Raw genomic sequence first — 55,872 nt, 5'->3', positions numbered from 1 at the left:
TCGGCCACAATTTCGCGAGCTACACCGATCCGGTAGCGGCGTTCGAGACGATCACCGAGCTGGCACGGGCGGCCGATGAGTCGGGGTACGAAACGGTGTGGGTCGCAGACCATTTCGTACCGTTCCCGGTCGCTCCGGGCTATGTGTTCGAAAGCTGGACGACGCTGACCGCATTGGCTCGCGATACCAGCCGGATTCGGATCGGTCAGATGGTGACCGGGAACAACTATCGCAACCCGGCGCTGCAAGCCAAGATGGCTTCCACGCTCGACGTAATCTCTAGCGGGAGAATGACTTTCGGCATCGGCGCGGGGTGGTACGAGGACGAATACACCGCCTACGGCTATCCGTTCGAGGATGCACCCACGCGGCTACGGCAACTCGATGAAGCCGCCCACATCATCCGGTCGATGTGGACGCAGGCCGAAACCACTTTCGAGGGCACGCACTACCGGGTGCACAAGGCGCTTAACGAGCCCAAAGGCGTTCAGCAACCGCATATTCCATTGTTGATAGCCGGTTCCGGCGAGAAGATGACGTTGAAGCTGGTCGCAAAGTATGCCGATGCCTGCAACGTCCAGGTCTCGCCGGAGGAACTGCTCCGCAAGTACGACATCCTCGAAAACCACTGCGCCACCGTGGGTCGCGACTACGAGAGCATCACTCGCACCTCCACCAGCTACTGCATTATCGCCGATACCGACGCCGAGGCCCGAGCCCAGGTCCCGCCGTGGGCACCCATGGTCTTCCCGGGTGAGCTGGCCGACTACGGCCTCATCGGCAACCTCGACACGGTCCGCGAACGGATCGACGCCTACCGGGCCGCTGGCGTCGACGAACTGCTGATCAGCTTCCACGACTCCCTCGACCCCGGAGCCATCCGCGATTTCGCGAAGGAATTCATTCACCCCTGACCTGCGCAAAGTTACCTTTCACCGCCCGGCCGGGTCGATACTGACAATGGCCTCGATCAGCGAGGCCCGGCCAGGGCAGGAGCAGCGATGACCCGCGCAGACCAGCGTGCCGACACCGACGCACTGAACACCCGCTTCGTCACCGACACCGAGCCGCACCGGCGCGAACTGCTGGCGCACTGCTACCGCATGGTCGGCTCGGTACACGAGGCCGAGGATCTGGTGCAGGAGACCTACATTCGCGCCTGGCGGGCCTATCGGAAATTCGAACACCGATCGTCGACCCGCACCTGGCTCTACGCCATCGCCACCAACGTCTGCCTCGATGCCCTCACCGACCATCGCCAACGCGTACTGCCCTCCGGTCTCGGCGGCCCCTACCACGGCCCCACCGCGCCGCCCGATCCCGATTCGACCGGCGAATTCTCTTGGCTACAGCCATTTCCCGACGCTCTGCTCACTCCCCCGGCGAACAATCCCGAAACCCTCGTCATCGATCGCGAATCCCTGCGCCTGGCCCTGGTCGCCAGCCTTCAGCACCTGCCACCCCAGCAGCGAGCAATCCTCATGCTCCGCGAAGTGCTGGCCTTCAGCACCGCCGAGACCGCTCAAATCCTCGGCACGACAAGAGCTTCGGTGAAATCCGGGTTGCAACGGGCCCGCACCCGGCTGGCCGAACTCCACTCCGCTCCCGCCGACCTGATCGAACCCTCCGACCCCCGAGCCCGCACCTTGCTGGCGGGCTACATCGCCGCCTTCGAACACTCCGACACCAACCTGCTCGAACAGGTCCTGCGCGCCGACGCCACTCTCGAGGCCACCCCCTTCAAGAACTGGTACGAGGGCCGAGCCTCCTGCATCCGCCAACTCTCCACCTACATCCTCGGCACCCCCGGCGACTGGCGCATGCTCCCCACCCGAGCCAACAACCAACCCGCCGTCATCACCTACCACCGCAACCCCCATGGCATCCTCACCCCATACGGAGTCGCAGTCCTCACCCTCACCCCCACGGGCATCACCCGAGTCGTCGCCTTCCAAGACCCAAACCTGGTCGCCGCCTTCGGTTTCCCGCCGACACCTCCGCACTGACCGGCGTCAGGGTCGACGCACAACGATCGTCGCAGGCTCGGCCAGCGACCTCCCCACCACGCAATACCGCTCGGTCACCTTCGCAAGCCGCGCCAGCGCCGCATCATCGGCATCGGTATCAACCACGAACGTCACCACCACATCCTGCACACCGACAGGCACTTCCCGATCAACACCCAGCGTCCCCCGAGCATCGAAATACCCTTCCGCCCGCCCCTGCACCGACCGAAGCCCAACCCCGGACGCCGTCGCCACCGACCGCAACGTCACCCCCGCACATGCCAGCAACGCCTCGAGCAACATATCCCCCGAACAGGCATCGCCCCCATCACCCCCGGTAGCCCGATGCAACCCCGCCCGACTCACCCCCGAGAACTGATCGACATCGAAAGTAACCCCCTCCGAACCGATCCGCCCCACCGCACCCAGCACAGTCCGCGCCGACCCAGGATCCCGCCGATACTGCTCCTTCAACGGCGCCTGAACCACACGCAATTCATTCGCATCCATACCGCGACGCTAATCCCTCGAGCAGCAAATCCGAGTACCAATACTGAAAACCAGCGGGCCGCCATCCGCTTCGACGAGTGCTCGCCTGAGCCGAATCATGCAGTGCGGCCCGAGATTCGGTCGCCTCAGCAGGTTCCTACCTGTCGGAGTGATGTGTTTGAATACGGCGGTTCACAGCTCAACCGGGGGGATCGACCAGCCTTGTCTGCCGTCTACTGTCAATTCTGCGGGTCTGGACCGGCCGCGGATCTGGATTTCCGCGCCCATCGCGGGATGATCATCGTGATGCAATACCGGAAGTTGCCGGGACCCTACTGTCGTGACTGCGGGATCGCGGCGTTTCGGCAAATGACCGCCGAGAGTCTGGTGCAGGGCTGGTGGGGGCCGTTCTCGTTCTTCATCGCCAATCCGATCACGCTTCTGGCGAATCTGGTCAATCGCGTTCGGATCGGTGCGCTCGCGCCACCTGTTCCGGGATCACCCGCGCTGGCCGACTATCCGGCCAAGCCGTTGGTGCGGCGGTGGGAGATGCTCGGGCTGCTCGTCCCGCTGACGCCGATCCTGCTGATCCTGTTCTCGTTGAGCAGCAACGATTCCCCCGCGCACAGCTCGTCGTATCCGTACGTCAGCGCTCCGGCACCGATTTACTCCGCCACCGATCCCCACAATGCCAAACCCGGAGACTGCGTGCGGGACAAATTCAAGGGAAACCCGAACGCCAAATATCCCGAACTGGAGATCGTGTCCTGTTCGGACGCCCGAGCGCAATCCGTGGTGCTCGGCCAGGTGACCGGGATGACTCCCGACATCGTCTGCGGCCAGCAATATCCGGCGTCCGATCAGGTCTACAGCGTGACCACTTCGTACGGCAATAACTACACCACAACGGATTTCGCGCTCTGCCTCGCCAAGCGGAAGTAGCACTCTCGCGGTCGCGTTGCGGTACAGGCGATTCCAGCGAGTTACGCTCGGCTGGTGGTCCGGGATTTCGTGGTGTTGCCCAAGGGTGTGGCTCGGCGGCACGCCGAGGTCGTGGTCTACGTCCGCTCGCAGTACTCCCGCCCACCGACCGAGGACAGCCACGTGCTGTGTATGAGGGGCATGGTCGAGGGCTGGCGCAATGGCGTGAGCCGGGCGAGTCACCCCGAACTAATCGCTCACGCCTACTTTCACGGCGACATCGTTCAGGTTCGTGTGCCGGATGACGCCGTCGCGGGCTTCCTGCCGATCATGGAGGAGGTCATCTCGCCGGATGCGGAAGTCTACGACGTGACATTCGAAGTCTTCGTCCGCTCGAGTGCGCGCCGCGAAGTCCAGGTGGACATCGGCGGAGAACACTCTTTCTCCGCCGTGAGCCTGCGCCAATTGCACTACTGGGTACCGAATTTGCACAAATACGCACGAACCCCGTTCGTGATCGTCGAACGACCGAACGACGACACCTCACTGATCCAAGCCTATCGCGGCTCGGTGTTGCAGAAACCCCACGACCCGATCACCTACGCTCTCGAGGTTGTCTTCGACTCCGGCGACCGCCGCTACGTCGCAGATCCCGAACCCGACGATCCTGCTCTCGTCGCCGACCTCATCTGGGACTGGATCGAGGAAAGCTGGGATCGCCTGAACGAATTACGCTGGTGCAAAACCGATTCGAGTGGGCAGACCTCCATGGTCCAATCCCTCGACGAGTGAGTCTCGGCTGCGGAGGCCGCTTGTCGGACTTATCGTGCGCTATGCGTCACCGAGCGACATGGATGTCACCGTGCGGGTCGAGCAACCGCCCGGAGCGGTCTGCCCCGCCAGGCGAGCGTCGATCCAGCGCATGACCGCGGCGGTCGCACTGATCGCAAGACTGACGTGGTCGCTCAATTGGTCTCGGGTGTAGGTGATTTGGGCTCCCGATGCGCACCACTGCGCCACCGCTCGGTCGGTCGGCCCGATGGTGACGATCTCATCGTGCACGGCGTTGTAGAGGAACAGCGGCGCGGTTGGGGCCGCGGGGCCGAAGTCCAGGTCGGCGAATGATGCCTGAACCTGATCGAACAGCTGTGAGAAGGGGATCGTCAAGTAGTCGTCCATGCGCAGGAATGGATGTTGAGCCACGTTCGGCACCGCGCATTTGCTGTCACCCTCGGCAATCAGGGCTTGCCCGGCGGGCGTCAGATATTTGTTGAATGCCGCCGCCATAGTCGGATCGGCACGCATCATGCCCGGCAACAGCGACGGCAGGAAACCGGAGAACGGACCGGCATCGAGCGACTGCAGATAGGGGCCGATGGGTGCGGTCCAACCACCCATAGCGACACCGGCCAGTCGAATTTCGGGAGCGTAGCTCGGTTGAACCTGTGCGGTCCAACGGGTAGCGATCGATCCGCCGGAGTAGCCCGCCGCGACAACCGGAGTGTCGGTGCCGGACAAGCCGAGTGGCGCGAAACCCTCGGCGGCGCGCACGCCGTCGAGCGCGGCGTAGCCCGGCTGTTTCGGGGCGAACACCGAGCCTTTCGGCCCTTCCCAGTCGGGTACGGAAATCGCATGACCGGATGACAGCATCTGGTCGATCTGGATGAAATCCAGCGAGGAGTCGTACTTGTCAGGTGCGCCTTGCCGAAGCACGAACGACGGAGCGCACTGCGGGGCCGAAGCATCCGTAGCGGGCTGGTAGGTGATCAACCCTTTGATCTGCCCGGTTCGTGGACGCAGCACCGTGGTCACCGTCGTCGTGGGTTGGCCGGCGGAATCGGTTGTCCGATACAGCAATTGCCAGGCATCGGCGTCCTGCGCCTGGGGCGCCAGCGAGGCCAACTCGACTGGTCGCGTATTCAATATGGTGCCCGGTGCGTGCGACTCCCAGCCCGATGGCGGGATGTAGAACGGGTCGTTCTGCGGCGTCGACATCGGATCGGCGCTACCGATTGCCATTGGCGTACTGGCAAGGCACAGCACGGCCGAGACCGAGATCAGCGCCGCGCGTAAACGACCGCGCTTGACCACCGAATACGCTGCACCACAGGTTGATTTGGCACTATCCACTCGTCGGACTTCCCTCCCTGGCGGGGACCCGACTCCCGCGAATCCCCTCTGAAGGCAGTAACAGTACATCTGTTGATCATGATGGATGCCCGAATCCATTGAAGCGCAGATGATTCCAGGCGCTGGTTGCCGAGATATCGAATACGGCTAAGCTCCCCTCGTTCATATTTCCGAATCGGGGGGCTACCGATGCTCATCTGGGGCTGGCGCACGCAGGCGCGCACACTGGCCATGATTACTTTTCTCTGCGCGTACTGCCGCAATCCCAGCGCGCACGCCTTCGTAGAGGTGATCAAGAAATTCACGCTGTTCTTCATTCCGCTGTTCCCGATCAGCACCAGCCACCGCCTGGTCTGCACCTCGTGCCGGGCACAAACCACCGTCCCCCAGAACGACGTCACCAATCTCCTGGGCCGAGCTCATACCCAAAGCATGTACCCGGGCGGCATTCCACAGCCCCGCCCCGCGGTTCCCGACACGCCCTGGCCGCCCATGCCCTGACAGTCTTCGAATGCTGGGCAGGCCGCCGATGTAGATCTCGTCCGCGCCCGCCGGGGCCCGCATAGGTGGTGATGCGGCGTTGGCGGGTCTCCGGGCGTGTGGCCTCGTTGATGCGCCAGATGTTCGTGTAGCGGTTGCGGGCGTCGAGGTCGGCGGCTGCGGCGGAGTCGCGGTTGAGTTCGTGTTGGAGGTCGTCAGGGACGATGTTGTGTGTTGTCCGTGGTAGGCGGCGGTGGACTCACCACCAGGGTGAGCGGTCGCCCTTGCTCCAACGGTAGCGGTATTGAATCGTGTAAATCCTCAGTGTGCGAATCCATTCCCCGGGGCCCTGCCGCAGCAGCTCGAGCCACGCAGCCATTCGCAGTGGGCTGTATCGATTCTTCGGGCTCTTGAGCCAGCGCGGGACCGATCCTGTGGCCTGTCTCCAGGCTGCGTCCCACTGCTGCGGCGCGGCCTCGCGGTGCATGAGGGCTACCGAACGGATTTCGAAGACTTCATCGCGTTTCTTGTTTTTTCGAAGTGCGGCCACCAGCCAGGGGATCGCTTCGGGGCTGCCCTGCGGTGCCTGTAGAGCTGCCATGATCAACACCTGGCGTTGCTCGAAAACCGACACCTTCGCCAGCACTTGATTTATCGCCGTGTTGAGACGTCCGAGATCCCAACTCCCACCGTGCAGCCGAACGAGAGTAACCAGCTCCTCGGCGACCTTCTCCAGCCGCCGCTCATGGCGTAGATACGCATCACCGTATGAGCCGAAATCATCGGGCCCCGTATTGTCGTCGTGCACCGCAGACTCCCCGCCTACAAAACTCGGCGAGCCGACCTCGCCCCCGGATTGCAATCGTATCCAGAAAGCCGAGATCAGGCAGCGAACCTGTCGACGAATCTCGTACCGCCAGTGCAGCATCCGAGATCTATCTCAAGACCGCCGTGGCACGAAACGCTTCCGACAATCCCTGGTAAACCATCGATGCGGCGGCCCACCATGGATTGATGTATATCCCCTGTGCGGTCTTCCGGCGCACGCCCTTGGAACGATTCGACCAACAGCTCGCCTGGCATCGACAGGACCAATGGTTCTTCGCCGCCGGCGCCTGTCACATCCTGGCCTACGCTTTCCTCGAGCAGCATCGCGGCCGCTTCGACGCATTCGGGTTATGGCCGCGCACGGCGGCCGACCCGAGTCACGTCTACGCTTCCGATGGCACCTGGGCTTTCGACCATTGCGGATGGACGCCGGTGACCGAACTGCTCGAGGTCAGCCAGGCGACCGAGCCCGATGCGGACTATCACCCGCGGCGGATCGCAGTGGATCTCGACGAGCTCTGCGCGCGTCACTGGCACCGCAGCCCAGCGGAGTTCATTCATGACCCTCGCCCACGCGCCCGCGCGTACATCGCACGATTCCGGCCACCGGAATCCTGGTCGACCCAGATGGACGCCTAGATGGCCCGGACAGGTGCGGGACATAGTGTTTCAAGACTGTACCCAGGTGCCTCCGAGCGATGTCAGAATGGCCGCGCGTTCAGCGGTGCAGGCGCTCCCCGCGACGAAGCATGTCCAGAAACGTCGCGATGCGGCGTCGGCGCGTCTCGGGGCGCTTGGCCTCGTTGATGCGCCAGAAGATCGAATAACGGTTGCGGGCATCGAGTTCGGCGAAGGCCGCGGCTGCGACGGGGTCGCGATCGAGTTCGCGTTGCAGGTCCTCGGGGATGATTGTGGTTCTCTGCCCCTCATAGGCGGCGTACCACCGCCCGCCGGCCTTGGCGCGTTCGACCGCGGCCACACCCGGCGGCCGCATTCGCCCGGCCTGGATGAGACGGGCGATGTGCTCGACGTTTCTGGCCGACCATGGACTATTCGACCGGCGCGGAGTGAAACGCTGGCGATAGCTGTCGTCGTCGCGCCGCGCGATCTGCCCATCGATCCAGCCGAAGCACAGCGCTTCGTCGAGGGCTTGCGCGTAGCTCAGGGTCGTGGTCCGGCCGCCTTTCTTGTGCAGTACCAACCAGACTCCGGGGTGATCGGCATGGTGGCTGTCCAGCCAGGCATGCCAGGCTTCGGTGTCCGGGACAAGCAGCTCGGCGAGTTCGGGCATGGCGCTACGACGTGGCCTCGGGGCGGGGACTCAGGCAGAAGGGTTGGCCATCGGGATCGAGCAACACCAGCCAGCGACCGTCACCGGGTTGGAAGTCGGGGTGGCTGGCTCCGATTGCACACAGGCTCTCAGCCGCCTTATCGAGATCATCGACTTGCAGGTCGAGGTGGAAGCGTTTGGCGCCGGACTCATCCGGCCATTGGGCGGGGCGGAATCCCTCGATCTTGCCGAAGCCGATCTTGATGCCGCCGCCTTCGACCATGCCGTAGTTGTCGTCGCTGTAGGTGACCTCCCAGCCGAGCGCGTCCGCGTAGAAGCGCGCCAGCCGGGCCGGATCGGCGCTGTCGATATTGACCATCGACAGCGTCGCCGTCGACTCCGCGCGAGGCCGAGTGGAATATGTGTGAGTCATGCATATAAACTAGAGTCGTGACGGAAACCCAGTCAAGCCTTCAGCACACAGCAAACGTCCTGGGCGCCTTGAGTCTCGTTGTCGCCGACCGGATGAACACCGCCGTCGAAGCGGTCGCGGCGCTCGGTCCGTCGGCGCCGGCCGCACTGGCCGCGATGCATCAGTTCCTCGACGGCACATCGGTGACGCAGCTGAGTTCCGTACTCGGCCTGACACATTCGGGCACCGTGCGGCTCGTCGACCGCCTTGCCTCCGAAGGCCTCGTCGAGCGTGGCAGAGCTCAGGACGGGCGGGCGGTGTCCGTTGTCCTCACTCGGGATGGCAGGGACATGGCCGCACGGATACTGCACACGCGCGAGAAGTCCCTTACGAGCGCGCTATCCGCGTTGTCCCCGAAAGAGATTGACAATCTCGCGACAGCTCTGGACACGATGCTGACCACGGTGACCCTCGCCAGAGCCGAACAACGCGCGAGCGGCGGCGCGCGTTCACAGCCTTGGCTGTGCCGCCTCTGCGATTTTGGCGCCTGCGGGCGAAGCAAGGGCGAGTGCCCGGTCAACAACGCCGTTACGACCGGCAGCGGGAGTTAGCACGGCTTGCACATGCCGCGTTGGCTACCGCAGTGCTCCGCCGACTATCGTCGCACCGGTTGAATTTTCGCGTGCACGCCCATCGTGCGGAGTTGGCGCGCGACAACCTCCATCTCGACACGGGTGCCTTCGAGACCGGTCTCGCGTAAGCGCCCGGCCAGCGCCTTGGCCTGTGCCAGCGATAGCGGCCCCACGAGGCGTAGCGCTCGCATCAACGTGGCCGCTGACACCTCGACCGATTCGAGCTCGAGGACCGTCGTTCTGTTCGCGGCCAGGATCGCCTCACGAAAACCCGAGAGTGGTTGGGAATAACCACAGTCCATCCAGACCGCGCCACACGCCGAGCAATCCCCATCGATATCCCACCGATGTTCGTCGCCGATCAACGCCTCGGTCAAGGTGGACGCGGTCGGGGAACCGCAGTCGATGCAGGGCACCGCATACGGGGCCGATTCGGTGACGATGTCCACCCTGTCGAACCTACGGCCAGGGTCATAGCCGCAGCTAGGGTGTCGGCCCATTGAAGCCTGGCACGAACCTGGCTCTGCCTCTAAAATAGAGGCATGACCGATAGTCTTGTTCTACGGCTGTGGCAGTCGAAAGACGCCACGCCCTTTCCAGCCCTGCTCGCCGAGGAGGCGATCTTCTCCAGTCCGGTCGCCGACTATCACGGCCGCGCCCGCGCCGCACACCTGCTGGGCACGATCGCGACGGTGCTCGACTCGGTGCACCAGACCCGCCAGTGGACCGATGGACAGCAGGGAATGTTTGCATTCACCGCGCGATTCGCCGACCAGGAAATGCAAGGGGTACTGCGAGAAGAGCTCTCCGAAACCGGCAGCCTGACCCATGTGACGCTGTTCCTGCGACCGTATCGGGTGCTGCGTGCGGCCATCGCGGAAATGGCACGGCGACTGGAGGATTCGCCCCCGCCGCAGGCGATCTGATGGTGGCGGCCGAACCACCGCGCCCGGGACATCCGGTCCGCGGATCGACCACCGGGCGCCCGATCATGGCCCTGTTCGATCTCCTCGGGCGGCGCTGGGTGCTGCGAGTGATCTGGGAACTCGACCGGGCCCCGAATCCACTCACCTTCCGTGAACTGCGCACCGCCTGCGGCGATCTCTCCTCGAGCGTGCTGACCCGGCGACTGGCCGAACTCACCGAGGCCCGCCTGGTCGAACACGAGCAGGGATACCGGCTGACCACCACCGGGCGCACACTCGTCAAGCGGCTCGCACCGCTGTCGCAATGGGCGGCGGAGTGGCAGAGCGATTTCGAATGAATTGACACTCCGAACAGTCGTCCGCCATCGGCACCACGCGCGAACACATATCAGTCGGAGTGCGAAGAATTAGGCAATTGCCGGCCGGATAGGGTGGCAATCGTGATGAGGATTCGACATTTGGTTTTGGCCGGCATCGTGGCGGCGAGTGTGACCGCCTGCGGGGAGTCGGCGTCGAATTCATCGGAGATGACATCCGCCGCTCCGGTTCGCACGTCCTGCGATGCCAGTGTGGCCAACGGGCCGGTATTCGCCTCCGACGTGCGCCCCGATATGTCCTTCACGCTACAGCTTCCGCGTCTGCAGGGCTGGCAGCCGACACCGGTATCGGAAGATAATGAGGTGCTACGCGTTGTCGATCAGCATGCGGGACAGGCGGGTCGCACGACCATTAGCCTCACCGTGGCTCATCCACACCGCGTTGCTAGTCACTCTTTGTCTGTCAGCGGGTACGCGGGCAATTGGCGGCAGTGGCGATCCGAGCCCATTCTGGTGTGCGGTCGGGACGGCAACCGAGCCGGCGGAATATTGCCCGCGTCCGATACCGAGGTGATCGACCAATACCGAGAGTTCCTCGAATTCGATTACTTCACAGGCGAATTGGTGTACCCGATTCTAATGATGGTCAAAGGTACGGCGGCTGATCGGGATCGGTATCAGACCGACGTCGACACGTTCGTCGACAGACTGCAGATCGTGCGGACGCCTCCGGCTGGGTGAGACGCGCCGATTCATGCGGCGACGAACACCCTGCGGCCGGGCAAATCCCGGTACACGACTCCGCGATTCGGATCGCGTGATCAGCGCGCCAGGTCCGGGTGCGCTCGACCGGTGACCAGGGGCATGTCGACGAAGGTCAGGAGGCCCGGTTCGGCGGCACAGACGTAAGGAATCGAGTTCACGCAGTGCGCGGCGGTGACGACGATGCCCGGGTTGCGCTCGAGGCCCGCGGCCAGGCTGGTCGGGTGCCAGCCGTGGATCGTGACGTGGCAGTCCGGGTCGCCCTTCACCTCGACTTCGAATCGGACGCCGCCGTCGCCGTACTTCCAGGGCGGGTCGAGGTGTTCCTCGCCCATCATCCAATTGACCGCGACGCGAACGACTTTGGCGTCGCCGATGAACGCTTCCCAGGCGAAGCGCTGGGCGGCGACCTGGCCGGGCTGGATTTCGCCGATCGGTGAGTCGATGGATGCGGTGGCGACCGCTACTTCGCGGCTGCTGCGGATTTCGGCGTCGGCGAATCCGAGGGTGTCCAGGCACATTCGCACCGATTGGTCGAAACCGTTGTCCAGCAACGCGAGCATCGGGCCGTTCATCGCCTGTTCGGGCGTTTGGCCGAAGCCCATGAGGTGGCGTACGACGTCGGGGGCGTTGTACGTGCGGATGTCGGAGTACTCCTCACCGCGGACGAAGGTGATCGCGCTGGACAGGCCCGCGAAGAACAGCGGCTGCTGCTCGGTGGCGCCGCCCGGGTCGATCCCGGTGCCGTGCAGGGTCACGCCGCCCTCGAGGGCGGGCGCTGACATCCGCTCCTTCTCTTGTGCGGTCGGCCAGAACCAGCCCAGCGGCGTGACCACGTTCTTTCCCGAACGCAGCAGCGCCGCAACCTCTTTCGGATTCGGCATGAGTGGTGCGTACAGGACGCAGTCGGCGTCCATCGCGAGGATGTCATCGACGCTATTGGTGGCGATGACGCCGATCGGGCCGATCCCCGCGAGCTCTCCGGCGTCCTTGCCCGCCTTGGCTTCCGAGTGCACCCAGCAGCCGACGAGTTCGAGATCCGGGTGCAGCTGGATCTGGCCGATCGCGGCCTGGCCGAGGCCGCCGGTGGCCCACTGGATCACTCGCAGAGTCATGCATGGAATAGAACAGGTTCTAATCCATGAGCGTCAAGAGCGCGCGGCCACCACTTCGGCCGCCACGTCGAGGAACTTCAGCTCGGTGACGGCCGGAACCAGGATGAACTCGTCGCATCCGGCCTGTTCCGCGCCGTCGAGAATGTCGGCGAGCACCTCGGGAGTCGACGCCCGCGCCGAGGCCGCGATCATCTCGGCGAGCTTGGGTCCGAGGAAGCCGAGATAGCGAGCGACGAAGGCATGCAACGCCTCCGATGCGTCGGGGACGCCCAGAGCGGTGAAGCAGCCGTTGACCTTTCGCGGGGTCGTGGTCCGGCCAGCCTCGGCCCAGCACTGCTCGGCGAGTTCACCTACCTTGGCGATCTCCTCGGCATCGCCGCGAACGCTGAAGCCCGAGATGCCGTCGGCCCATCGCGCCGCCCGGCGCATCGCCTTCGGTCCCAGCGCGCCCGCGAGAATGATCGGCCCGCCCGACTGCACGCATGCCGGGCCGACCGGATCCGCACCCTCGAACGGCGGCTCACCGGCGAGCAGCGCCTTCAACTCGGCAACCTTGTCATCGAGCTGCTGATGCCGTCCCTTGAACTCCGCACCGAGAGCGCGATAGTCGTGCTCGCGGCCGCCGACGCCGACGGCCACTTCGAGGCGGCCGTTCGAGAGCTGGTCCAGGGTACCGATCTGCTGGGCGACCATCGCCACCGGATGCTGCGGCAGCACAAAGAGATTCGCCAGCACCTGCACTCGCTCGGTCACCGCCGCGCACGCACCCAGCGTCGCGACCATCTCCGGATTCGAGAACGTCACCCGCTCCCCCACCGAGACGCTCGAGAACGGCCCCGCGTCGATCCGCCGAGCCCAATCAACCGTCGTACCCGGTCCGTAGCCGGGAGCCATCTGTGGAAGTGCGACACCGATCTTCATGTGCCGACCTTCTCAGACCGACCCGCCTCCGGTCAGGCGATTTCGAATCCGAGCGGCGATGGCGACCAACAGACACACCGTCGAACGTATCCAAAACGATGGGCAGCGCTCTCAGTGGCGCGGGCGGGTTTCGTATCGGTCATAGAGAGTGTTGAAGAAGCTTTTCGCGTGGTCACCGAACCAGGGGGTGGGTTCTTCCTCGCCGTCCTCGCCTTCGCGGACGAAAACTGTTGCGGGCCAGTGACCGCTAGTGACTTCCTCCAGGAGGAACTCGATCAGATCGGTGAAGTTCGGTGCGCCTCGGAAGTGACGTTCTTCGTCGCGTCCGAAATTGATGATCTGGCCGGATGTTCCGGCGGGTCCGGGATCAAGGTCCACGCCGATGTAGTCCGATCGCTGTGGGTGCGCCCAGAGCGGGATCCATCCCGGCGATGTCCATAAGGGTTTGATCAGCCCCTTTGCCGCCGGGTACGTCGCACCGATCTCCTGCAGATCGATAGTGGACGGGTCATCGCTGATGGCGTCCCAGAACTCCCACACCGTGCGAATCTCGGTGGTGGACATGAAGGTCAGGGAGGGGATCGCCGGCACGCCGTGCTCGTAATAACCGAGAGAAGGCACTGCCTGCCCGTTGTGCATGCCGAGTACAGCCTTCACCGCTGCCGGAAGCTCATGTCCGATAGCGTCTTCCAGCGCCGCGAGCTCGCTCGGATGCGCAGGCCCAGCGAGGTTTTCATACGCGAGCGGCACATTGAGCCGAAGCCAGGACACGTATTCGGCGAACACCTCGAGCACACGCATAGGCGAGCCTAGCAAGATCATTCACGGTCGTGAAACAGCGCGAGCGCACAGGAGTCGTTCTACCCGATCATGATCCGGACGACGGTTGCTGCGAGCCATGCGATCTGCCCGAGTGCGAGGAGTGCGATCCCTGCGAGGATGCGCAGCAGCCCCAGGCGCTTCGGACGATCTTCGAAGGCGGGCCGTTCATCGAGTATCAGGGCCATGCCTATGTCTCGGCGTTGGAATTGATCTGCGAGTGCCTCGGCCGGGGCATCGGCGATGTGCGTTTCTGGTTCGGCTATGACGGTCTTCCCGGCGTGATCGAGGATCTGGCCAGCAGCATGGACGGCCAAGACCCGTTTCCATACACCGACTCGAACGGCTGGGGTCATATCAGCAAGGAGAGCTGCGCGAGACGGACGATCGCGGCGGCCACGCCGACTCCATTGTCGAGGGGTTCCGCGAGTCCAGCGCGGCTGACAAGGATCTCATCGGCTTCTGGGCCGGATAGTGGTCAAAGGTCCAGTTGACGTCTCAATCTGACTCATCATCATTTCGGAATCCGGTACACGGGGGTTCTCATCATGATCTAATCGCGCCAACTCGGATGCATCAGCGCCTCGATGACGAGGTCGAGGGGCATCCGATTTACGTGGGAGACACATGATGGTGGATAAGAGAATGAAGCAGGTGGGCGGGTCGCTCGCGGCGTTCGCGGTGGCAGCCGGGTTCGCGGTCGCGTTGATTCCGGGTACGGCCTCGGCGGCGCCGGGGACGATCACCTGGAGTGACGGCAACAGCAAGTTCACCCGCACGGTGTCCAACACCAATCCGGTCGTGGGCGACATCGTTACCGTCACAACGACATTCGAGCGCACCGGGATTCCGGTGGAGTACATCTACAACATCAAGGACCTGCACCCCGCGTGCCTGACCCCGGTGGCGGGCTCGGCGAAGATGGGTGGGGACCAGGTGTCGCTGGATACCTCATCCTCGGATTGGGTACGTGCGGAGTTCGGCATCACCAAGTACCCGGTGTACCCGAACATCAACCCCAAGTCCCAGACGTTCGAGGTGCAGTACACGGTGGGCGTGAACTGCGCTCGTGACACCCCGCTGCCGACCTCGATGAACTACGGCGGGTCCCTGGGCAGCGGCACCTACTCCAACAAGGGACCGAACATCACGGTCTCCAGTGATGCGGTGTCGACGACGTCCATCACCGATGTGAGTGGTGCGCAGACCGGTAAGGCCATCACGCTCGAGGCGAGCGTGTCCCCGGCCGCGGCGGGCGGCACCATCCAGTTCAAGGCGGGCGACCAGGTCCTCGGCGACATCCCCGTCGCCGCGAACGGCAAGGCCACCATCGTGTGGACGCCGGGTGCCGCGGGCTCGTACACGATCGGCGCGACCTTCTCCGGCCGCAGCGGTGTCGCGGGCTCGACCACCACCAAGGTGGTCACCGTCGCCGATCAGCCGACCACCCCCACCACCACCCCCAAGCCGAGCACCGGATCCTTCTGATCCTGTTCTCCGCCTGAGGATTCGACATCGGCGGCCGCTGCGAGAACGACGCAGTGGCCGCCGGCGTCTGTGCGGTGGCGAACTCCGAATGTTGCGATGAACGCCTGTCGTTGACAAGATCATCCCCAGCATGCCGAATATCGAACTCGCATTTGACAGCCTTCAGGGTCTATCCGTTGGCGATGCGCTGGGTGCACAATTCTTTGTCCCCGGTAGCTCCCTATCCAATCTTCTCGCCGGGCAGCCGCCCGCTCCACCGTGGCCGTGGACCGACGACACCGAAATGGCGTGTTCGGTGTATTCGGAAATCCGCGACCGCGGCCATATCGACCGTGATGCGCTCGCGGCCGTATTCGCCGATCGATGTGAGCCCTATCGCGGCTACGGCGCGGGCAGTGTCGTTGTGCTGCACGAGATTCGGGACGGCCGCCCCTGGGCAGAGGCCGCCGGTGCCGCGTTCGGCGGGCGCGGCTCGTGGGGAAACGGCGCCGCGATGCGAGTCGCTCCGCTCGGAGCCTACTTCGCTGAAGATCTGGATCGAGCCGCCGCGCAAGCCGCACTCTCGGCGGAAGTCACCCACCGGCATCCCGAAGCGATCGTCGGCGCGATGGCGGTCGCCGTAGCGGCCGGATACGCGGCAGCATCACGCGGAAAGCCCTGCGCACCCGATGAATTGCTCGATGCGGTGCAGCCGTATCTCGTCGATGGGCGCACCGCGGACGGTATTCATCGCGCCCGAAAGCTATTGGGCCGGTCCGTGGTTGAAGCCGCTTACGACCTGGGCAACGGCGCCCAGGTAAGCGCGCAAGACACGGTCCCCTTCACACTCTGGGCGGCCGCAAGCTTCCTCACCGACTATCCGGCCGCCATCACCGCCTGCGTCGAAGCGGGCGGGGATGCGGACACTACGGCCGCGATTGTCGGAGGAATCGTGGCGGCGCACACGGGAATCGGCAATCGAGGCGTGATACGCGGGATACCGGACCAATGGCTGACAGCGCGCGAGCCACTTCCGAATTGGGTGACGGGCTCATCGAAATCCTCGTCATAGCGACTGTCCCCCAACAGGCTCCGTGGAAGCGAAGTCCGCACGACCAGGTCATGGCTACACGAGAAGTTCCGGAGGAACGCGTAATTCGTTGCGCGCGTACAGTTCGGCGATCGCGGTGATGTCGTCTTGGTCGCAGATCGCGGCGACGGTGTCGAGAAGCTCGTCATACTCGGAACCGGTTTCGCCGTCGTAGGACGCGGTCATACGCCCCCACTCATCCCACGGGAGCGTCTCGACCTTGTTTAGTGCGGCAAGGTCTTTGATCGCGTTACCCCGGATCTCGGCCGGCCCCCAATTGTCGGTGCCATGAACACCGTACGTCGCAGCATCCAGGTGACCGTCCCGGAACAGCGTCCATGCCTCTCCGCCACTAAGGAACTGGCCGGGCTGGAGATCTTCGGGGTGGTCCAGAACCGACTGTCCGAGGATCTCAGAATCGATCCGCACCCAACGAGTTTCGCTCTCGCTCCAGTACTCCGTAATCCAGTGATCGACCCCTCGTCCGGGCTGGAAATAGGTAGCGAACCCGCATCGAACACGAGAGGCAACACCCCGGTGACGAAGCAGCGCACAGCTCATCACCGCGAAATGACGACAGGTACCGATGACTCGACGAGAGGGTTCACGGGCGATCTGCAGCGGCGTCGGCTCCAACATGAGCAATGCCTCGATCAGCCGAACGACCGGCCGAATCTGATTCTCATCGAACCGTTCTCGCGGCAGATCCAGCGCATGGGCATCGCGCGGCTGGATAATCAGACCGGACGCCAGACGGCAGATCGCGACGGCCTCGACCGGGATCGACTGCAGCACAGCGTGATCGACACCGTCGAACCCTGTCAGTGGACCCGGAACGGAGTAGTCGAGAACATCGTCCATGCGCGCGATCATAGGTTCCGCCACCGACATGCGTTTCGCGGCCGACTCTCGACGCACAGCGGGCAGGCTGCGTGTCCATACGTAATAGCCGGTATCGGTGGAATGTGATTAAAAATGCTGAGCGGTGTGAATTCGGCTGCGATCCGCGATGATCCGTCGAGTTTGTTTCACATGTTCACAGAGGAATGGGTTTGATGAGTTTCATGGGTAAGGCCGTTGTCGCGATCGCCGCGGCCGGTCTTGCAGGTGGATCGGTGATCGGTGCCGGTACGGCTAACGCTGCCGGTCTGCACGGTGCGATCGCGTTCAGCGTCGATAACTGGAGCTATGGCACCGGGATTGACGCGGCGAACCGGGAGGAGGCGATCGCGGAGGCGTTGGCCAGTTGCGGGTCGGAGGGTGCCACCGATTGCCAGGTTATGGTGACCTGGGCGGACGGCTGCGGCGCACTCGTATATCGCAATGACCCCTCGGATGACTACGGGGTAGGAACCGGCGCGGGCAACAACCGGGCGGCCGCACTGGCCGCCGCCTACGCCAGCCTCGCTCAGTACTACCCGCCGGCGATGCTCGCCAATGTCGGCTCGGCGAACCTGTCGCAGACGGGTATCAGCGAAGTGGTCTGCACGGCCAACGCGTAATCCGCACCCGCACAATCGGACTCGAACACGCCCGGATCGAGGGTTACCAAGCGCGGAATCATGGTGCCGTCAGCACGATCTGCGCTCGGGCTCCGATTGTGCGGGTTTCGGGTCAGCTTCAGCGTTTCGTGTTGCCCAGCAACGTATTCAGGGTCGCGATCGTGGTGGAGTTGTCGATGTGGTGGATGGTGGTCATTCCGACCGCTGCGGCACCGTCGAGTGCGATCTGGGCGTCGTCGATGAAGATCACCTGGTGCGGATCGACGCTGAGGCGGGCACAGGCCATCGCGTAGATCTCGGGATCGGGTTTGGTGATGCCTACTTCGTGGGAGTAGATGATGTCGTCGACCAGGTCTTCGAAACCGTAGGCGTGTTGTTCACGTTCGCGGGCGCCGACGAAGCTGTTGCTTATGATTCCGGTTCGGTATTGGGGGCGAAGGGTTTTCGCGTAGGCGATCAGTTCTTTGTTGGCGACTCCGAGATACTGCCTCCAGATATCAGCGATGAGCTCGTCGGCGGAGTCAGTTGATACAGCGAGGCGGTCGATGATCGCGTCGCGGAACGCGGATTCGGTTATGGTGCCGATGCTTCCGGCTAACCACACGTCAGCGAGGCGTCCGATGAGTTGGCCTCGTTCGAGGCCCAGGCGGCGTTCCCAGTGGATGTCGAAGTCCATCTGTTCGGTAACTTCCAGGACGCCGCCGATATCGAAGATCACCGCACGAAAGCTCATGTCCGCCAAACTATCTCGCCTGCGGAATGGCGGGCAGGTCGGAGAATCGGACGGGGCTCGCGATGGCGGTTACGTGCAGGCCGTCGGCGGCGGGTTTGATGGATGTGAGGCGCGCGCCCAGGGGTAGTGCCTGCAAAGGGACTGTGAAGGTGAGGGATTGGCTGATCAGGGCCAGGGGGATGGTGGGGCCGCCCGCTCGGGCTTGGACCGATACGGGGGTTACCTCGAAGCCGTCGTCGGTGGGGGCGACCGTGACGACCACTATCGCGGGAACGGGGATGCCCTGTACCGAGAAGGTGCCGGTGACGCGCAGGCCGTCGTCGGCGTAGGCGATCGATTCGACTTCCGACGGTGCGAAGCGTTGCACGGTGTCGTAGGGCACGACGGCTGTCGCGGTTCCGCGGTCGGCGACCAGGTTCGAGGTGCGGCTGGCCAGCAGGTCGGTCAGCGGCGCGGTGACATCGGTGAGGTGGACTTCCAGGTTGTGGACCGAGATCTGCTGATCGCTCCAGTCGCCGACGCGCACGTTGATGTCGTGATAGGTGCCGTCGACGGCCTGGGTCAGGAAGGGGAACCCGCCGATTTCGACGCTCGGCCGCTGCGCGAGGTTGTACTCGGTGGCGATCCTGCTGCCGATCTCCTTCTGCGCCTGCGCGACCGCGAGACGGTCGCCGACGATCAACGCGATCGCCAGCACGATGATCAGTATCAGTAGTGCGCGCATGCGCTCACCCGCTTGGACATTCCACCATCATGCTGTGTGTTGCGGATGATTTGCTCGATCTACGGGTGTTCCTCGCCGTCGCGTGAGTTCTCACCGAGCACCCAAGGCTGTCCGGCTGCAGGCCCGGGACCTGTGGCCGCGGCCTGTGTCTGCACCGTGGTGACGCCGCCGAAGTCCTCCTGAATCGCGGTTCCCAGGGACACTCCGCCGTATCCGGCCGCCGCCAGCGGATGGTTGAACTCGCCGCCGCCGATTCCGTGGCGCTTGATCCTGCGCCAGCGCATGACCATCAGCACGCTCGGCCCGACAACGCCGATCATCAGCACGAGCAGCGGCACCAGCGCAGATCCGTCCATACCCCAGTAGATCCCAACAGCTACATTTCAGCAACCTCAATGGTCTCGAACTAGGTAGATTCAGTCCGGTGACGCGAGGGCGGCTGTTCAGGATTGCGCGAATCACCGGTCATCTGGGCTGGTGGACGTTCGTGGTCGCAGTGCTGCTGGGTACAGCGATGTCCGCCGCCGCGGATATCCCGATCGGTCGAAAAGAGTGTTCGCCGGGTGATTCGGTATTGCGGGTGTGCCTTTCGGTCACCGAATCGGCTGGGCCGCCCGGGGCGGGCGCAATGGCCGGTTATGCGACGGTGGCACTCGGGGTGGTTGTCGTGGCCGCCATCATCGAAGCGGTGGTGGTCGGGGAACGCGTCGCGGGCGTGGTCACCGTCACCGTTCCGATTGTCGCCGCCGCGCTGATGATCAAGGTATTGAACGGAACCGGTTGGTGGAGTGATAGTTCCGGCTCCGTTCGAACGGTCGCGATTGTCGTGGCAGCGATCGCGGCCCGCGAGGTATGGGCATTCGGATTCGCGCCCGGCATCCCGCAGCCGAACCTCACGCCGCCGGATCGGATCGGGTGACCGAGAGTCGATGTCGACCGGAATGGCTGTTGGTCATACTCCGTGTACCGCGACGTGATCGACCGTCACTCTATGGAAGCTGGCGATCGACTCGCCTCCGTCGACACCTTGGCGAATCGCCTTCTCGGCCTTGTAGAACGGATCCACGAACACTCCGTTCGGCAACTGCACCCCCAATGCACCCGTGACCCCGCTGACCTGCCACTCGCCACCGGTTTCCACGGCGATGCAGGCACCGAGGAACGAGCCGACCAACGACACCAACTCATTGACACTTGGCTCGGGATCCCAGTTCGGGACTGCACGCTGCTGTTCGATCAGGTCCTCAACCCACGCGAGGGAGGCCCGGTTCAGCCCGAAATCGATCCCACTCGCTGCGGTGAAGTACTCGATGGCAAGTTGGACGTTCGAATCGATTGCCTGGCGCACCTGCTGCATGGCCTGGTCGGTGTCGTCACTCACCATTCGACGATATCGGCACCACGACTACACGGGCACGAAAAATACTCCCAGAAGCAGGAACCCGACCGGACAAGATACGCACGCTGTCGTGCCTTGTTACCAGGGCAGCGGTTGGCGGTCGCGGAAGAAGCCTCCGGTGGGTCCGTTATCGGGAAGGGTTGCTGCCCAGACGATTCCGGCGGCACCGTCGACGACGGGGCGGCCGCCGGGGCCGCCCATATCGGTGGCTACCCAGCCGGGGCAGATGGCGTTGACGAGGATGCCGTCCGGGCGGAGTTCGGCGGACAGCATTCGGGTCAGGGCGTTGAGGGCGGTTTTCGTGGTGTTGTAGGCGGGGGTGCCGCCGCCCATGCTCGTCAGGGAGGCGGCTTCGCTGGAGACGTTGACGATTCGGGGATGGGCGCTCGCGCGCAGCAACGGGAGTAGGGCTTGGGTCAGTCGCCAGGGGCCGTAGAGGTTGGTTTCGGCCGCTTCGCGGACGACGTCGAGATCGGCGTTGACTGCGCGCTGCCAGGTGTCGTAGGCGATGGCGGCGTTGTTGACGAGGATATCCAGGACACCGAATCGGGTGCTGATTTCCGTTGCGGCGGAGGTGATGTCGTCACCATTGGTGATATCGAGGCGCAGCGGGTGCGCGTCGCCGCCGATCTCCGCCGCTGCCTTAGTGGCCGCCTCGAGCGATCGGGCGGACACGATGACGGTGTGCCCGGCGGCGGCGAGCTGGCGCGCCACTTCGTGGCCGATGCCCCGGTTGGCTCCGGTGACGAGGGCGATCATTGGTTCCTCTTCGTGGTGATCAGTCAAGGTTGAGTGTTTTCCAGGACACTCACACACATGCGGGCGCATTCGGCGGCGAGTTCGGCGGCGGTCATATCGATGGTGCCGCCGAGCCAGCCTTCGATGAGCTGGTTGACACCGCCGGTGATGAAAAGCGCTGCGCGGTGCAGCCATTCCGGTTCGACGGAGATGCCCAGCGCGGCGGGAGCGTGTTGCACGACGAGGTCGGTGATCATCGTCAGTACGTCGTGACGACGCTGGGTCAGCTCGGGCAGGTCGCCGGGGTCGGTGGTGGTGACGATGCGATGAATATGGCGGTCGGCCGCAATGATCTCCAGGAATGCCTGTAGCGCGGATTGCAGTCTCTGCTCGGCCGGACCATCCGCGGAGACACCCGCCTCGACCATGGCCGCCAACATCTGATCGCGCACCTCGTCGGTGACGGCGAGCAGCAACTCCTCGCGGTTGGCGAAATGTTCGTAGAAGTAGCGGTCGGTCAGGCCCGCGGTTTTACAGACGCCCCGGACCGTGACGGCGCCGATCCCGGATTCGCCCCAGGTGGTGCGAGCGGCGACGAGCAGGCGCGCGCGACGCTCGGCGCGGCGCTCGGTCGCGCTGACGCCGCCGTAGCTGCGAGTGGCCGTATTCGTCATTGACAACACTTTAGGCGTGGCTGTCGATGTTGGGGATCACGCCCAGCTGTGCCCCCTAGGCCGCGAGTTCCATTACGGCGCGGGGGTGCCAGGGCATCGGGCCGGTAGGGAAGCCGCAGCGGATCATTCTGTGTGGTGGGGCTGCTTCGATGTCGACCACTACGAGGGGCAGGAAGGGGCTGAGCATTTTTTCGAGCATGGGGTTCAGGCCGGTGAGGCGGGGGCGGAGCCGGACCTGCCAGCAGTCGATTCGGCCGGTGGCGGCGTCGACGACGGTGCGCCGGTCGGTCTTCGCGCTCAGGGGGATGTGGACCGAGAACGCGAGCCACAGGGCGATATCGGCCTCGGCGCCTTCGGTCAGATCCAGTCCGCGCAAGAGCGTCAAGCCGCCCGCGAGTGGCATGAGATCGGCAGGGAACGGCGCGATCCCAGCACCGATCTGCAGGTGCGTGGTACCGAGGAAATTCGCCTCTTCGCGGCTCACCACCGTTGTGCCCGTTCGGGTTTCGGCGCGGTAGCTGGCGATCCGCAGCTGCTCGCCGAGACGCTGGAAGCGCTGTTCGACGGTGATCGTGAAGTTGCCATCACTCGAGGTCGCCTGAACCACGGAGAGGTAGCCCTGGTCCTCATGCCCGACTGTGCTGACGATGTCGAGCGCGGGCGGCTGATCCGCGATACGGACGGTGTAGACGGTCTTCTCACCGTCCGGGATATACGGATCGCGAAAGATACTGTCTCTCATAGGCTTTCTTCCCGTGCGGCGGTGACGAACACCGCTCGGAGTCGGTTGACATAGCGTTCGACGGAGCGGTGCGCCACCGGGGTGTCCGGATAGATCACGCTGAGTGTGGTTTTCGCGGCGAACCGATTGATCCAGATCAGAACCTGTTCGGAGGCAGCGCGATTGGCGTACAGCCCGCATGAGGCCGTATCGAAGAATTCATGGCCGAGCAGTTCTCTGGCATCGACGTAGGAGATCATCGGGCAGGCACAGCCCGGGCTCAAATCCAGATCGGAGTCGGCGGGCAACAGTTCGACCACCCGCTGGAACGAGGTGGAGGTCAGACGAATCCCGTTCTCGTAGGCGTACTGGGCGAGTGTGACCACCCGGTCGAAGGATGCGGTGCGGCCGAGCGGGAATGCCACGGGCAGCAACGTGACGTACCAGCCGACCGAGGCGCGTTCGGCGGCGCTGCCACGCGTTGTCACCGGGGTCATGCCGAAGTAGTAATCCCTGTCGGCGAGTTCGTATTCGGCCAAGGCCGCCGCGGCGAAGACGCCGCCGACGAAGTGCGCGCCATTGTCTCGGCATCGCCGCTCGAAGCGCGCGGCGGTGGCCTCATCGAACAGCGTCACCGTTCGGTGTGCGCTGCGGTTGTACATATCGGTGCGCCTGCCCAATTCCAGCGGGAAGGTCGGCAGGGCGCCGCCGTTTCCCCGGATCAGCTCGAGCCACTTCTGAACACCGGGCGAGGTGAGTGACATGCGCGCCGTATGAGCCCGCTCGGCCGTGCAGTAGTCGAGATAGCTCGCCGCCGGGGCGAGCGCGTCCGGCGTCTGACCCCACATCTCGTTCGCGTAGAGCAGCGCGAGATCGAAACCGGACAGGTATTGCCCGAACCCGTCGGTGTGCAGGTGATCGGCCGCGAGGTAGACCATGGTCGAGTCGTCCCGCTCGATGACCCCGAAGCTGAAGCAGTCCCAGTCGAAGGGCCCGGGCGTGGTTTTGAGCACGTGGTCGCGGACCGTCTGCGGGTCCTCGATCCACCCGTGCTCGACCGGAACGAACTCGACGTCCGCTTCCGGCACCAGATGCCGCTCCACCGCGCCATCCGCACCGATCCGGAACCAGGTGCGAAAGGTGTCGTGCCGCAACAGGAATGCGTTGATCGCGCGGGTCATCGCCGCGCGGTTCAGCTCACCGGTCGATATCTCGGCGGTGATCAGGCACAGACCGGAGTACCGGAAGTCCGCCGCGGCATGCTGGGCGGCCAGCCGTAAGTACTGTTCCTGCTGGTGCGAGGGCGGGGCGGGGTGCACGGGTGCCAGCCGCGCGCGTGCGGCCGATTCCGGCGATGCCACCCAGGTGGTGAGTCGGCCCCGCGCCGGTTCCCATTCGTCGATCAGACCGAAATCGACCATCGCTCAACCTCCCTACTCCGACGCCAGGTCACGATGCGACTCCGACCGGCACCGCGACCGGAGCGCCCGTGGCGGTCTCGACGGCCGACCGGGACGGAGCCTTGGCACTTTCCGCGGCCAAGATCAGTTCGGCCACCTTCGGACCGGCCTGCTCCAGGCTGAACGACCGACCCATCTGCAACGACATCAGGTCGATGCCAAGGGTTTTGGTGACCCGAGCGCCGAGCTCCACCGCCATCAGCGAATCCAGACCGAGCTCGGGCACGGGCACCGTCATATCGATGGATTCGGCCGGAACCCCCATGACCGCGGCCAATTCCTCGGCCATCTTGCGCGCGACGAAGGTGCCGCGTTTGCCATCCTCGATGGCTGCCACCTCGGCCCGCAGCCGGGCCAGTTCCGAGGTGTCCTTGGCGGAGACCTGAGCCAATGCCATCGTGCGGCCGGTGCGGGTCAGCTGCGGGAAGGTGCCGGTGAGCTTTCCCCAGTCCGTGGGAATGATACTGGCCCGCGAAATACCAAGGCGCAGAGTCTGTTCCAGGTACGCCGTGGCGTCGGCCATGTCGATCGGGTCGAAGCCGACCAGGTCGAGATACTTCACCGCCGTCTCGTCGGCGGCCATGCCCCCGGTGGAACCGGACAGGTGCCCCCACCCGATGCACAGGGCCGGCTCGCCCGCCCGCGCCCATTCCTGGGCCATGGTCTCCACCGCGAGATTGGCCGCGCAGTAGTTGTACTGACCGTAGATGCCGTACATGGCGCCGCCGGAGGAGGAGAGCACGAACATATCCAGCTCGATTCCGGCGTCGGCCACCGCCTGGCGCACCACCCGGGCACCCTGCACCTTGGGGCGGTAAACGATGTCCAATTCCTCAATTGTCATGGCCGCCAAGCGATTATCGGCGACCGCGCCTGCCGCGTGGAACACCCCTCGCAGTGGATGTCCGGCCGCATGCGCCCGCCCCACGACCGCGGCGATCGCCTCGGCATCGGTGACATCGGCGTGTTCGGCGATCACCTGGATCCCCGCCGCCCGCCATGCCTCGAGCTGGCGGCGCGCTTCCTCGGTGCTCGCGCCGCGGCGACCCACCAGTACCAGTCGGCGCGCGCCGCGCAGGGCCAGCCAGCGTCCGATGGCCAGCCCGAAGCCACCGAAGCCACCGGTCACCAGATATGTTGCGGCCTGGTCTATTTCGATATCCGGCAGCTGGGGTCGTACCGAGGGCAGTGCCGAATCCATCTTCAGCGCAATGCGCGTCAGTCCGGTCGAGCGGATGGTTTCCTCGAAGGCACTCGCCACCTCGTCGGTATCGAACAGCCGGTAGGACAGCGGGCTATAGGTGCCCGCGAGCACCTTCTCGTAGACCCGCCGCAGCAGTGCGATGAGCCGCTGCGCGTCGACCGCGACCAGGCGGTCCAGGTCCATCGAGTAGTACGCCACGTTCTTGTCGAAGTTGGCCATCTCCAACAGGCCACCGGTGTAGATATCGGCCTTGCCGACCTCGACGATGCGCCCGAATTCGGCGACCGCGTGGAAGTTCTGCCGCAGGATCTCCCCCGGGGCGCTGCTCAACACCACCTCGACGCCCTTGCCGTCGGTCAACTCGAGGACATCGTCGACGAAGTTCAGTGACCGCGAATCGATCGCGTGATCGGCCCCCAGCGAGAGCACGTGGGCGCGACGCTCCTGGGTACCGGCGGTGCCGATAATGCGCGCTCCCCGATCCTTGGCGACCTGGATCGCGGCCGTGCCGACACCGCCCGCTGCCCCGTGGATGAGCACCGTCTCTCCGGGTCGCAGCCGGGCCAGATCGTTCAGCGCGTATTCGGCCGTGCCGAAAGCGATTGTGCTGGTGCAGTATGCGGGATCGGTGCCCGGTGGGAGCTTGATCGCTCGCGCCCGGTCGGCCACGACGTAGCGCTGCATCATCCCCTTGACCGCGACCGCGACCAGATCGCCCACCGCCAGGTCGGTGACGCCGGGACCGACCCGCACCACTTCGCCGACCCCTTCCATCCCCGGGACGGTGCCGAAATACGTTGGCGCTAGCTCGCGTTCGCCGAGCAGTCCGATGACCTTCAGCGGATCCTTGTAGTTCAGGCCGATGACTTTCATCCGCACCTCGACCTGCCCGGCACCGGGCTCCGGGCGCGGTCGTCCGCGCCAGGCCAGCGCCGACAACAGGCGCGTGCGGGGCATTTCCAGCGCGAAATTGGCCTCGGAGTCGCTCAGCGGTGCGGCGGTGTCCAGTGCTTCGAGGCGCTCGGGCAGCGGCTTGGTGATCACCGGACTCCAGCGGATACCGGCGCGCAGGGCGACTTCGTCGGTGTTGTCGCCCCAAAAAGCCCCCGGGACAGCCAGTTCGGTGACAAGGTCGACTATTCCCGTCGCCGGTTCGACGTCGATCAGCCGCCAGCGCAGATCGGTCTGTTCATTGAGCAGCACGCGTCGCGCACCGGCGAGCGCGGCCTGCTGCGCGGCCGCCGGAGCCGGATCGTCCGGGACCGCGAACGCGCGCTCGGTCACCAGGGTGGCGTGGCATCGGCCCTCGACGAACTTGTCCTGTGTTCGTCCGGGATCTTCCGGGTACGCGAAGTCGTTGAGCACGACCGCGATTCGCTTCAGTGCCCACAGTTGCGCGAGCTCGTCCGCGCCGGAGTCGGCGACCACGATGACATGCAGCCGATCCGTGCCCTCGGCCCGCGCGGCCGCGAGCATCGCGATGAGACCGGCCTGGACCTCGTCCGCGACGGATCCGACGCCGTACAGCTGTGCGCCCGGGATCACCTCGCTCAGCGCGGTGGCGCGCTGGCGCGAATCCCCCAGCGCGACGATCACCGTGCTCACCGAATCATGGGGTACCGCGGTGCGATCGAGTGGATCCCGCTGCTGCATGGTCTCGGTGTAGAAGTAGTCCGCCATGCGGCGCAGGGGATCCTGGCCCGGGGCGATCGCGCCGATCTGCAGACCGCTCAATCGCATGACGAGGTTGTGCTCGTCGTCGAGCAGGTCCACATCGGCCCGCAGCCGGGCCCGATGATCGCGCCTGGCTACCACGGTGACCCGCTCGGGCAGCGGCGCGACCAAGCGCACCGAGGCCACGCCGACCGGGACCAGGGTGCCCTCGTCGATCCGGGATTCGGCGAACAGCAGAGCGGCGGTCTGCATGGCGGCATCGACGACGGCGGGATGGGCCAGATGACCCGAGTCCACCGCGATCGCGCCGTCGACGGTCGCGGTGACCGTATCCCTGCCGACCCGAGCGGTGAGCACACGCCGGAACGACGGGCCGTACTGCAAGCCCGCCGCTGCGAGTCCGCCGTAGAACAGCTTCGGGTCCACGTCGACGCCGACCTCGATCTCGGGCACCTCCACCCGGGTCGGCCGGTGCCGACCGGTCAGCATGCGCCCGGACGCGTGCAGGGTCCAGGCGGTGCCGGTGGCCGGGCGGGAGCGAATCAGGAAGCGACCGCTGGCCTCCTCCACGGTCAGCGCGAGCAACGGGACATCCGGTGCGCCCATGATCAACGGCGCGACGAAGCGGACCTGCTCGAGCGCGACTCGTTCGCCACCGAGCCGGGTGGCGGCGGCGCTGAGCGCCGCGTCGAGATACGCCGCCCCCGGCATGATTCGGACCCCGTTGACCACGTGATCGGCCAGCCACGGCAGCAATTCGGTACCCACCTGCAGCAGCCAATCCGGGCGGCCTTCGACATCGGGATCACCGAGCATCGGATAACCGCCCGGAGTGCCGAGCCTGGCCTGTTCGAACAGCGGCAGGGACGAATGCAGGCGGGTCCGCTGCCACGGGTACCGCGGCAACCGCACATGCGGGCTCGCATCTGGCGGAAACAATGCGTCGAGGTCGAGCACGCCCGCACCGTAGAGCCCGATGAGGGTGCGTCGAATGCTGTTGGTATCAGGCTGTTTACGGTCCAGTGTCGGCACCGTGGTCCCCGTGACGTCCGCGCCGAGCAGTGTCTCGCGGATATTGCCCGACAGCACCGCGTGCGGGCCGATCTCGAGGAAGACCCGGTGCTCGGCGAGCAGCGTCGTGACGGCGTCGGCGAAACGCACCGGCTCGCGCACATTGGCACACCAGTACAACGCGTCCCAGTCCGGACCCGTCACCTGTGCACCGGTGACCGAGGAGTACAGGGGAACGGTCGGTGCCTGGGGCTCCAACTCCGCGAGTGCCGAACGCAATTCGTCCAGAATGGGGTCCATCAGCCGACTGTGGTAGGGCACCTCGACTCGCAGGGCGCGCGCGAAAAAGCCTTCCGCGACGAGCTTTTCGCCGATCTCATCGAGCCGGACGATATCGCCGGAGAGGGTCAGTGAGGTCGCGCTGTTGATCGCGGCGATATCGACCCCGGGATCGTCGGCGACGAGTTCGAGGGCCTGGTCATAGGACATGCCCACCGCGAGCATTCCGCCGGAACCCGCTGTGGTGGCCTGCAATCGGGCTCGATGGTAGGCGACCAGGACCGCGTCGCGCAGCGAGAGCATCCCGCTGACATAGGCAGCGGCCACCTCGCCGACGCTGTGGCCGACGATGGCCGCGGGCTCGATGCCATACTGGGCGAGTTCGCGTACCAGCGCCACCTGCACCAGGAAGTTGGCCGGTTGCGCGACCTCGGTGCTGGCGACCCGCGAATCCTCTTCCGCCTTCAGCAGTTCCTCGATGATCGACCAGCCCGCGAGCGCACGGAACTCGGCGTCGACACGCTCGGCGGTATCGGCGAAAACTCCCCCGGCGGTGAGCAATTCACGCGCCATTCCCCACCACTGCGGACCCATGCCGGAGAACACGAACACCGGCCCGCCGGTGCGGGCCACAATGGTGCGTACCGCGTCACGCCCTTCGCCGGCGGCGAATGCTCGCAGCTCCCGGATCAGGTCGCCGGTGTCACCGAGCAGCATGCCGGTCCGGAACGGGTGGTGCGCCATCCGGGTCCAGGCGGCGTGCGCCAGCCGTTCCGGTTCCGTGCCCGCGGCGACCAGATCGGCGAATCGCCCGGCGAGCGCCCGCGCCGCACCGGTGCTGCGAGCCGAGATGGGCAGTACACCAAGGTGTTTCGGCTCACTCGCGACTTCGACAACCGGGATCGGACGGTATTCCCGCAGAATGGCGTGCGCGTTGGTGCCGCCGTACCCGAATCCGTTCACCGCGACCGTCATCGGCCCGGCGTCCCGGGACAGCGGTTCGGCTTCGGTCTGGATATGCAGACCCAGCTCGTCGAAGGGGATATCCGGATTGGGCTTGTCGAGCCAGCCCTGAGGCGGGATCGTGCGATGCGAGATCGCCAGTGCCGCTTTGATGACGCTCGCGACCCCCGCGGCGGCCTCGGTGTGCCCGAGCGTGGACTTCACCGAGCCGACACCCAGCGTCCGCGTCCGCTTGTCCGGTACGCCGAAAACCCGTCCCAGCGCTCGAATTTCGACCGGATCGCCGACCAGGGTGCCGGTGCCGTGCGCCTCGATGTAGGTGATCGATTCCGGTGCCAGGCCGGCGCGGGCGCACACCGAACGTGCAAGCGACTCTTGCGAATCCACGTTCGGCACGGTGATCGCGGTGGTGCGGCCGTCCTGGTTGGCCCCGGTCGCCTTGACCACGGCGTAGATCCGGTCGCCATCGCGCACCGCGTCGTCGAGTCGCTTCAAGGCCACCATGCCCGCGCCCTCACCGCGACCGTAGCCGTCCGCTGCGGCGTCGAAGGACTTGCAGCGCCCGTCGGCGGCGAGGAAGCCGCCCTTGCACATCAGCACGAAAGTCTCCGGCTGGAGCATCACATTGACCCCACCCGCCAGCGCTACGTCGCAATCACCGTTGTTCAGCGCTTGGCAGGCGAGGTGGAACGCCACCAGAGACGACGAGCACGCCGTATCAACGGTGAGCGCGGGTCCGATCAGGTTGAGCGCGTACGCGATCCGGTTGGACAGCATCGTGTACGAAGCGCTGGCCGGAGTGTGCATATCGGTGTGGAACAGTGCGGGGCCCACCACACCGATCACCGACTGGTCCACCACGAAACCGCCCACGTAGACCCCGACCGAGCCGCCGCTCGCGCGCCTGGCGATCCCGGCATCGTCGAGCGCCTCCCAGGTGACCTCCAGCATCAGGCGCTGCTGCGGATCGAGCACGGTGGCCTCGCGCGCGGAGATGCCGAAGAAGTCCGGGTCGAACTCCCAGGGATCGGTGGTCATGAAGGCGGCGCGCTTGGTGTAACTGCGCCCTGGCGTGCGCGGTTCCGGGTCGTAATAGCGGCGGTAATCCCAGCGATCGGGCGGCACGTCGACCACACCGTCGCGCTTATCCAGGACGAATTCCCAAAAGGTTTCCGGCGAGTCGATTCCACCTGCGAATCGGCATCCGATCCCCACTATCGCGATATCCGACATGCACACCTTCCAAGGCCGGATTGATTTGAGCGCCAGCACTTCCCGGCACCTTGCGAACAGGTGGCTGGCGATCACCTCATCGTGCCGCAAATCAAGGAATATGCCGGATTCACTCCCGAGTTCAGGACACCTCACAAAACGACGGGGGCTATGGCTGTAAATATCTCGAGTCCGTCGAATCAGGTGCTGTGCAACCGATTCCGAGTGCCTATGTTGCGAGTGGCCGGTGCCGCACCGGACCGTATTTCTCAGTTGGGAGCTGCGATGTCGGGCCAGACGACCCCGTGGATAGATCGGCTTGTGCGAAGGCGGTTCACCGTCGTGGTCGTGATGGTCGCCGCATTGCTGGCGCTCGGTGGCTACGGCCTCGGACTGTCCGAGCACCTCGGAGTCGGCGGCTGGAACGATCCGGGCTCGGAATCCTCGCGGGAGGCACGACTGCGCGACCACGCGTTCGGCACCGACCACAGCGCCGATGTGCTGCTACTGTTCCACGCGCCGACCGGGAAAACCATCGACGACCCCGCCTTCGCCGCCACAGTGTCCGACTACCTCAGCGGTCTGCCACAGCGCTTTCCGGGCCGGATCGCGCGCATCAACGGCGCGTACTGGGCCACCGATACGGGTATGGCGATGCCGGATATCTTCGGCACCGAGCGACGGGATCACGGCTTCGCCTCGGTCGCCATCGAGGGCAACGATGACACCAGCAGGTTGAACAACTTCCGCGCCATCACCGGCGAACTCGCGTTGCCCGGTGTCGATATGGAAGTCGCGGGCAGACAGCCGATCGCGGCGGCGCTCAATGACACCATGGCCCACGACCAGCGCCGGATGGAATTGTTCGCGATACCCGCGGTGGCGGTGCTGTTGTTCTTTCTGTTCGGCGGGGTCGTCGCCGCATCGCTTCCCCTCGCCGTGGGCGGATTGACCGTCATCGCGGCCTGGGGCATCGTCCGCGTACTGACCACCTTCATGGAGGTGAACACCTTTGTCTCCCCTGTAGTTTCGATGATCGGTCTCGGCTTGGCCATCGACTACGGGCTTTTCATGGTAAGCCGGTTCCGGGAGCAATTGGCCGCCGGCAACGAGGTGCCGGAGGCGGTTCGGGTCACGGTGGCGACCGCGGGCCGCACCGTGTCGTTCTCTGCGATCATCGTGGTCGCCGCGGCGAGCACGATACTGCTGTTCCCGCACGGGTTCCTGCGCTCGTTCGCCTTGGGCGCGATGGTGACGGTGGCGCTGGCGGCTGCGGTCTCGGTCACGGTTCTACCTGCCGCGCTGGCCATCCTCGGCAGGCGCGTGGACTGGTTGGGCTACAACGGGTTTCATTCCCGGCGTGCGCGCGCCGACCAGCGGAACAACGCCTGGGGGCGGATCGCCGGAGCGGTCATGCGCAGGCCGATCACGACCATCGTGCCGGTCGTGGCGATCCTGGTGGTACTCATCGCCCCGGTGCGCGATATCGCCTTCGGCGGTATTAGCGAACGATTTCTACCCCCCGAGCAGCCCACCCGCACCGCGCAGCAGCACTTCGACGAGCTTTTCCCGCTGCGCGAGACCGATCCGGTCGAGATCGTGGTCCGGACGTACTCCACCACCGATCTCGACGCCACGATCGAATCAGCCAATCGGGCACCGGGTTTGAAAGCGCCATTCCCCGAACCCTTTTCCGCACCCTCGCAGCTCGGTGTCTTCACCACCTCGACAGCGGTCGGAAATTCGCACGACGCCGAGCGGACCATCGACTACCTACGTACCATGGCAGTGCCCAAGGGCACGACCGTGCTGGTCGGCGGCCAATCCGCGGCCGAGATCGACAGCGTGGACGCGGTGCTGGATCGCATGCCGTGGGTGGTCGCGCTGGTGTTCGCGCTGACCACAATCCTGCTGATGCTGGCATTCGGCTCGCCGGTGCTGCCACTGGTGGCCGGGTTGCTCAATCTGCTCGGGCTCGGCTCCACAATCGGAGTCCTCACCTGGATCTTCGCCTCCGGACACGGGGCCGGACCGCTGGACTTCACACCCCAGCCGATCATGGCGCTGGTTCTGGTGCTGATCATTTCGGTGATCTACGGCCTGTCCACCGACTATCAGGTGTTCCTGCTTGCCCGAATCCATGAGGCGAGGAGCAAAGGCGCGACGGACACCGAGGCGGTCCGGGACGGCATCGCACGCACCGGGTGGATCATCACCGCCGCCGCGCTCATCCTCATCGTCGTGTGCGGAGCCTTCGCGCTCTCGGATCTGGTGATGATGCAGTACATCGCGGTCGGCATGGTCACCGCACTGTTCATCGATGCGGTCGTGCTGCGCATGCTGCTCACACCGGCACTGCTGGCATTGCTGGGACCCCTCAGCTGGTGGCGGTCCGGCTCCAGGGCGTCGAGCCGAGAGCGACACGGCGATAGGGCAGTGTCAGTGTGAGCGCGCCGAGACCGACTGCGGCGAGGGCGATTACGCCGAGCATGGTCATGCTGCCCGCCATGGTGTGGGCACGGAAGAAGAGCGTGCTGAGTACCGCGAGCCCCACCGAATTGCCGATCTGCTCCACGGTGGGCAGCAGGCCGGACGCCTCGTCCAGATCGCGGTCGCCCAATCCCGCGAGCATGATCGGCTGCAACGGGATGCCGAAGACCCCGACACCGAAGCCCGCCAGCAACACCGGGACGGTGACCAGTGCCAGGTTCACCGTTCCGGATGTCAGGTAGAGATATCCCACACCCACCGCGACCCAGCAACCGAAGCCGACGATGCCGGCGGCCAGGACGCGAATACCGAAGCGGTTCACCAGTTTCGGCGACCACAGCGCGCCCGCCCCGGCCCCGACGGCGAAGGGGGTCATGGCGATTCCGGTTCGAAACGCGGAGAACCGCAGCACGTCCTGCAACAGGATCGACACGGTGAACACGAATGCGGTGAACAGTCCGAAGAAGACCGCCACCAGCACCGAGCCGACCGCGAATCCCCTGTCCGCGAAGAGATCCAAGCGAACGAGCGCGGTCCCTCCGCGTCGTCGGGTCGCTCGCTCGTAGGCAACGAACAACCCCGCGAGCGCCAGCGCGATTGCCACACAGCCCACGTGCCTCGGGTGCCAGCCCGACTGCTGGCTGTCCGAGAGCGCGAACAGCAGCAAAAACAGCGCAGCCGTAGCGATTGCCGAACCGCGCAGGTCCAAGGGCGGTCGCTGCGGTGCCGGACCGATGTGCAGGTACTTCACGGCCAGGCCGATGGACACTACACCGAGTGGCAGGTTCAGCAGAAAGACCGCGTGCCAGCCCAGCCCGAGTGGGTTCAGCGTGATCAGCGCGCCGCCCAGCAACGGGCCGAGCATTCCCGCGAAACCCGCTGTGGCGCCGTAGATCGCGAATGCGGAGGGCTGATGGTCACGCCGGAACGAGGCGGTGATGATGGCGATGGTCTGCGCCGCCATGCCTGCCCCCGCCACGCCTTGGACGATCCGGGCACACACCAGTTCCACTGCGCCGGAGGATATTCCGCACCACACCGACGCCGCTGTGAAGGCCGCCGCAGCCCAGAGGAATATTCGGCGACGGCCGAGAATAGCCCCGAGCCGGGCCGCGGTGAGCAGCACGCAGGCGAAAGCCAGCGAGTAACCGGCGACCACCCACAGCTGCTGGGACTGCGACGCCCCCAGGTCCGCGGTAATCGATGGGAGCGCGGTGTTGACGATCGTGACATCGATCATCTGCATGAATACCGAAATCAGGCAGGCTCCGAACGAACCGACGGCCACCGCCGCCTCTTTCCGCGTCATCGCAGCGCCGCCTCGAACTGCGGCCAGGATTTGTGCAGATCGTCTTGCCAGTAGCCCCAGGAGTGGGTGCCGCTCGGGCGCAGATCGAAGGTCGCCGGAATCCCCGCAGCGCTGAGCCGCTCGCGGAGCTGGCGGGTGCACGTGTTCGCGACCGCCTCGAGCGGAGATCCGAACATGAGCTGATAAAGCAGCTGCACGGCATCGCCGTGCGCTGCCCCGAGCGTATCGTCAGGGCCTGGAAGGCCCGTTCCGGCAGCGATATACATGGACGTGCCACGGAGCTTGTCCGCTTGCAGGTAGGGATCGTTCGCCTGCCAGGCCGGGTCACCCGAGGGCCCCCACATATTGGTGACGGTGCCGCGCTGTGTGGCGACCACGGCCTGAACGATGGCCTGCCCCGCGAGGTCGCTGGTGCGCGCGCACCCGCTGTAGGAGCCGATCGCCCGGTAGAAACCCGGGGCGGCGATGGCCAATTGGAACACCGAGGTGCCCGCCATCGACACCCCGGCGATCGCGTTCGCACCGGTGCCGTGGAATTCCCGGTCGATGACCGCGGGCAACTCCTGAGTCAGCAGGGTGGTCCAGCGTTGTTTACCGAGCACCGGATCATCCGCGCGCCAGTCCGTGAAGTAGCTGCCCGCGCCATCCATCAGCACAACGACGTTGACCTGTTTGTCATCGAAGAAATCGGTGAGATCGGTACGGTCGATCCAATTCCCGTCCGAGCCGCCGCTGGAACCATTGAGCAGATACAGCGTCGGCGCCGGCGACTCCGGATGGGCCGCGCGCAACAGTGTCATTCGAATCGTCCGGTTCATCGCCGTCGAATAGAACACGAGTTGTGTCTGTCTACCGGGTCCCGGGCGAATCTCCACCAGCCGCGAGGTGTCGGACCGTACGGGATCGGCATTTGTGCTCGCCCACCCGCCCGAGAGAAAAAGCAGAGCCGCGACAAGCACCGTGCCAGCCCGCCTCGATCGTCCCGACATGCCAACTCCTGACCCGATGAAATAACTTCGGCTCGCAGTCAAGAACACACCGGCGTGGAGGCACTCGTTATTCGAGTTTTGTTGTGGTCCTTACCAAATGCCGCAGGCTACGACTGTGGACCGAATACGAGCACACGCGATTGTCGCGGTTCACGTACCGCGGCTGTTCTTTTGGTGAGATCTCCGAGCCATCGAGCATCGACTGTCAACCGCTTCGATCCGGCCCTAATGTAAGCGCGGCAACAGGATTCATGCCTCATATGCCGTACCGATGCCGACGTCGACCGACTCCCGACGCCGGCCGGTACTCTCCGCAGGCTCGCACCAGCTCCGGTGCGTACGGACCCCGGATCGGTGACACGAAAGGGGTCCACGACCTGCGGGCGCGCCCACCGGGAACTGCCTCTAGCCCGGTGGGCATGCGGCACCGCCATCACCTCGCGGCGGCGGGCCAGCTGACAGCGGGCCACGATTTAGGCAAATCGATCGAGCCGGATAACGCCAGCTGCGCCAAATCCTCATAGGCACCGCGCATTTCAGCGAGATGGTCCCACGCACGATGCCGCTGAATCGCGTCGCTCGCACAGTGCAGCGCCCACTGCGCACGCACCGCCGCCTCCGCCACCCGGCCGATCACCCCGCCGACCGAATCGGTCCAGCGCGGAGCTCCCGGTCGCGGCCGGGGCAGCAACGCCCCGATCCAGACATCGATCTCATGCACCACCGTGTCGATACTCTGACCGATCTGCACCATCGACGGCTCCGCACACCATTCTCGATACAGCGTTCCGAGCGCACCGGCCCAACCGGCAAGGGGAATATCACCGTCGAAGTTGCCATCGATGGCGCGCAACAGATCTTGCGGTGACAGAAACGGCCCGTTCGGCAGATATGGCAGCGGGGAATGCACTCGTAATTCGTAGAACACAGCAACTCCTGGGCGGTGCGCCGCGACTCCGGCGCCTCTCTGCGGAAAACCCCCCGGTAGAGGAGGCGGACCGGCTCTCATTGCGCGTGATCCCCGCATTAGGCGCCGGAGTGAACGGTCCCAAAACAAAGCTAGCACCGTGCCAGACTCGCAACCCCGGCACGACCAGACGCTGCACATCTAACAACGAGACCGGCTGCGGGCGATGACACATCACGGATGCGGTTTTCGCGCAGGCTACGTCCGCGTTCACGCCGTGTTCGTCATTGACAACACATCGGGCGCGCTTCTACATTTGCGGACATACGTCATCAGATGACAGGTGTCATCAGATTAGTGATTCAAGGGAGAATCCGCGATGACCAGCACTCACGCGTCCGCCTACCACCAGGTCACCGCACCGCTGCTCGACGAGCTCGACTATCGGATCGACCAGATCGACGGAACGCTGCCACAGGATCTGCAAGGCACGCTCTATCGCATCGGACCCGGTAAGCATCAGGTCGGGAAGTCGCTGCTGCACAACGTGTTCGACGGCGACGGCATGATCTCGCAGTTCGCCTTGGACGGAACTTCGGTGCGATTCCGCAACCGGTATGTGCGCACCCGGCACTTCCAGCACGGCCAGCGCTCGAACCGGATTCGGTATCGCGGTGTGGGAGAACAGATTCCGGGCGGCCCGCTGGCCAATATCGGCCGGTTGCCGGAGAACGTGGCCAACACCAATATCGTCAACTACGACGGCGGCCTGCTCGCACTGTGGGAGATGGGCAATCCGTACCGCATCGATCCCGACACCCTCGATACGCTGGGCCCCACCGATTTCGGCGGTCGCCTCGGATTCCTCGGCGCGTTCTCCGCGCACCCGAAATGGGATCCGGTCACCGGCGATATGTACAACTTCGGCTTGGATGTGCTGCCCACACCGCGCATCCGCACCTATCGAATCGATCGCTCGGGCAAGCTGCACAGCGTCGCCTCGATACCGATGCTCGATGTGCCCTGGAACCACGATTTCGCGCTCACCGAGCGCTATATGGTGTTCGTGCTCGATCCGATCCTGCCCAATATCGCCAAACTCGCCCTGGCCACGTCCTCATTCGTGGATTCGCTGGAGTTCAAGCGCGCCAAGGGAACCCGGTTCCTGCTCGTCCCCAAACGCGGCGGTCGCCCGCGCATCGTCGAGCACGAAGCGCTCCTGCATCTGCACCTGACCAACGCCTACGACGACGGCGATGACGTGGTGGTCGAACTCGTGCGACTCGACACCGGCTGGGACGAGGTCCGCCGCATGACCGGCATGGTGAACCGCGACGACCTGGGCGAGCCGCAGTTCCCGCACTCTCGGCTCATGCAGTATCGGATCACCAAGGGCGGCACCGTGATCGAACGCGAACTCGCCGACCGATCCGGCGAATTCCCGCAGTACGACTGGCGTCGCGGTACCCGCGAACACCGCTACAGCTACTTCGCCGGTGCGGGCGGACCGGCCGGGCTGTTCAACGCGGTGGTCAAGGTCGATCACCGGACCGGCAAGCTCACCAGCTGCGAGCTGGGCGCGAGCTCGGTCGGCGAACCCCTGTTCGTACCGCGCACTCGCGACGCCGACGAAGACGACGGCTGGCTCCTGGCCCTCAATCACGAACTCATCGAAAACCGTTCCCAGCTCCTGATACTCGATGCCCGCGACCTCGAACGCGGTCCGCTGGCCACCGCATGGCTCAACCATCACATTCCCTGGGGATTCCACGGCACCTTCACCCACCGCATCGCACATCCCTTCGGGCACAGATGATTCCGCCGGTCCCCCTTGTGAAGGGACCGGCGGAATCTTCTCAGCTGCCTAGCCTGGTGGAGCTCAGCGCAGCTTGGCCTCGATGGCATCGATGATGCGCGGACGGAGTTCGGCGGCGCGAATGATCGCGTCGACCGAACCGACCTCGACGGCGCGCTGGATATTGTGCACGCGGTCGAATTCGGCGGCGACCTCACCGAGCTTCTCGGTGCGGACCGAGGAGCGCAGTTCGTCGAGTTCGGCCGTCAGCACGGCACGGTCGGCACCGGCGGTGGTGGCGGCACGAGTCTCGAGCTCGCGGACGCGCGGGTCGGCCGCGGTGCGAGTGCTGACCTCGTGGGCGAACACCACCGCGGCGGCGGGCGCGCCACCGAGCACCGACGCGAACGAGCCTTCCAGGGCCAGCACCGTCATATTCGGGTTCAGGGCCTTGGAGAACACCACGAACGCGCCGCCGTGGTACCGCGAGATCACGCAGAACACGATCGGGCCTTGGAAATTGACGATCGCGCGGCCGATTTCGGCGCCGTACTCCAGCTGGAGTTTGCGCATCGACTCCGGGGAGCCGTCGAAGCCGGACAGGTTCGCCAGCACCACCAGCGGGCGGTTGTTGCTGGCGGCGTTGATGGCGCGTGCGGCCTTCTTCGACGAGCGCGGGAAAAGCGTTCCGGCGGTGTAGGTGTCGGGTCCGTCGGTCGGGGTCAGGCCACGGCGCGTCACGCCCCGGGACTCGATGCCCAACAGGCACACCGGAATACCGCCCAGACGCGCGTCCTGCACAACCGCGGTTTCGGCGTCGGCCATGCCCGCCCAGCGCTCGAGCACCGGGTGGTCCTGGTCGGCGACCGCGCGCATCACCGTGCGAATGTCGAAGGGCTTCTTGCGATCCGGGTTCGCGGTCGAGGAGAAGATCTCACCGACGGTGGTGAAATCACTGTCCGCCACCAGATGCGGGAAGTCCGAGACATCGCGATCGAGCGGATCGCTGGTCTCCACGCGGCGCGGGGCCTGCTCACCGGGTGCGATGTAGGTGTGGTCGTAGTGCGACATCAGCACATCGCGGGCCGCGAGCAGGTTCGGCGCCCAGTACTGCGCCTGACCGTTCGGGCCCATGACGCGGTCGTAGCCGCCGATACCGAAGTTGTCCTCGGCCGACACACCACCGGAGAAGTCCAGGGCCTGCTTACCGGTGAGCACCATCGCCGAGTCCGGGGTCATGATCAGCACGCCCTTGGTGTGCATGAGCATGGTGGCTTCGGCGTTCCAATATGGTTGCGCGCCAACGTTGATGCCCGAGACGACGATATTGATCTCGCCGCCGTCCTGGGTGAATTCGACGATGCGCTTGAGCGCGGCCGCCACCCAGTCCATGTTCTCGGTGCCGGACTTCATCGAGATCCGCGCGCCCGAGGACAGCGCGTACCACTCCAGCGGCACCTGCATCTGCTCGGCCAGATCCAGCGCCGCGATCACCCGGCGGCATTCCGGTTCCGACAGCGCGCCAAGCGATTTGGTGGGATCGCCGAGCAGCACGACGCGGGTGACGCCCTCGGGGTACTGCGGGGTCGGGGTGGTGACCACACCGGCGACCATGGCCGCCTTGTTGTAACCCTTGGGCCGATCCACCGGCACCAGCGCGTTCTCGATATTGAGGTCGTACTCGCTGAAATCGCCGAGCTGGCCGGTCAATTCGTACGGGTACACGGTGTTGCGGCTGCTGGCGCGCAGCACCTTCTGGCGGTACTCGTCCAGCGGCTCGACGGCCTCGTCGGTGCGCTCACCGATGGTCACCTCGGCCCCGCCCGCCGCGTCGAACGCGATCCGCAGGGCGATCTTGGTGAGCTCGCCGGTTTCCGGATCGAGCTGGCGTGCGATGAGCAGGATCTCCTCCAGCCCGGCGCCCGCGGTCATCGGCAGCACGTGCCCGCCGATGACGGTCTCGAGCTCCGCGCGGGTGACATCCACCGCCGGCCAGATGTACATGACGATGCGGTTGGTGTTGAACCGCTTGGCCGAGGGCCGCATCGACTGCGCGCGCCGGATCGAGTCCAGGCAGGTGGCGATCGCGATTTCCGCCGAGGGCAGCGCCAGCAGTCGACCGTCCCGCTCGCGCAGCGCCGCGAGGTCGCGGACCTGAGCGAACGCGATGAGCCGCTCATCGGACGGGTTGTCCTTGGCGATACCGCGGAACAGGTACACCTCTTCGTCGTCCGAGGACGGCAGTCGGGTGAGGTCGAACTTGCGCAGGCGCTTCATCTGCATGCGCTGGGCGATGAACGGGTGCAGACCGCGGATCAGGCGCTCTTCGACCATGCCGGTCGCCGAGGGCCGGAAGGTGAAGTGGTGGTGCATGACCGCGCCCCCACTGCCCGCGACGGTGGCGGTGATGCGATGCACCTGATTCGGCAGCGGCTGCGCGTCCAGGGCTTCCTGCAGGGCCGTGGCCATGGCGTCGAAGTCCTCGGGCTGCTTCTCCCAGCCGAGGTAGATATCGGCTTCCACCGAGGCCGCGCTGGCGGACACCTGCGCCAAACCGCTGAGCACACCGCTGATCTGGTCGAAACTGCCCGCGGCCGACACCAGGCTCAGCCCACGACGTTCGGCGACCACGAAGGTGTTGTCGCTGGCGTGCTTGGTCTGGACGTCGGCGAGGTCCTTGTTGCCGTAGTAACGGCGGGTCAGGACTTCGAGCATGGCGGAGTTGTCGGCGTATCCGCGCACCAGGCGCTGACCCAGCAGACGCACCAAAGGCTCTGTGCTGCGCACCATTTCGGCGATGCGCTCGCCGCGATCGGCGGCATCGGGATGCTGGTCCAGGTAGTGCAGGTTCTTGCGCACGCTGGTGTAGACGCGAGCGCGGTTGCGGCGCAGCAGCGGCTGACCGAACCAGGCGTACACGACCCCGCGCGCGAGATCGGCGATGACGGGGAAACGTATCTGCGTCGCGGCGACTAAACGCTCGAGCGCCAAGCCGACCGGTTCGCGCAGTGCCCCATCGGGTCCCGGCTCGCGCAGCCACTCACGCAGCAGCGTGGTGATGATGGTGACCGCATCGGCCGGACGCTGCTGCGCCAGGAAGATACGGAACACCGCCGCCTCGAGATCGGGCGTGCGATCGAGTTCGGTGACTCCGTAGTGCGCAAGCGCGGTACCCAGCTTGGCCTGGTACGACGCGGGCAGACCGGCGCGATCGACATCGAGACTCTGCAGGTAGATGTGGAAGTACTCGCGCGCGCTGGGCGCGTGCGCGGGACCGCTCTCGTCCTCCCACGACCGATTGTGGCTCAACTCGGCGAGATCGGCGAACAGGCGCACGATCTCGAATTCCTCGACCAGCGGGCGGCGCTTGTCCGCGATGGCGGCGCGGCGCGCGATCAGGTACTCGTCGACGACGCGGCGATCATCGTGCGGATCGACGTCGAAGCCCATGAGCAGGCTGCTCACGTCCTGCAGGCCGCGGGTCAAACGCTCTTGCGGGCGAACGGATTCGGGCGCACCGGGCAGATCCAGCTGGACCTGTTCGGTGGCCGCGCCCTCGGAGTCCTCGCCCTCTTCTGCGAGGGGCTCGAGGCGCATGAGCGGCGCGCCGGTCTCGACCTGGCTGCCGACCGTGACCGAGACTTCCTTGAGCCGGGCCCGGAACGGTGCGCGCAGCACGGTTTCCATCTTCATGCTCTCGAGCACGAGCACCGGAGCGCCCGCCTCGACCTCATCGCCGACCGAGAGCGGAGTCGCCACAACCAGCGCGGGCGCGGGCGAGCGCACGACGCCGCCTTCGTCACGGCTGATGCGATGCGTCACGCCGTCGACATCGACCACGTGGATCGGGCCGTGCGTGCCGGTGACCAGGCGGTACCGGGTGCCGTTGACCACGATCTGGCCGGTGTGCTGATCGAAACGCTCCAAATCGACATCGGCGGTGGCGATATCGCCACCGGCCTCGATGCCGATCCGGAAGCGGTGCGCGCCGATGCGGGCGACCCGCACGCGGTAGCTCGCGCCGCGCAGCTTCAGATCGTGCGGGCGGCCGCTCTGATGCTGCACCTGCGGACGGCCACCGGCGGCGGTGGAGAGCAGGCGATGGCGCTCGGCGTTCTCTTCTTCCTCGTACGCGTCGATGGCCGCGGCCGCGAGCGCGATGGACGAATGCTTCTGCGAGACAAGGCGACCCTCGCCGCGCACGCGGTCGATCCAGCCGGTGTCGGCGCTGCCGTCGATGACCTCGGGCTGGTTGAGCAGGTCGAGCACGAAGCTCTTGTTGGTCGCGCCGCCCTCGATGACGACCTGGGTCTGGGCCATAGCACGGCGCAGGCGCGCGAGCGCCTCATCGCGATTGCGGCCGTAGGCAATGATTTTCGCGATCATGGAGTCGAAGTCGGCGGGGATGGTATCGCCCTCGCTGACGCCGGTATCGACGCGAATGCCCGGGCCCGCAGGCAGATTCAGGCGTGCGATGCGGCCCGGCGCGGGTGCGAAATCGCGATCCGGATCCTCGGCATTGAGGCGTGCCTCGACCGCGTGGCCGCGCTCGGCCGGGGGCTCACCCTCGAGCTTGCCGCCGGAGGCGACGTGCAGCTGCGCGCGCACCAGATCGAATCCGGTGGTGGACTCGGTGATCGGATGCTCCACCTGCAGGCGGGTATTCACCTCGAGGAACGCGAACATCTTGTCGCCGGGGTGGTAGAGGAACTCCACCGTGGCAGCGCCGCGGTAGCCGACCGCGATGGCCAGCCGCTCCGCCGACGCCTTGAGATCGGCGACCTGCTCGGGCGCGAGCACGGGTGAGGCAGATTCCTCGATGACCTTCTGATTGCGGCGCTGCACCGAGCAGTCACGCACGCCGAGCGCCCACGCGGTGCCCTGACCGTCCGCGATCACCTGGACCTCGACGTGCCGGGCGCCGGTGACCAGGCGCTCCAGGAATACGATGCCGCTGCCGAACGCGCGGGCGGCTTCCTGACTGGTGCGCTCGTAGGCATCGGCGAGCTCGGCCTCATTGGAGACCATGCGGATGCCGCGGCCACCACCACCGGCGGTCGCCTTCAGCATCAGCGGGTAGCCGACCTTCGACGCGGACTCCAGGGCGGCGTCGAGGGTTTCGACCGCGCCGCGACTCCACGGGGCGACGGGTACGCCGACCTCTTCGGCGATCAGCTTCGCGCCGATCTTGTCACCGAGCTTGCGCATGGCGTCGGGGCTGGGGCCGATGAAGGTGACACCGATCTGCTCGCACAGTTCGGCGAAGGCGGGATCCTCGGCGACGAAACCCCAACCGACCCAGGCGGCGTCGGCGCCGGTGGCGACGAGCGCCTGCTCGAGCGCCTTGAGATCCAGATACGGACGCGCGGACGCGGGACCCAGGTCATAGGCGGCGTCTGCTTCTCGCACGAATGTCGCGTTCCGGTCGACATCGGTGTGCAGGGCCACGGTTTGAATGGGTAACCCGGTCTCCGCGGCCAGATCTCGGACGGCGTGGATCAACCGCATGGCGGCCTCCCCACGATTCACGATGGCGATACGGCTGAACACTCGCCAACTCCTTCCACAGCACTGGCCCGGGGTCGGGCGATTGGATTACGACTGCCGGTCTCGCGTAGTTTGCACCCGAACCGCGCGCACGTACACAGCGTCTCGGGGTTACTCGTACGTATCGTGGGCAATTCCTCAGTCGACGTCGGGAAAACCGGTAGTGAAAATCCACTGTCGGAGACAATGGTGTAATTGGTTCCGGGCGTGGATGGACCATTCGAACCGCCGGGGGCCGGGTTGGCACCGCCCCCGCCGCAGCGTAGGAGGGGATCTGTGTGACAGACATTCTCGACGTGCTCCAGGCACGCTGCGCCGAGATCGCCGGCGAGGCGATCCTCTCCGGCGAAACCCACCCCGGCCTCGAACTCACCACCCACGAAGTGGAAGACCTGATCAACCACATCGCCGACCTCCACCGCCGCCTGCACGAGCTGGCCGCCGCCCACCGCGACCTCGACGACCGCCACACCCAACTGCGCGACGCCACCACCGCAACGGGCGTCTCCCTCGACCGCATCCGCGCCGCCGTCGAACACCGCACCGCCCACCCCGAAGCCCAACTCCGCCAAGCCGCCACCATCGCGCGCACCGCCGCCGAAAACCTGACAACCGCGACATTGAGCATCGAGGGCTCATCGAGCTGACTTGACACGCAGCCGAATTCAGCACGCACTGGAACGCCTCGGAGATGACACCCGCGGCTCTACCATCGAGACAGCCGATGGAGGAGCAGCATGGCCCTGGGACGCAATGCCTACCCCGAGGTCGTCCGCGAGCGGATGTCGCGCATCCGCCAGCCGCACGTAGCGCCGATAAACGCACTAGCTGATGAAATCGCGCGCGTACGCGCACTGGAGCCGGGCACGGTCCCCTACGTCGATCCGGATCAGGGCGGAATCCACGCCCGCGCTCTCGTTCTACTCGACAACCCGAGCACGATGGCAGAGGCGGGTACCGGTTCCGGACTGCTGAGTCTGGACAACAACGACGCGACCGCCCGCAACTGCCGCGAAGCATACGACCGTCACGGCGTCAGCTGGAAAGACGTCGTGCACTGGAACGTCTGCCCCTTCCCCACCGCGAACACCAAGAATGGTGGCTCCCACTTGTGGGAGCTCAAGGCAGGCGTCGTCTGGACCCGCCGCCTCGTCGACCTGCTCCCGGACCTCACAATTGTTCTGCCCCTTGGCAAGAACGCCCGCACCGGCTGGCAACTCTCAAACATCGCCCGTCCAGATCTATACGATTTCACCACCCGCGAGATCCCCCACTGCGGCAACCGCGGACTGAACAGCAAACCCGGCGCTCGGAAAGCATTCGACGACGCGATCCGAGACCTCAGCATCATGCTCGGCACACCGGCAGGACAATGAGACTGACTCGCCGACGGATCCAGCTACACAGACCGTGAGTCGCCCACGTCGATGGTCACTTCGTCTGCCACCGGGTCGCCATTGGAATCGACCGGCGTGTAGTCGATTACGCAGTTCAGGCCCCTGCCGGCGCAGAGGCGGATCAGCAGTTTCAGGTTCGCGATCGAGCCAGTCGGTGGACCGCTGATACGGATTGACTGTCGCTGCTGGCGATATCGCCGTAGAAGGCGATCTGACTCATGCGTTTTCCTGAGCTGGGTTCGGTGGGAGGACTCACGGTCTCGGGCCTTCGCTGAGTCTGGCTATCAGGGCTGAGCGTAGTTGCCAGAGGTCGGAGGGGAGGGCCGGGTCGAGGCCGGTTAGTTGTTTGATGCGTTGCATGCGGTAGTCGACGGTGTTGGCGTGGATGTGGAGTTGGCGGCCGGTGCGGCGGCGGTTGAGTTCGTTGGCGAGGTGGATGCGGAGGGTTTTGAAGAGGTCGGGGTGGGCGTCGAGGGGGTCGAGTTGGGTTGCGAGGAGGCGGCGGGCGGGGCCGGGGCGGGTCAGCTGGTATTCGAGGGCGAAGTTGTCGAAGCGGTAGAGGCCGGGGGTGTTGTGGGCTTGGCGGACCAGGTTGAGGAGTTCGCGGGTGTGTTCGGCGGCGGCGGGGATGCCGGGGACGGTGGCGTGGGTGCTGGTGGCGGTCACCTCGACTTCCGCTGCGGCGGAAAGGCGTTTGACCAGATCGTTGACCTCGTCGTCGGTCAGGGTTGGCGCGGGGATCAGGACGGTGCCGCCGCCCGGGCCCAGGAGGGACAGCACACCTGATTCGGCGTGCGTGGTGAGTTCGTCCTGGATGCGGCCGATCGTGCGGTTCGTGGCGACCTGCGTGGGGGCGGATGGAAGACCAAGGGCGAGAACGGTATAGGACTCGGCGATGGTGATGCCACACTCGCGAGCCATCGTCTTGGTGCTGCGGCCGCCGAGGAGTGCGGCGGCGAGTGTTGTTGCGGCCCCGCGGCGTTCGCAGAGCACGGAGCGCAGTTCGCCGAGGTAGGCGAGTGAGGCGGTCGAGGTGATGACGGTCAGCAGCGAGATGGCCAGTGCGACACCGGTGGTGATGTCACCGGCGTTCGCCGGATTCACCCGGGTCGTGAATTCGGCCAAGCCCCTGCGGAATCCGGTGTGGATGGCGTGCTGGATCGCATCAAGTGGCACACCCGCGCGCGCCCAGTCGGCCACCGCCTGGGTGAGCGGGGCGAGGTCTGCCGCGGTGGGCTCGGCATGGCCGTCCAGCATGTCGATCGCGAATTCGGTACACCGCCACGTCATGGTGGTGAGGTCCGCGCAGCTCTGATTCATGGTCACCACGACTTCTCATGTCGCACAAGGTCTATCGCCTGGATCGTGGAACGTAGCCTGCCACGAGATAACTCTTCGCATGGCATTTTCGCAAGTATTGATGGGGAACTAATTACACCCGTTCAGTTTGCCGAGATTGTTCCGTGATCGCACATATATGCAGGTAAGAGCGATTTCTGTGACCTGAAACAGACTTGCCGAGAAACGGTTACAGCCAAGAATAGTTGTTAACATATTGCCTCGACGGAATAGTCGGGCCCCCGGCGGAGCGCAGGATCGCACGCCCCGGGCCGATTGGTCGGGAGGCCGAAGTTGCACGACAAACAGTTACCGCCGCAATCGCGGCGTTCATTCTTCAAGAATGCCGCGGTCGCCGGCGCGGGCGTGGCAGCGCTCACAACGATGGGCACGGTGCCCGGAGCCGGAAAGGGCTGGCGGGCCAGCGCCGCTCCCCCGGGGAAAACCGTGGCGATATTCGGCGCGGGCCCGGCCGGTATGACCGCGGCACATGAACTAGCCGAGCGCGGATTCGCCGTCACGCTGTACGAGGCGCGAAATGTGCTGGGCGGCAAGACCCGTAGCATCTACGCCCCCAACTCGGGGTCCACGCCACTACCCGGCGAGCACGGATTCCGCAGCTTCTTCGGCTTCTATCACAACCTGCCGGATACGATGCGCCGAATACCGTTCGCGGGCAACAAGAATGGCGTATGGGACAACCTGGTCAGACTCGAAGCGGCAATGATCGCCGGGGTCAACCGGCACAACCTCACCATTCCGCTACCGTTCCCGATCCCGCTGCCCCAGCTGCCGATGACATTGAAAGCCTTCATCGACTCGGTGTCCTCGGTGCTCGAGACCGTATGGCGACTCCCGGCGCAGGAGGCGCTGTTCGCCGCGGAACGACTCGGTGTCTACGTAACCAGTTGCGACGAACGCAAATTCGGCCAGTGGGAGAACATCACGTGGACCGACTTCGCCAAGCTCAACAATTCGTCGAAGGAGTACAACCGGTTCCTCGGCGACGGATTCATCAAAGAGCTGGTGGCCACCAAATCCGCGAACTGCAGCGCCAACGCGATCGGGCTGGTCGGCGAATCCTATGTCTGGTCACTGCTGGGCATCAACAATGACGGCGGTGCGGCGGGTAAGGGCAACGACCGGGTGCTCAACGGGCCGACGAGTGAACAGTTCGTCAATCCGTGGGGCGACTATCTGCGCTCCATCGGTGTGAAGATCCAACTGGAACAGCAGCTTTCGAGCTTCAAGACCAATGGCAAACACATCGCTTCGGCGACGGTATCCGGTTCCGGTGGCACGAACGCGGTGGAAGCGGACTACTACATCTCGGCGATACCGCACGAGCGCTTCTCCACCGTCCTCGACGACGCCATGGTCGCGGCGGACCCCGCCCTGGCCGGTGCGCGCAAACTCCAGAACGCCTGGATGGTCGGACTCCAGTACTTCCTCAAATCCCGCCACGATCTGGCCAACGGCCACGTCGGATACAACGACGCCCCCTGGGGGCTGACCTCGATCAGCGAAGCCCAGTTCTGGAAGAAACCGCTCACCTCCTACGGCGACGGCACCGTCAAAGACGTTCTCTCCGCGATCATCTCGGATTGGGACACCCCGGGCATGTTCAACAAGAAGACCGCCAAGCAGTGCACGCCCGAGGAGATCGTCAAGGAAACCTGGGAGCAGATCAAGGCGCACGTCAACGGCGACGGCGTCACCCAGCTGACCGACGATATGGTGCACTCGACGCTCATCGACACCGGCCTCACCGGCGCGGGCACACCCCAAATCGCGTATGACGACTCGATTTTCATCCAGAACGCGGGCTCATGGACCCAGCGTCCCGAAGCCGCCACCGGCATCGACAACCTCATGCTCGCCGGTGACTGGATCAAAACCGATATGAACGTGTCCTGCATGGAAGGCGCGAACGAGGGCGGCCGCCGCGCCGCCAACGCCGTACTGCACGCCTCAGGCTCGTCCCAGGGCGCAGTCGAACTACACAAACAGTTCAAACAGCTCCTCTGGGAACCGTTCAAGGCCGTCGACGCCGGACTGTATCGCGCCAACCTGCCCAACGAATTCGACATCGTCGACGGCGGCCGCAAACCGCACTGACCGGAGGTGCATGCCACTCGATCAACAGAGAACCCGAACCACGCAGCCCAAGAACACTTTTCAACTAGTTGGAGGATCCAATGAAGAGTCCCTATCCAGTACGAAGACGCGTCAGATTAGTAGCCGCCTACCTGCAAGCCACCGCGGCCGTCATGGTCACCGGAGCGTCGATCGTGACGCTCGGCCTCGGCGTCGCCGCCGCGACACCGGCCCCCATCGGCGGTACCGGCAGCGCCGACTTCCCATCCCTGCCACTGTCCCAAAGCGCCTACACCGGTTCGGCGGGTAGCAGCGACACCAAGGTCTCCCTGCCCATCGCCGATTCGGGCAGTTCCGGATCGGGAGACAGCGGATCGGGTCTCGGGTCGGCGGGCAGCGACGGAAATATCGCAAGCCCCGGTAACGGCAACACGCTCAGCTCGGGCGCGGTAGGCGACGGCTCCAGCGAAAGCGGCAATCGAAACACCGCGCACGACAGCCAGAGCGGCGCGCAACCTCTGGACCTGGGCCCCGCGGTCCCGGATCCGAATCACTGAACCATCGATCGATCCCGGTCGCCCAGCAGTCGAGAGCCTGCTGGGCGACCGTTGCGCTGTCCGAAATCGGGTATATCACCGGCATCCCAGCTGTGAGACGCGCCGCGAAGTTGGGCCACATGCTTGAATTCACGTGCCATGCGGGCTAACGCTCTGTATGAAGTAGGCGAAACAGGCAAGGACCGCAAGGAGATTGACACCGATGGAAACCCAGACCCAGACCGCACCAGCGCTCATTTCCGATACGGACGTGGAATCCGCGATAGCGCTTGTGCGAGCGAAGGCCCCCGAAACCCGCTTCGGCCGCTTCACCGCGCGCCGACCGGCCAACGGCGGCAAGTACATTCAGGTCAACCGCGTCGACGCCGACGGCATCGTGCTGCCGAACGGCTGGACCTTCCTGGTCGACCTGTCGGCGCAGAAGGTCGTCCGCGTCGCGGTGGACCCGGAGAACTTCGACCCCAAGTCCGCTATGCGCCACGGCATGACGTGCTAACCGGTCATATCGACCCGCACGCATCACATCGCACGCTGCACTCGACGGCAATGAGCCAGCCGGTATGGGCCGATCGCCCATATAGGCTGCGCGCATGCCGCACGCTCTGCTGTCCTTCGCCATAGTCGCGGGTCTGCTCACCCTGGTCCCCGGGCTGGACACCGCGCTGGTGCTCCGCGCCGCGATCAGTCGCGGCCGCGGCTACGCATTCGCCACCGCGATCGGAATCGGCACCGGCACACTGGTGTGGGGCGTGGCCGCCGCGGCAGGAGTCTCCCTGCTGCTGACCGCCTCGGAACTGGCGTACACGAGCCTGCGCATCGCCGGAGCGATCTACCTCGCGTGGATGGGCATCACCATGATCCGCGACGGACTCCGCAAACCCGCGACCAATCCACAAGCCACACTGGATGATTCACCCCCGAGCGCATTCGGAGCCTGGGCCCGCGGCCTAGGCACCAACCTCCTCAACCCCAAAGTCGGCGTCTTCTACATCGCGATGCTCCCCCAATTCCTCCCCGACGGAGTCCCACCCCTGCTGATGGGCTCCCTCCTCGCCCTCATCCACAACATCGAGGGCATGCTGTGGTTCACCGCGATCATCACCGCCGCCACCCTCGCGAAAACCTGGCTCAACCGCGACAGCGTCCGCCGCACCATGGACACCCTCACCGGCACAGTCCTGATCGCCTTCGGCCTGAAACTGGCCGCCGACCACCGGTAGAGAACTCGCTGAACCCTTTCTCGGCGGCTCGCGAGCCCAGCGCGGTGTCGGTGGCCGCTATTACATTGCCGGACATGGAGTTGGAGTTGCCGCATCCGCGCGTGCTGTGGGTGACAGCCGTTGTCATGGATGTGTTTTTCGCGGCCTTTTCCGACGCGGTGTTCGAACCCGCCGAGTTGGCCGAAGAGATCGGTACGGCGACGGTGGTCACCGGCGGCCGGTTGGATCATGAGGACTGTGCGGGCAACTGGTTCGCCCTCATCCGATATCCCGGTGATCGCGCGGTGCTGTTCGGATGGGATCGTTGCAACACCGTATGGGACCAGCCCTACGACCCCAGAAGCGATGCGCCGGAATGGGTTCGAGCTGTCGAGCTGAGGACATATCACCCGCGTGTTCTCACCGCGGACTCGATCAGCTTCGTGCGTTGGTGGGAGCATGGCAGCTGGCACTACACACCCACCGAACTCGAAGACGGCCTCGACCTCTGCTTGGGTGAGTGCGTCTTCGACAACCGGCTCCGAACGCTGGCCAAGGATGCGCACGCCGCTGCAGTGCACACGTCATACGACGATGACACCGGTGAGGTTCTGGAGCATGTCAGCCTCGACGACCTCAACCAACTCGCCGATGCGGCCGGTCGCTATGAGGTGACCGAACGCCATCTCGAGATCCTCGCACCCGAGGTGGCCCGTGCTGCGTATCAGTATTTCGCGCAGGCCGGTATGGTCTCCGGCGCTCCCGAACCGGTCGAACTACTCCCCGGCACAACGCAATAGGCACTTGGAAGGTCGCTCGGACATCGTCTCGGACGTATGCCTCCACCCGAGTTCAGGCCGCGCGACGGCCCAACCAGATGCGATAGTGACGGAGTGCGCGCTGTTGGAGCACAGCCTCGATGAGAAGCGCGATTACCGGATTCCTGGAGGGGCGGGTGCGGCGGCCTGCGCCGAGGCGGCGGAGTTGTTGGCGGACGCGGGCCATGCCGGCGGCGGAGGCGACGGCTTTGTCTTTCATTCGGACCGGGGTGAGTTCGATGGTGGCAGTGGGTTTTTCGTGCCAGTGGTTCGGTAGGTCCGGGTTGATGGCTAGGGCGCTGCCCATGCCGACCAGGTCGATGCCGCCCGCCAGGACTTCTTCGGCTACCGGGAGTCGTACGACGCCGCCGGTGAGCATCAGGGGAAGGGGGCTGGTGGTGGCGAGTTGTTCGGCCAGGGCCAGGAAGTAGGCCTCGCGGGAGCGGGTGCGGTCGTCGCCGGATTGGCCGGTCATGGCGGGGGATTCGTAGCTGCCGCCGGAGAGTTCGACCATGTCTACGCCCAGGGGCGCGAGCATGGTGATGACCGTTGCGGCATCGTCGGCGTCGAAGCCGCCGCGTTGGAAGTCGGCGGAGTTGAGTTTGACCGCGACGGCGAAGGTGGGTGCGACGGTGGCCCGGACGGCGCGGACGATGTCGAGTAGGAGGCGGGCGCGGTTTTCGAGGCTGCCGCCCCAGCGGTCGGTGCGGCGGTTGGCCAGCGGGGAGAGGAACTGGGAGAGCAGATAGCCGTGTGCGGCATGGATTTCCACGCCGTCGAAACCGGCTTCTGCTGCCCGGCGGGCGGTTTCGGCGAAGCGTTGGACCGTTTCGGTGATCTGCTGGTCGGTCATGGCGACCGGTTGCGCGAAACGCTTGGTGTTCTTACCGACATCGACACGGATTGCCGAGGGAGCCCAGGCCACGCCGGGCATGTCGGCGCGCACCTGTCTGCCTGGATGGTTGATCTGCATCCAGACCTGTGCGCCACCACTTTTGGCTGCGGCGGCCCATTCACGGAAAGGCTCGAGCGGCGAATTCGCTTCGAGGACAACGCCACCCGGGCCGGTGAGCGCCTCGGCATGGACCATGACATTGCCGGTGATGATCAGCCCGGCTCCACCGCGACTCCAGCGCTCGTAGAGCCGGAACAGCGCCGGGCCGGGGAGTTGCCCGGGAACGGCCATGTTCTCTTCCATGGCGGCCTTGGCGAGCCGGTTCGGCAGCACCGATCCGTTGGGGAGCGTGAAGGGCGTGAAAACCGGTGAAGCCTGCTCCGACCCGCCGGACCTGGTGGGGATGGGGACTGCGGATGACATCGCTGCTCCTGATCGCGGTATGTTTACATTGCTAACATGAGGCTAGGAAGGAATGTGTGCAGTGTCAACTTCAGTGAAGAGTGGTTACCATCACGGTGATCTGCGGGCCTCGCTCCTGGAGGCGGCAATGCACCGGCTCGAGGCCGGTGAGCCGTTCTCGCTGCGCGCGATCGCACGCGATGCGGGCGTCTCCCAGACCGCGCCCTATCGGCACTTCGCCGACAGGGAGGCATTGGAGTCCGCGCTCGCCGCGCAAGGTCTGCGGGATCTGAAGGCGGACCTCATCTCGGGTGGCGAATTACCAACCTCGACAACCGATCTCGGCGAGCTGGCAGTCACCTACGTCGAATTCGCGCTGCGCCGACCGGCACTATTCCGCCTGATGTTCGGCAACGCCTGCGATACGAGCGACGAGGACCGCGTCCAAGCCGCCGCGGAGATTCATGACCTCTTGAAGCTGGCGATGACGCACGTCTTCCCCGATGGCGGCTCCGAAGCACTCGCCTCGGCGGGCTGGGCGCTCGCGCACGGCCTGGCATTCCTTCACCTGGACGGCAAGCTCACCGCCCAGTCGAGCACGGAAGTCGCCGATCACGTACGCGCCGCGTTCGCCGCGATCCTGGCGGTACGCACGCAGTAGCCACGCCGAGTGTTGACAGTGCTTACATCGAGTCTTAGCCTCGTCGATGTAAGCATTGTCAACATAGGGAGCGTTCATGGGTGCGCCCACACCACAGCTGGTCACCGTCGACCTCGGAGGCCGCGAGGTCGATGTCCCCCGAGGCGGTCTCTACGACCGCTTCCGAATGCATGCCGACCTCGATGCCATCGCGGCTGATGCGCGAGTGCCCGGTGTCGAGTTCTTCCGGCAATTACCCAAAGCCAAGGTCGACTCCCCGATCGGCCCCACCTGGACACCGAACTTCTACTACCGAATCTCCACCGCGCGATTGACGATGATCGCCCCCTCAGCGGCGATCCGCGCACGACTGCCGCGCGAGTTGTCCCCGGTCGAACTCATACCCGGCGTCGGACTCGTCTCAGTGATGTTCTTCCGCTACGACATCTGCGATATCGACTTCTACACCGAGGCCGCCGTCGGCATCGCCGTCAAACCCGCGCGGCACCGCGGATTCGGATTCCTCGATCTGCTCACCGGATTGAAGAACGACCACCTGCACACCTACGTGCTGTCCCTACCCGTCAGCAGTAAGATCGCCCAGGTGCGCGGCCATGACGGCTACGGCTTCCCGAAATGGGTGACCGGCATCGATGTCGACATCGACGCCGATAGCGTCACGGCCCGCGTCGCGAATGACGACGGCGATATCGATGTGGCCTTATCCGCCTCCACACCTCGTCAGGTGAAACACGCTTCGGGCGAACAGGTTTCGACCCTGACCTCATACACGAGGATCAATGACGCCTGGCATTCGACACTTAGCCAGACCAATACCCTCTCCACCGGCACCGCCCGCTTCCCGCGTGGGATCGACCTCGAACTCGGCGCGGGCCGGGTCGCCGACGACATCCGCTCACTCCGCCCCATCCGGACGATCCAGCTCGATGTCATGACCGAGGGCCAGAACGCCCTGCACATGCCGATCCCCACCTCCGTCCGAACGAAGGGCGATCACGAATGACCAAGCGCATCTTGAACGTCGTCACCAACGTCGGCCACTACGACGATCCGTCCCACCCGACCGGACTCTGGCTGTCCGAGCTCACCCACGCCTGGCAGGTCTTCGAAGAACACGGCTTCGAACAGACCCTCATCAGCCCGGCAGGCGGACCCGTACCCCTGGAACCGCGCTCACTCTCCTTCCCCAACTACGACAAGACCGCCAAAGCCTGGCGCGCCGACCCCTCCCGAATGGCATTGCTGGAGAACACAATCGGACCCGACCAGATCGATTCGGCCGACTACGACGCCATCTACTTCACCGGCGGCCACGCGGTCATGTACGACTTCCCCGATAGCGAAGGCCTGCAACGCATCACCCGCGAGATCTTCGAACGCGGCGGCATCGTCGCCTCGGTCTGCCACGGCTACTGCGGTTTGCTCAACACCACCTTGTCCGACGGCTCCCACCTCGTCGCAGGCCGCAACCTCACCGGATTCGCCTGGCAGGAAGAAGTTCTCGCCCGCGTGAGCAAGCTCGTGCCCTACAACGCCGAACAGGAGATGAAGAACCGCGGCGCCCACTACACCAAAGCCAAACTCCCCTTCGTCTCCTACGCCGTAGTCGACGGCAACCTCGTCACCGGCCAAAACCCGGGATCAGCAAAGGAAACCGCAGAAAAGGTCGCCGCCCTCCTCTGATCCCGCACGAATCCCCGAGAGGGCTCGGTCATCGATCAGCCCCGGACACGTCCCTACCGTTCACGGTCGCCCCGCGTCCCCGTGTTCACGCGGTGTGACCGTGGTGGTTGTGGCCGGCGGCCTCTGCGGCTTGCTGTGCTGCGTGTTGTTCGCGTGCTTCGAGTTCGTTGTCACGGGCGTTGTCGAGGACGGCGGTGCGGGCGGCATCGTCCTGAAGGATCTGTTTGACGGCGGCGCGGGCGAAGAACGGTGAGATCTTCTGGCCCGCGCGGGCGGCGGCGTCCTCAACGACTGAGTACATGTCCTCGTCGATGGTGAGAGTGATCTTTCGGGTGGCCATACCTTCACACCATTCCAAAAATACGGCGTCGGCGAGGTCGACAGCCTGAGATTCGGCGCGATGCAGCGACACCCCGGCACACGATGTTTGCGGTAGTTCCGACTCTGACACATGGATGTCTTAGGAGCCACTGCCGGAAAGATTGTTGGGAGCACTCACTTTTGCATTCTCCGAGACATTTTATGTGAATCATGATTCTCTTGTGCGATAGTGTCGGGACAGGTCGTTTCAGGAGGTGCCGGTGAGGGCTGCGGATTCGCTGCTGCGGGTGGGGCGGACGGTGACGGATGCGGTGTCCGCCATGGAGGTGTTGCGCAGGCGGGGGATGTTCGATGTGCGGCGGCCGGGGGAGGTGGTGCAGTCGATGCGGGATGCAGGGATTTATGGGCCGTTCACTACGATCCTGGCGCATGCGGCGCGGCGGGATCCGGGGGCGGACGCGATCAGTGATGAGCGTGGGACGTTGACGTTCGGGGAGCTTGATGCGCAGTCGAATGCGCTGGCGCGGGGGCTGAGTCTGGCGGGGTTCGGGCCGGGGACGGTGCTCGCGGTGTTGTGCCGTGACCATC

At 65.1% G+C, this 55,872-nt stretch carries 55 protein-coding genes (2 of these 55 running past the window's edge); 27 read left to right on the top strand and 28 right to left on the bottom strand.

Annotation, left to right across the window (positions count from 1 at the left end; all coding sequences use genetic code 11):
• On the top strand, positions 1-914 hold the 3' portion of the coding sequence (locus tag ACFC0O_RS15240; RefSeq protein WP_375958088.1) for an LLM class F420-dependent oxidoreductase. Its footprint begins 31 nt before the window's first position; the window shows 914 of its 945 coding nt (coding positions 32-945); the start codon falls outside the window, past its left edge; its stop codon occupies positions 912-914.
• A gap of 87 nt (positions 915-1,001) precedes the next feature.
• Positions 1,002-2,006 (top strand): sigma-70 family RNA polymerase sigma factor, encoded by a 1,005-nt coding sequence (locus ACFC0O_RS15235; protein WP_375958086.1) that lies wholly within the window; start codon positions 1,002-1,004, stop codon positions 2,004-2,006.
• A gap of 6 nt (positions 2,007-2,012) precedes the next feature.
• On the opposite strand, the gene ACFC0O_RS15230 is transcribed toward ACFC0O_RS15235, so the two are convergent.
• Positions 2,013-2,516 (bottom strand): OsmC family protein, encoded by a 504-nt coding sequence (locus tag ACFC0O_RS15230; RefSeq protein ID WP_375958084.1) that lies wholly within the window; start codon positions 2,514-2,516, stop codon positions 2,013-2,015.
• A gap of 348 nt (positions 2,517-2,864) precedes the next feature.
• Here ACFC0O_RS15230 and ACFC0O_RS15225 point away from each other — a divergent pair, with 348 nt between their 5' ends.
• Together ACFC0O_RS15225 and ACFC0O_RS15220 are read left to right on the top strand one after the other, a co-directional pair.
• Positions 2,865-3,437: a hypothetical protein gene (locus ACFC0O_RS15225; protein WP_375958082.1), complete on the top strand. Its 573-nt coding sequence runs from the start codon at positions 2,865-2,867 to the stop codon at positions 3,435-3,437.
• A 180-nt stretch (positions 3,438-3,617) separates the two neighbouring features.
• Positions 3,618-4,208 carry a hypothetical protein gene (locus ACFC0O_RS15220; RefSeq protein WP_375958080.1) on the top strand — a complete coding sequence of 197 codons (591 nt, stop codon included), beginning with the start codon at positions 3,618-3,620 and terminating at the stop codon, positions 4,206-4,208.
• Between the two features lie 39 nt (positions 4,209-4,247).
• Here the strand turns inward: ACFC0O_RS15220 and ACFC0O_RS15215 are convergent, their stop codons facing one another.
• Entirely contained in the window at positions 4,248-5,645 is a 1,398-nt protein-coding gene (locus tag ACFC0O_RS15215) for a lipase family protein (protein ID WP_375958078.1), read from the bottom strand.
• A 90-nt stretch (positions 5,646-5,735) separates the two neighbouring features.
• On the opposite strand from ACFC0O_RS15215, the gene ACFC0O_RS15210 reads away from it, so the two are divergent.
• A complete protein-coding gene (locus ACFC0O_RS15210; RefSeq protein ID WP_375958076.1) occupies positions 5,736-6,047 on the top strand; it encodes a zinc-ribbon domain-containing protein in 312 nt (103 codons plus the stop codon).
• On the opposite strand, the gene ACFC0O_RS15205 is transcribed toward ACFC0O_RS15210, so the two are convergent.
• Complete coding sequence (locus tag ACFC0O_RS15205) at positions 5,944-6,252, bottom strand: YdeI/OmpD-associated family protein (protein WP_375960728.1); 309 nt, start codon at positions 6,250-6,252, stop codon at positions 5,944-5,946. The genes ACFC0O_RS15210 and ACFC0O_RS15205 overlap by 104 nt on opposite strands.
• A 33-nt stretch (positions 6,253-6,285) precedes the next feature.
• Complete coding sequence (locus ACFC0O_RS15200; protein ID WP_375958074.1) at positions 6,286-6,834, bottom strand: hypothetical protein; 549 nt, start codon at positions 6,832-6,834, stop codon at positions 6,286-6,288.
• 206 nt (positions 6,835-7,040) lie between these two features.
• On the opposite strand from ACFC0O_RS15200, the gene ACFC0O_RS15195 reads away from it, so the two are divergent.
• Positions 7,041-7,493, top strand: coding sequence for a hypothetical protein (locus ACFC0O_RS15195; protein WP_375958072.1), 453 nt, complete (start codon positions 7,041-7,043; stop codon positions 7,491-7,493).
• A 79-nt stretch (positions 7,494-7,572) separates the two neighbouring features.
• Here ACFC0O_RS15195 and ACFC0O_RS15190 read toward each other — a convergent pair whose 3' ends face one another.
• Both ACFC0O_RS15190 and ACFC0O_RS15185 read right to left on the bottom strand, forming a co-directional pair.
• Positions 7,573-8,145: a YdeI family protein gene (locus tag ACFC0O_RS15190; protein WP_375958070.1), complete on the bottom strand. Its 573-nt coding sequence runs from the start codon at positions 8,143-8,145 to the stop codon at positions 7,573-7,575.
• 4 nt (positions 8,146-8,149) lie between these two features.
• Positions 8,150-8,557 (bottom strand): VOC family protein, encoded by a 408-nt coding sequence (locus ACFC0O_RS15185; RefSeq protein WP_375958069.1) that lies wholly within the window; start codon positions 8,555-8,557, stop codon positions 8,150-8,152.
• Positions 8,558-8,574: 17 nt separating this feature from the next.
• Between ACFC0O_RS15185 and ACFC0O_RS15180 the strand changes: the two genes are divergently transcribed.
• Positions 8,575-9,147 carry a MarR family winged helix-turn-helix transcriptional regulator gene (locus tag ACFC0O_RS15180; protein WP_375958067.1) on the top strand — a complete coding sequence of 191 codons (573 nt, stop codon included), beginning with the start codon at positions 8,575-8,577 and terminating at the stop codon, positions 9,145-9,147.
• 44 nt (positions 9,148-9,191) lie between these two features.
• Here ACFC0O_RS15180 and ACFC0O_RS15175 read toward each other — a convergent pair whose 3' ends face one another.
• Positions 9,192-9,617, bottom strand: coding sequence for a hypothetical protein (locus tag ACFC0O_RS15175; protein ID WP_375958065.1), 426 nt, complete (start codon positions 9,615-9,617; stop codon positions 9,192-9,194).
• A gap of 93 nt (positions 9,618-9,710) precedes the next feature.
• On the opposite strand from ACFC0O_RS15175, the gene ACFC0O_RS15170 reads away from it, so the two are divergent.
• The 3 genes from ACFC0O_RS15170 to ACFC0O_RS15160 all read left to right on the top strand — a co-directional run bounded on the left by ACFC0O_RS15170 (position 9,711) and on the right by ACFC0O_RS15160 (position 11,152).
• Entirely contained in the window at positions 9,711-10,094 is a 384-nt protein-coding gene (locus tag ACFC0O_RS15170; RefSeq protein ID WP_375958063.1) for a hypothetical protein, read from the top strand.
• 65 nt (positions 10,095-10,159) lie between these two features.
• On the top strand, positions 10,160-10,432 hold the full coding sequence (locus ACFC0O_RS15165) for a winged helix-turn-helix transcriptional regulator (protein WP_375958061.1): 273 nt from the start codon (positions 10,160-10,162) through the stop codon (positions 10,430-10,432).
• A 120-nt stretch (positions 10,433-10,552) separates the two neighbouring features.
• Positions 10,553-11,152 carry a hypothetical protein gene (locus ACFC0O_RS15160; protein WP_375958059.1) on the top strand — a complete coding sequence of 200 codons (600 nt, stop codon included), beginning with the start codon at positions 10,553-10,555 and terminating at the stop codon, positions 11,150-11,152.
• 80 nt (positions 11,153-11,232) lie between these two features.
• Here the strand turns inward: ACFC0O_RS15160 and ACFC0O_RS15155 are convergent, their stop codons facing one another.
• From ACFC0O_RS15155 to ACFC0O_RS15140, 4 genes are all read right to left on the bottom strand, one after another.
• Positions 11,233-12,288, bottom strand: a complete 1,056-nt coding sequence (locus ACFC0O_RS15155; protein ID WP_375958056.1) for a dihydrodipicolinate reductase — start codon at positions 12,286-12,288, stop codon at positions 11,233-11,235.
• A gap of 33 nt (positions 12,289-12,321) precedes the next feature.
• Positions 12,322-13,209, bottom strand: a complete 888-nt coding sequence (locus tag ACFC0O_RS15150) for an LLM class flavin-dependent oxidoreductase (protein ID WP_375958053.1) — start codon at positions 13,207-13,209, stop codon at positions 12,322-12,324.
• Positions 13,210-13,320: 111 nt separating this feature from the next.
• The gene (locus ACFC0O_RS15145) at positions 13,321-14,010 is read right to left on the bottom strand and encodes an SMI1/KNR4 family protein (protein WP_375958050.1); all 690 of its coding nucleotides are present in this window, start codon (positions 14,008-14,010) and stop codon (positions 13,321-13,323) included.
• A 59-nt stretch (positions 14,011-14,069) separates the two neighbouring features.
• Entirely contained in the window at positions 14,070-14,345 is a 276-nt protein-coding gene (locus ACFC0O_RS15140) for a hypothetical protein (protein WP_375958047.1), read from the bottom strand.
• A gap of 313 nt (positions 14,346-14,658) precedes the next feature.
• Here ACFC0O_RS15140 and ACFC0O_RS15135 point away from each other — a divergent pair, with 313 nt between their 5' ends.
• Positions 14,659-15,516: an Ig-like domain-containing protein gene (locus tag ACFC0O_RS15135; RefSeq protein WP_375958045.1), complete on the top strand. Its 858-nt coding sequence runs from the start codon at positions 14,659-14,661 to the stop codon at positions 15,514-15,516.
• Positions 15,517-15,646: 130 nt separating this feature from the next.
• Positions 15,647-16,567 (top strand): ADP-ribosylglycohydrolase family protein, encoded by a 921-nt coding sequence (locus ACFC0O_RS15130; RefSeq protein ID WP_375958042.1) that lies wholly within the window; start codon positions 15,647-15,649, stop codon positions 16,565-16,567.
• Positions 16,568-16,621: 54 nt separating this feature from the next.
• Here ACFC0O_RS15130 and ACFC0O_RS15125 read toward each other — a convergent pair whose 3' ends face one another.
• Positions 16,622-17,446, bottom strand: coding sequence for a transglutaminase domain-containing protein (locus tag ACFC0O_RS15125; RefSeq protein WP_375958039.1), 825 nt, complete (start codon positions 17,444-17,446; stop codon positions 16,622-16,624).
• Positions 17,447-17,640: 194 nt separating this feature from the next.
• Between ACFC0O_RS15125 and ACFC0O_RS15120 the strand changes: the two genes are divergently transcribed.
• Positions 17,641-18,087: a DUF4189 domain-containing protein gene (locus tag ACFC0O_RS15120; protein WP_375958036.1), complete on the top strand. Its 447-nt coding sequence runs from the start codon at positions 17,641-17,643 to the stop codon at positions 18,085-18,087.
• Between the two features lie 118 nt (positions 18,088-18,205).
• On the opposite strand, the gene ACFC0O_RS15115 is transcribed toward ACFC0O_RS15120, so the two are convergent.
• From ACFC0O_RS15115 to ACFC0O_RS15105, 3 genes are read right to left on the bottom strand one after another with little or no spacing between them, the layout of a single operon-like run.
• Positions 18,206-18,820 carry an HAD family hydrolase gene (locus ACFC0O_RS15115; RefSeq protein ID WP_375958032.1) on the bottom strand — a complete coding sequence of 205 codons (615 nt, stop codon included), beginning with the start codon at positions 18,818-18,820 and terminating at the stop codon, positions 18,206-18,208.
• A 10-nt stretch (positions 18,821-18,830) separates the two neighbouring features.
• Positions 18,831-19,544 (bottom strand): DUF2993 domain-containing protein, encoded by a 714-nt coding sequence (locus ACFC0O_RS15110; protein WP_375958029.1) that lies wholly within the window; start codon positions 19,542-19,544, stop codon positions 18,831-18,833.
• A 59-nt stretch (positions 19,545-19,603) separates the two neighbouring features.
• Positions 19,604-19,900: a hypothetical protein gene (locus ACFC0O_RS15105; protein ID WP_375958026.1), complete on the bottom strand. Its 297-nt coding sequence runs from the start codon at positions 19,898-19,900 to the stop codon at positions 19,604-19,606.
• A gap of 68 nt (positions 19,901-19,968) precedes the next feature.
• Between ACFC0O_RS15105 and ACFC0O_RS15100 the strand changes: the two genes are divergently transcribed.
• Positions 19,969-20,463: a hypothetical protein gene (locus tag ACFC0O_RS15100; RefSeq protein WP_375958024.1), complete on the top strand. Its 495-nt coding sequence runs from the start codon at positions 19,969-19,971 to the stop codon at positions 20,461-20,463.
• A gap of 33 nt (positions 20,464-20,496) precedes the next feature.
• Here the strand turns inward: ACFC0O_RS15100 and ACFC0O_RS15095 are convergent, their stop codons facing one another.
• The 6 genes from ACFC0O_RS15095 to ACFC0O_RS15070 all read right to left on the bottom strand — a co-directional run bounded on the left by ACFC0O_RS15095 (position 20,497) and on the right by ACFC0O_RS15070 (position 30,900).
• Entirely contained in the window at positions 20,497-20,925 is a 429-nt protein-coding gene (locus ACFC0O_RS15095) for a hypothetical protein (protein WP_375958022.1), read from the bottom strand.
• A 96-nt stretch (positions 20,926-21,021) separates the two neighbouring features.
• Entirely contained in the window at positions 21,022-21,702 is a 681-nt protein-coding gene (locus ACFC0O_RS15090; protein WP_375958019.1) for an SDR family oxidoreductase, read from the bottom strand.
• A gap of 23 nt (positions 21,703-21,725) precedes the next feature.
• Positions 21,726-22,355 (bottom strand): TetR/AcrR family transcriptional regulator, encoded by a 630-nt coding sequence (locus tag ACFC0O_RS15085; protein ID WP_375958016.1) that lies wholly within the window; start codon positions 22,353-22,355, stop codon positions 21,726-21,728.
• 55 nt (positions 22,356-22,410) lie between these two features.
• The gene (locus tag ACFC0O_RS15080) at positions 22,411-23,097 is read right to left on the bottom strand and encodes a hypothetical protein (protein WP_375958014.1); all 687 of its coding nucleotides are present in this window, start codon (positions 23,095-23,097) and stop codon (positions 22,411-22,413) included.
• Positions 23,094-24,497 carry a condensation domain-containing protein gene (locus ACFC0O_RS15075; RefSeq protein ID WP_375958011.1) on the bottom strand — a complete coding sequence of 468 codons (1,404 nt, stop codon included), beginning with the start codon at positions 24,495-24,497 and terminating at the stop codon, positions 23,094-23,096. The genes ACFC0O_RS15080 and ACFC0O_RS15075 overlap by 4 nt, the downstream gene beginning before the upstream one ends.
• Before the next feature lie 28 nt (positions 24,498-24,525).
• Positions 24,526-30,900, bottom strand: coding sequence for a type I polyketide synthase (locus tag ACFC0O_RS15070; protein ID WP_375958008.1), 6,375 nt, complete (start codon positions 30,898-30,900; stop codon positions 24,526-24,528).
• A 264-nt stretch (positions 30,901-31,164) separates the two neighbouring features.
• Here ACFC0O_RS15070 and ACFC0O_RS15065 point away from each other — a divergent pair, with 264 nt between their 5' ends.
• Entirely contained in the window at positions 31,165-33,327 is a 2,163-nt protein-coding gene (locus ACFC0O_RS15065) for an MMPL family transporter (protein ID WP_375958005.1), read from the top strand.
• Here ACFC0O_RS15065 and ACFC0O_RS15060 read toward each other — a convergent pair.
• From ACFC0O_RS15060 to ACFC0O_RS15050, 3 genes are all read right to left on the bottom strand, one after another.
• Complete coding sequence (locus ACFC0O_RS15060; protein WP_375958002.1) at positions 33,257-34,678, bottom strand: MFS transporter; 1,422 nt, start codon at positions 34,676-34,678, stop codon at positions 33,257-33,259. The genes ACFC0O_RS15065 and ACFC0O_RS15060 overlap by 71 nt on opposite strands.
• Positions 34,675-35,667 (bottom strand): alpha/beta hydrolase, encoded by a 993-nt coding sequence (locus ACFC0O_RS15055; protein WP_375958000.1) that lies wholly within the window; start codon positions 35,665-35,667, stop codon positions 34,675-34,677. Before ACFC0O_RS15055 ends, ACFC0O_RS15060 begins: the two co-directional genes overlap by 4 nt.
• A 433-nt stretch (positions 35,668-36,100) precedes the next feature.
• On the bottom strand, positions 36,101-36,595 hold the full coding sequence (locus ACFC0O_RS15050) for a hypothetical protein (protein ID WP_364644567.1): 495 nt from the start codon (positions 36,593-36,595) through the stop codon (positions 36,101-36,103).
• A 358-nt stretch (positions 36,596-36,953) separates the two neighbouring features.
• On the opposite strand from ACFC0O_RS15050, the gene ACFC0O_RS15045 reads away from it, so the two are divergent.
• On the top strand, positions 36,954-38,390 hold the full coding sequence (locus ACFC0O_RS15045; protein WP_375957997.1) for a carotenoid oxygenase family protein: 1,437 nt from the start codon (positions 36,954-36,956) through the stop codon (positions 38,388-38,390).
• A 63-nt stretch (positions 38,391-38,453) separates the two neighbouring features.
• On the opposite strand, the gene ACFC0O_RS15040 is transcribed toward ACFC0O_RS15045, so the two are convergent.
• Positions 38,454-43,919: a carboxyl transferase domain-containing protein gene (locus ACFC0O_RS15040; protein ID WP_375957994.1), complete on the bottom strand. Its 5,466-nt coding sequence runs from the start codon at positions 43,917-43,919 to the stop codon at positions 38,454-38,456.
• A 275-nt stretch (positions 43,920-44,194) separates the two neighbouring features.
• Between ACFC0O_RS15040 and ACFC0O_RS15035 the strand changes: the two genes are divergently transcribed.
• The gene (locus ACFC0O_RS15035) at positions 44,195-44,563 is read left to right on the top strand and encodes a hypothetical protein (RefSeq protein ID WP_375957991.1); all 369 of its coding nucleotides are present in this window, start codon (positions 44,195-44,197) and stop codon (positions 44,561-44,563) included.
• Between the two features lie 90 nt (positions 44,564-44,653).
• Complete coding sequence (locus ACFC0O_RS15030; RefSeq protein WP_375957988.1) at positions 44,654-45,292, top strand: uracil-DNA glycosylase; 639 nt, start codon at positions 44,654-44,656, stop codon at positions 45,290-45,292.
• A 273-nt stretch (positions 45,293-45,565) separates the two neighbouring features.
• Here the strand turns inward: ACFC0O_RS15030 and ACFC0O_RS15025 are convergent, their stop codons facing one another.
• Positions 45,566-46,633, bottom strand: a complete 1,068-nt coding sequence (locus tag ACFC0O_RS15025; RefSeq protein ID WP_375960726.1) for a PucR family transcriptional regulator — start codon at positions 46,631-46,633, stop codon at positions 45,566-45,568.
• 312 nt (positions 46,634-46,945) lie between these two features.
• Here ACFC0O_RS15025 and ACFC0O_RS15020 point away from each other — a divergent pair, with 312 nt between their 5' ends.
• The 5 genes from ACFC0O_RS15020 (at position 46,946) to ACFC0O_RS15000 (ending at position 51,304) form a co-directional block, all read left to right on the top strand.
• Positions 46,946-48,769, top strand: coding sequence for an FAD-dependent oxidoreductase (locus ACFC0O_RS15020; RefSeq protein WP_375957985.1), 1,824 nt, complete (start codon positions 46,946-46,948; stop codon positions 48,767-48,769).
• An 80-nt stretch (positions 48,770-48,849) separates the two neighbouring features.
• Positions 48,850-49,305: a hypothetical protein gene (locus ACFC0O_RS15015; protein WP_375957982.1), complete on the top strand. Its 456-nt coding sequence runs from the start codon at positions 48,850-48,852 to the stop codon at positions 49,303-49,305.
• Positions 49,306-49,507: 202 nt separating this feature from the next.
• Positions 49,508-49,801: a hypothetical protein gene (locus ACFC0O_RS15010; RefSeq protein WP_375957980.1), complete on the top strand. Its 294-nt coding sequence runs from the start codon at positions 49,508-49,510 to the stop codon at positions 49,799-49,801.
• A gap of 94 nt (positions 49,802-49,895) precedes the next feature.
• Positions 49,896-50,525 carry a LysE family translocator gene (locus ACFC0O_RS15005; RefSeq protein ID WP_375957977.1) on the top strand — a complete coding sequence of 210 codons (630 nt, stop codon included), beginning with the start codon at positions 49,896-49,898 and terminating at the stop codon, positions 50,523-50,525.
• A gap of 74 nt (positions 50,526-50,599) precedes the next feature.
• Positions 50,600-51,304, top strand: coding sequence for a hypothetical protein (locus ACFC0O_RS15000; protein WP_375957975.1), 705 nt, complete (start codon positions 50,600-50,602; stop codon positions 51,302-51,304).
• Between the two features lie 52 nt (positions 51,305-51,356).
• On the opposite strand, the gene ACFC0O_RS14995 is transcribed toward ACFC0O_RS15000, so the two are convergent.
• The gene (locus ACFC0O_RS14995) at positions 51,357-52,640 is read right to left on the bottom strand and encodes an NADH:flavin oxidoreductase/NADH oxidase family protein (protein ID WP_375957972.1); all 1,284 of its coding nucleotides are present in this window, start codon (positions 52,638-52,640) and stop codon (positions 51,357-51,359) included.
• A gap of 61 nt (positions 52,641-52,701) precedes the next feature.
• On the opposite strand from ACFC0O_RS14995, the gene ACFC0O_RS14990 reads away from it, so the two are divergent.
• From ACFC0O_RS14990 to ACFC0O_RS14980, 3 genes are all read left to right on the top strand, one after another.
• Complete coding sequence (locus ACFC0O_RS14990; RefSeq protein WP_375957969.1) at positions 52,702-53,280, top strand: TetR/AcrR family transcriptional regulator; 579 nt, start codon at positions 52,702-52,704, stop codon at positions 53,278-53,280.
• Positions 53,281-53,356: 76 nt separating this feature from the next.
• Positions 53,357-54,283 carry an acetoacetate decarboxylase family protein gene (locus ACFC0O_RS14985; protein WP_375957966.1) on the top strand — a complete coding sequence of 309 codons (927 nt, stop codon included), beginning with the start codon at positions 53,357-53,359 and terminating at the stop codon, positions 54,281-54,283.
• Positions 54,280-54,963: a type 1 glutamine amidotransferase domain-containing protein gene (locus tag ACFC0O_RS14980; RefSeq protein WP_375957963.1), complete on the top strand. Its 684-nt coding sequence runs from the start codon at positions 54,280-54,282 to the stop codon at positions 54,961-54,963. The genes ACFC0O_RS14985 and ACFC0O_RS14980 overlap by 4 nt, the downstream gene beginning before the upstream one ends.
• A gap of 85 nt (positions 54,964-55,048) precedes the next feature.
• On the opposite strand, the gene ACFC0O_RS14975 is transcribed toward ACFC0O_RS14980, so the two are convergent.
• The gene (locus tag ACFC0O_RS14975) at positions 55,049-55,375 is read right to left on the bottom strand and encodes a hypothetical protein (protein ID WP_375957961.1); all 327 of its coding nucleotides are present in this window, start codon (positions 55,373-55,375) and stop codon (positions 55,049-55,051) included.
• Positions 55,376-55,604: 229 nt separating this feature from the next.
• On the opposite strand from ACFC0O_RS14975, the gene ACFC0O_RS14970 reads away from it, so the two are divergent.
• On the top strand, positions 55,605-55,872 hold the start of the coding sequence (locus ACFC0O_RS14970) for an acyl-CoA synthetase (protein WP_375960724.1). 1,316 nt of this gene lie beyond the right edge of the window; the window shows 268 of its 1,584 coding nt (coding positions 1-268); its start codon is at positions 55,605-55,607; the stop codon falls past the right edge of the window.

Source organism: Nocardia sp. NPDC056100 (assembly GCF_042266325.1).
In the GTDB taxonomy this organism is placed as follows: domain Bacteria; phylum Actinomycetota; class Actinomycetes; order Mycobacteriales; family Mycobacteriaceae; genus Nocardia.
This window is presented reverse-complemented; position numbering and strand designations above follow the sequence as displayed.

What these genes read in the sequence shown, in the direction of transcription:
- ACFC0O_RS15210 (WP_375958076.1), top strand. Translation starts at nt 5,736, where the DNA reads ATGCTCATCTGGGGCTGGCGCACGCAGGCGCGCACACTGGCCATGATT.
- ACFC0O_RS15055 (WP_375958000.1), bottom strand. Translation starts at nt 35,667, where the DNA reads ATGTCGGGACGATCGAGGCGGGCTGGCACGGTGCTTGTCGCGGCTCTG.
- ACFC0O_RS15155 (WP_375958056.1), bottom strand. Translation starts at nt 12,288, where the DNA reads ATGACTCTGCGAGTGATCCAGTGGGCCACCGGCGGCCTCGGCCAGGCC.
- ACFC0O_RS15225 (WP_375958082.1), top strand. Translation starts at nt 2,865, where the DNA reads ATGACCGCCGAGAGTCTGGTGCAGGGCTGGTGGGGGCCGTTCTCGTTC.
- ACFC0O_RS15235 (WP_375958086.1), top strand. Translation starts at nt 1,002, where the DNA reads ATGACCCGCGCAGACCAGCGTGCCGACACCGACGCACTGAACACCCGC.
- ACFC0O_RS15045 (WP_375957997.1), top strand. Translation starts at nt 36,954, where the DNA reads ATGACCAGCACTCACGCGTCCGCCTACCACCAGGTCACCGCACCGCTG.
- ACFC0O_RS15135 (WP_375958045.1), top strand. Translation starts at nt 14,659, where the DNA reads ATGGTGGATAAGAGAATGAAGCAGGTGGGCGGGTCGCTCGCGGCGTTC.
- ACFC0O_RS15060 (WP_375958002.1), bottom strand. Translation starts at nt 34,678, where the DNA reads ATGACGCGGAAAGAGGCGGCGGTGGCCGTCGGTTCGTTCGGAGCCTGC.
- ACFC0O_RS15080 (WP_375958014.1), bottom strand. Translation starts at nt 23,097, where the DNA reads ATGAGAGACAGTATCTTTCGCGATCCGTATATCCCGGACGGTGAGAAG.
- ACFC0O_RS15150 (WP_375958053.1), bottom strand. Translation starts at nt 13,209, where the DNA reads ATGAAGATCGGTGTCGCACTTCCACAGATGGCTCCCGGCTACGGACCG.
- ACFC0O_RS15130 (WP_375958042.1), top strand. Translation starts at nt 15,647, where the DNA reads ATGCCGAATATCGAACTCGCATTTGACAGCCTTCAGGGTCTATCCGTT.
- ACFC0O_RS14980 (WP_375957963.1), top strand. Translation starts at nt 54,280, where the DNA reads ATGACCAAGCGCATCTTGAACGTCGTCACCAACGTCGGCCACTACGAC.
- ACFC0O_RS15070 (WP_375958008.1), bottom strand. Translation starts at nt 30,900, where the DNA reads ATGTCGGATATCGCGATAGTGGGGATCGGATGCCGATTCGCAGGTGGA.
- ACFC0O_RS15010 (WP_375957980.1), top strand. Translation starts at nt 49,508, where the DNA reads ATGGAAACCCAGACCCAGACCGCACCAGCGCTCATTTCCGATACGGAC.
- ACFC0O_RS14995 (WP_375957972.1), bottom strand. Translation starts at nt 52,640, where the DNA reads ATGTCATCCGCAGTCCCCATCCCCACCAGGTCCGGCGGGTCGGAGCAG.
- ACFC0O_RS15030 (WP_375957988.1), top strand. Translation starts at nt 44,654, where the DNA reads ATGGCCCTGGGACGCAATGCCTACCCCGAGGTCGTCCGCGAGCGGATG.
- ACFC0O_RS15120 (WP_375958036.1), top strand. Translation starts at nt 17,641, where the DNA reads ATGAGTTTCATGGGTAAGGCCGTTGTCGCGATCGCCGCGGCCGGTCTT.
- ACFC0O_RS15105 (WP_375958026.1), bottom strand. Translation starts at nt 19,900, where the DNA reads ATGGACGGATCTGCGCTGGTGCCGCTGCTCGTGCTGATGATCGGCGTT.
- ACFC0O_RS15185 (WP_375958069.1), bottom strand. Translation starts at nt 8,557, where the DNA reads ATGACTCACACATATTCCACTCGGCCTCGCGCGGAGTCGACGGCGACG.
- ACFC0O_RS15230 (WP_375958084.1), bottom strand. Translation starts at nt 2,516, where the DNA reads ATGGATGCGAATGAATTGCGTGTGGTTCAGGCGCCGTTGAAGGAGCAG.
- ACFC0O_RS15110 (WP_375958029.1), bottom strand. Translation starts at nt 19,544, where the DNA reads ATGCGCGCACTACTGATACTGATCATCGTGCTGGCGATCGCGTTGATC.
- ACFC0O_RS15005 (WP_375957977.1), top strand. Translation starts at nt 49,896, where the DNA reads ATGCCGCACGCTCTGCTGTCCTTCGCCATAGTCGCGGGTCTGCTCACC.
- ACFC0O_RS15000 (WP_375957975.1), top strand. Translation starts at nt 50,600, where the DNA reads ATGGAGTTGGAGTTGCCGCATCCGCGCGTGCTGTGGGTGACAGCCGTT.
- ACFC0O_RS15090 (WP_375958019.1), bottom strand. Translation starts at nt 21,702, where the DNA reads ATGATCGCCCTCGTCACCGGAGCCAACCGGGGCATCGGCCACGAAGTG.
- ACFC0O_RS15215 (WP_375958078.1), bottom strand. Translation starts at nt 5,645, where the DNA reads ATGGATTCGGGCATCCATCATGATCAACAGATGTACTGTTACTGCCTT.
- ACFC0O_RS15170 (WP_375958063.1), top strand. Translation starts at nt 9,711, where the DNA reads ATGACCGATAGTCTTGTTCTACGGCTGTGGCAGTCGAAAGACGCCACG.
- ACFC0O_RS15125 (WP_375958039.1), bottom strand. Translation starts at nt 17,446, where the DNA reads ATGGACGATGTTCTCGACTACTCCGTTCCGGGTCCACTGACAGGGTTC.
- ACFC0O_RS15195 (WP_375958072.1), top strand. Translation starts at nt 7,041, where the DNA reads ATGTATATCCCCTGTGCGGTCTTCCGGCGCACGCCCTTGGAACGATTC.
- ACFC0O_RS15025 (WP_375960726.1), bottom strand. Translation starts at nt 46,633, where the DNA reads ATGAATCAGAGCTGCGCGGACCTCACCACCATGACGTGGCGGTGTACC.
- ACFC0O_RS15145 (WP_375958050.1), bottom strand. Translation starts at nt 14,010, where the DNA reads ATGCGTGTGCTCGAGGTGTTCGCCGAATACGTGTCCTGGCTTCGGCTC.
- ACFC0O_RS15075 (WP_375958011.1), bottom strand. Translation starts at nt 24,497, where the DNA reads ATGGTCGATTTCGGTCTGATCGACGAATGGGAACCGGCGCGGGGCCGA.
- ACFC0O_RS15015 (WP_375957982.1), top strand. Translation starts at nt 48,850, where the DNA reads ATGAAGAGTCCCTATCCAGTACGAAGACGCGTCAGATTAGTAGCCGCC.
- ACFC0O_RS14985 (WP_375957966.1), top strand. Translation starts at nt 53,357, where the DNA reads ATGGGTGCGCCCACACCACAGCTGGTCACCGTCGACCTCGGAGGCCGC.
- ACFC0O_RS15165 (WP_375958061.1), top strand. Translation starts at nt 10,160, where the DNA reads ATGGCCCTGTTCGATCTCCTCGGGCGGCGCTGGGTGCTGCGAGTGATC.
- ACFC0O_RS15220 (WP_375958080.1), top strand. Translation starts at nt 3,618, where the DNA reads ATGGTCGAGGGCTGGCGCAATGGCGTGAGCCGGGCGAGTCACCCCGAA.
- ACFC0O_RS15115 (WP_375958032.1), bottom strand. Translation starts at nt 18,820, where the DNA reads ATGAGCTTTCGTGCGGTGATCTTCGATATCGGCGGCGTCCTGGAAGTT.
- ACFC0O_RS15085 (WP_375958016.1), bottom strand. Translation starts at nt 22,355, where the DNA reads ATGACGAATACGGCCACTCGCAGCTACGGCGGCGTCAGCGCGACCGAG.
- ACFC0O_RS15190 (WP_375958070.1), bottom strand. Translation starts at nt 8,145, where the DNA reads ATGCCCGAACTCGCCGAGCTGCTTGTCCCGGACACCGAAGCCTGGCAT.
- ACFC0O_RS15065 (WP_375958005.1), top strand. Translation starts at nt 31,165, where the DNA reads ATGTCGGGCCAGACGACCCCGTGGATAGATCGGCTTGTGCGAAGGCGG.